We start from the raw sequence: 57,083 nt of genomic DNA on the forward strand, positions 1-57,083 counted from the left end.
GACGGTACCCGGCCTGAGGTCGGACCCGGGTACCGGCCCGTCTCTGACCTGCGGTGACGACGCCGCGCTGCCTCCTCAGCCCGCAGAGAGTCCGCATCAGCGCCGAGGACAACGTCGAGGACCCGCGTCTCCATCTGGCACGACGCGACCCCCGAACACGATGCCGGCCCCGCCGTCCTCGGTCTGGGTCATGTCGCGCCAGATGGCTCGATCCAGCTCTCGGGTCACGGGCAACGGTTGAGCGTCCTGTCAGCGCATCAACGCGGAATGAGCTCGATTCCGGGCGGAGGCAGGCCCCTTGGGCACGCGTTGTCGCGTGCAGCCGGCTCAGCCATAACCGCCCGATCCGGGCCATCCGTGGGCGCCTATGTACCAGACGGCCGAAGTCAGCACGACGACCACGACGAGGGTGAAGAGCAGGCCGCCGGCCACGGGGAGGAACCAGCCGGGTGCGCGGCGTGACCGGACCGCTACCACCTTGACCACCACGGCACCGATGAGGACGCAGCCAAGCACCCCGTGCACGACTGTGCGCGTCGGCACGGGTTCTCCGCCGGCGAACGTCCCGGTCTCCAGGCCCAGCGCCCAGAGGCAGTGATAGGCGACCACCACGATGATCACGACCGCCACCGCTCCCGAGATCCGGTGGGCCGTCCCGACCCACGCGGGGGCAGCGGTGCTGAACCTGCCGTAGATCCAGAGGGCCCCGAGGAGCTGGAGCACGGCGAGGACTCCGACCACCACGGACAGCACGACCTTCATGTCGATGACCGTGCGGAAGCCCAACGTCGTCGTGCCCGCCAGGCTCGGATCATGAACCTTGCCGAAAACCCCGACGAGCAGGGCAACGACCGCGCCGGCGACGAACGCGGCCAGAGGGACTGCCATGCTCCTCGGCGACGCGTTGACTGCCATTGGTTCAGGATCCTCCTGGCCCTCCTCGTCCGCCGAGGAACGCGCGAACAGCCAGCCGATGCGCGACTCGGGGGATGGCCGAGGCCTGCCCAGGCGGCCCACGAGGAAGCAGCGAGCGGCAACTGGCCAGCGGTTCCAATTCCTCTCAGGGTGTCGCCTGGGTCGCACTGAGTACGTCGCACCGGCGAACTTCGGAGTCGTGGGTCTGCGGTTGGACTCGGAGAGGCTGGGGTGCAACGGGCGCCACTGAGCGTCACGAAGTGCTCCATGACGCGAATCCCACGCACGGTGACCAAGCCCCTTGGGAAGAATGGAGGGGCACCGGTTGCACGTTCTGCAACCGGAATGCGCCCTTCTTGTCGGAACGGGCTGTGCAAGGCGCGCGGTTCGCAGGACGTTGGACCCATGAAGATTCTGACGATCGTGTCCGCCGACGTGGACGAGGTCCGAGCCGGCGACCTTGTGGCCGGCTTCGAGAGCCTGCTGGCCAGCGGTCTCCCCGATGGCTTGCTGGAGACCCGGCTGCTCGGAGATGGGGAGGGGCACTGGGCGATCCACTCGCTGTGGCGAGATCGTGCAGCGCTCGGTGCCATGAGGGCGTCGGCCGAACCTGCGGCGCCAGCGTTCTTTCGAGGCTTCCAGGCGGAACCGAGACTGGCGGTGATGCGCGTGGTCGTGGACGGTGCGGGACGCGCCTGATCGGCGGGTCAGACCCCGGAGACACGATGGTCGACTGGCCGAGGTGACGCGCCAGGCTGTGCCAGTCACGGGCGATCCTGGCAGGCGTCAGGGCCTGAGCGTCACTGGAAGGCGCTCGTAGCCGCGCAGGATGCGGGTGCTCCTGCGTACGGCCCCGCTCTGGACGCGTGGCTCGGGGTACCGCTCGAACAGTGTCCGCAGCCCGACCTGGCCCTCCATCCGGGCCAGTGCCGCCCCGAGGCAGAAGTGTCGACCGGCGGAGAAGGAGAGGTGGTCGCGGGCGTTCTGCCGCGTGATGTCGAACGTGTCCGGCTCCGGGAAGACCCGCGGATCCCGGTTCGCGCCGGCCAGCAGCGCCACCATCACGGTTCCGCGCCGCATCGGCACGCCCGCGACCTCGGTGTCGGCCATCGTCATGCGTCCGGTGAGGAGCACCGGTGGGTCGACCCGCAAGACCTCTTCCACGGCGTTGGGCCACAGGTCTTCCCGCTCGGCGAGCAGCCTGCGCTGCTCGGGGTTGCTCGCGAGCAGCGCGATGCCGTTGCCGAGCAGGTTGACGGTGGTCTCGAAGCCGGCCGCAAGCACCAGCCCGGCGGTGGACCTCAGCTCGAGGTCGGTGAGGCCGACGCCGTCCTCCTGGGCGGCGACGAGCTGACTGAGCAGGTCGTCGCCCGGTTGTCGACGCAGGCCGTCGAGGTGCTGCCCCAGCCACCGGTCGAACTCGCGCAGCGCGGACTCGACCTGGCGGAACGTCGTCCAGGAGAGCCCGAGGTCGAGGCTGGGCGCGGCCGCGGCACCCAACCTGAGCACCTTCTCGCGGTCGCGTTCTGGGACGCCGAGGATCTCGGCGATCACGGTGACCGGCAGGAGGCTGCAGTACGTCGCGACGAGGTCGACCGGACTTCTCGGGTCGATCTGGTCGAGGAGATCGGTGGCGATCTGCTGAGTGCGGCCACGGAGGTTCTCGACCGCCCGGGCACTGAAGACCCGCGACACGAGCTTGCGGTAGCGGGTGTGATCCGGCGGCTCGGTCACCAGCAAGGAGGGCGGGGTGAGGGGACCGAGAGGCGCGTCCTCCATGGCCCACGCCTGGAGCCGAGCAAGGGCGCTTTCCCTGTCCGCGCGGAGGAATCGGGCGCCGGCATCAGGGTTGGACAGCACGGCTCGCGCCGCGGCATGGTCGACGGTCAACGAGGCGTACGTGCCTCGGTAGAACGGGACGTGCGCACGCAGCTCGTCCAGGACCGGCTCGAGCGCTGCCTGGTCGCCGGACTGGGTGGCCACGAACATGCGGCCATGGAGGTCGCCCTGCTTGGCCGATCGTCGCAGCGCGGCGCGGGGCAGGGCGTGACCCAGCGACCAGCGCAGGGCAGCGCGGGCCAGCGGCATGGGGGTGAGCTGAGTCAGGCTGGGCCTCCTGGGACGCGGCTGTCCACCTATCTTGGCTCGCGTGGTTGCCGCGCGGTGACCCTCCACGTGATTTCGCGGGTCTCGATGACTCCGGTGAACCGGCTGGGCCGTTTGAGTCCAGGTGGGAAAGAGACATGGACCGGGCCAGTTCTGAGTATGCGCGCATCGTGCGATTCGGTCGCGGGTGAGGTCGGAGGCGACGCAGTATGGGATGTGGCCACGACGCCGTCGGCCTCGGCCTGGGCCTCTGGGGCTTCGCGGCTGTGGTCACGTCGCGGGCGGGGCACGGCTGCCGAGCACTTCCGACCACGACCCGGGAGGAGGACCTCGGTCGGGACCTGAGCCCATCGCCGGGAGGGAGCGCAACATGGGTGCACCCACGGATGAGCTGTGGCGGCTGGGCGCAACCCGGCTGGCCGAGCTGATCCGCTCCCGGCAGGCCTCGAGCGTGGAGGTGATCGAGGCCCACCTTCAGCGGATCCAGGCGGTGAACCCCTCGATCAACGCCGTGGTCGTCGACATGGGCGAGCAGGCGCTCAAGGATGCCGAGGCGGCCGATCGTGCCGTCGCGGCCGGCGCCGAGCTGCCGCGGCTGCACGGGGTCCCGTTCACGGTCAAGGAGATCATCGATGTCGTCGGCACGCCCACCACGCAGGGCTTGAAGGCGTTGGCGACCGCCTACCCGGCCCGGGACGCCCCGGTCGTGGAACGGCTGCGGGCGGCCGGGGCCATCCCGATCGGACGCACGAACATGCCCAGTGGCGCGATCCGGTGGCACTGTGAGAGCGAGCTGTGGGGAGCCACGATCAATCCGTGGGACCGCTCTCGAACCCCTGGCGCCTCCAGCGCCGGCGAGGCCGCTGCCATCTCGACGGGCATGAGCCCGCTAGGGCTCGGCAGCGACGGCCTCGGGTCGCTTCGGCATCCGGCCCAATGCTGCGCGGTGGTGGCTCTGAAGCCGACCTTGGGCCGCGTCCCCATGGCAAGTTCCGTCGGGCCCGAAGAGATGACGACCATCGGCATCCAGCTGACCAGCGTCATCGGCCCACTGGCGCGGCGGGTCGTCGACGTGCGGGCCGCCTTCGAGCTCATCGCGGGGCCGACGTGGCGGGACCCGTGGACGGTCCCGGTCCCACTCCAGGGACCAGGGGTCGCCACGCCGGTCCGCGTCGCGATGGTCCTGGATCCGGCCGGTCGGGGGACCGCCGAGCAGGTGCAGGCCGGGGTACGCCGTGGGGCCGAGGCCCTGGTCGATGCCGGCTACGTCGTCGAGGAGGTCGAGCCGCCGGGGATCGACGAGGCGGCCCACGCGCTGCTGGTCATGCTCAGCACTCCCGGCACTCGCGCCGGCTATGAGCAGCTGCTGGAACCAATCGCGCCATCGGCGACGCGACGGTTCATGGCCGAGTTCTTCGAAGCCGCCGGCAATCCAGACGCTGCCGCGGCGGAACTGGCCTTCATGACCCGGCACGCGGTGCTGCGCCAGTGGGAGGAGCTCCAGCAGACCTACCCGCTGGTCATCGGCCCAGTCGCCACCGATGTCCCAGCCGTCGCGGGCACCGATCTGAACGAGGGGCAGGTGGCCCAGACGATCCGCACGATGCGCCTGACGACGGCCGTCAATGCCCTCGGCCTGCCAGCTGTCGCGCTGCCGGTCGGCATCGCGGACGGCCTGCCGCAGGCCCTCCAGGTGATCGGGCCGCGCTATCGGGAGGATCTGTCGCTCGATGCCGCGGCCGCGATCGAGGATCGGCTGGGGATCTTCACGCCCATCGATCCCAGGTAAGGACGTAGGAGTAGTCGATGGGCCGTATGCCGCTCTTGCCGACCGAGAACGCGCGGCATCTCCGGACCGATGACGAGCTGCGCCAGTCGCGGACCTGGATCCTTCGTTGGGAAGGCGACGACGGGACGTATGTCACGGGGGACGGCGTCCAGGGGAGTCGACGCGAGCCCGAGACGGACTGCGTCGCCGCGCTCTCCGCGGCAGAAGAGGACGTCCACTACTACGTTCGGCGGATGGCATGTCCGCGTGATGTCTCTCGACATTGACGGAGCAGGCGATGCCCCGCGTGGAGAAGCGGGCTCTGCCTGTGAGCAGACCCCTACGACTTCGAGATCGGCCGGGTCGACCATGCGTCCTCCATGGGGAAGAAGAACACCTCGCCGAGTGGGCGGCCAAGAGCGTGTGCGATGCGGAATGCGGTTTCCAGCGTCGGAGAGTACGCACCCTGCTCGACCGCGATGATCGTCTGACTGGTGACGCCGACCAAAGCACCGAGCTGTGACTGGCTCATGTCCCCGGCCTCGGCGCGTAACTCCCGGATCCGATTGGTGACTCTGGTCGGCTTGGGCTTGGGGGTCACCAAGTTCAGCTCTGGTTGTACGGCGCGATGCGGATCAACGCGTTCGCCAGCGCTGTGAGGAGGAAGGCAGCGCACCGTGACACGGTCAGCCAGAAAACGTTCCGCCCCGAACAGGCCCAGGACGAGAGGGACTCCGGCCAGGCCCGCGAAGACGTTCAGGGTGAGAGCATCTGCGCGCCTGCCGAGCTCACGGTCCCGTTCGTCAGGGCGTTGTTCCGTCGCCCGCGTCAGTCCGCCGGATCCGGATGGCTCGCCGGGACCTCCCTGCGCGGCGCCTCGCAGCCAACTCATCCGCACGATCGGGGTGCGCGGCCTCGGGAACCGACATTCGGCGGACCCCAGCACTCCAGCGCTTCTAATATGTGCCTCGAGTTGCCGGCCTGTGGCGTGCACCTTTTCCGCGTGACGACGGCACCCGCGGCATCGGAGGAGAAGCGTCATGACCCTCGACCACACCGCCGAACACCGTCGCCTGGCAGAGGCCAGGGGCGCGGCCGACGACGACCTGTTCACCGCCAACCCGTGGTACGAGTGGGGCCCCTACCTCTCCGAGCGGGCCTGGGGCACGGTGCGCGAGGACTACAGCGCGGACGGTGACGCGTGGTCGTCATTTCCGCACGACCACGCCAGGTCGAGGGCCTACCGCTGGAACGAGGACGGCATGGCGGGGATCTCCGACATCCGCCACGAGCTGTGCCTCGCCCTCGCCTTGTGGAACGGGCGCGACCCCATCCTCAAGGAGCGCATGTTCGGCCTCACCGGACCGCAGGGCAACCACGGCGAGGACGCCAAGGAGTACTGGTGGTACTTGGAGGGCCTTCCCAGCCACGCCCTGCTCCACTGGCGCTACCACTACCCGCAGGCTGAGTTCCCCTACCAGCGCCTGGTCAAGGAGAACGCGCGCCGCGGCCTCAAGGACTTCGAGTTCGAGCTCATGGACACCGGCGTCTTCGACGAGGGGCGCTACTGGTCCGTCGACGTCACCTACGCCAAGGCCTCGGCCACCGACCTCTACATGACGATCGAGGCCACGAACCACGGGCCGCAGGAGGCGACCCTGCACGTCCTGCCCACGCTCTGGTTCCGAAACACCTGGAGCTGGTCGCAGCGCACCGACCGGCCGCGCCTGTCGCTCGACGGGGACTCGATCGCGGTCGAGCATCCTCGGCTGAGCGGCTACCGGCTGCAGGCCGCGCCGGCGGCCGAGCACGCTACGCCGCGAGCGCTCTTCTGCGACAACGAGACGAACCTGGCGCGTCTGTACGGCGCTCCCGCGGTCACCGCGTTCCCGAAGGACGGGATCAACGACCACGTCGTCGGCGGTGCCGAGACCGTGAACCCGAGCCAGCAGGGCACGAAGGCAGCCTTCTGGTACCAGCTGACGGTTCCTGCAGGGGGGACCGGACAGGTCCGCCTTCGCCTCCACCGGCCGCAGGCCGCGTCGCCCTGGGACCAGCAGGCGTCCGACCGGGTGATCGCGGCTCGGCGCAGCGACGCCAAGGAGTTCTACGCAGCACTCGGTCCGGATCTCGATGAGGAGCGGATGCGAGTCCTCCGTCAGGCGGCCGCGGGTCTGGTGTGGAGCAAGCAGATGTATCCCTACCGGGTGAGCCGCTGGCTCGACGGCGACCCGGCGGGCCCGCCCCCTCCGGAGTCGCACCGGCACATCCGCAACGCCGGCTGGCGCCACCTCGACGCCTTCGACGTGCTGGCAATGCCGGACCCGTGGGAGTACCCGTGGTTCGCCGCATGGGACCTTGCCTTCCACGCGATCGCCTGGGCGCATCTCGACCCGGCGTTCGCGAAGTACCAGCTCACCGTGCTGCTACGCGAGTGGTTCCAGCACCCCAACGGCGCACTACCGGCATACGAGTGGAACTTCGACGACGTCAACCCGCCCGTCCACGCGCTCGCGGCCCTGCGAGTGTTCGTCATCGACGGGTCCACCGACACGGCGTTCCTGGAACGGGTCTTCCAGAAACTCCTCCTCAACTTCACGTGGTGGCTCAACCGTCAGGACCCGGACGGCAACAACCTCTTCGGCGGCGGCTTCCTGGGCCTGGACAACATCAGCCCGGTGGACCGGTCCCACCTCCCCGACGGCGTCCGGATCGAGCAGGCGGACGGCACTGCCTGGATGGCGGCCTACTCCCTGGCCATGTCGATCCTGGCTCTGCTGCTTGCGGGCGAGAACCCTGTCTACGACGACATGGTGGTCAAGTTCCTCGAGCAGTTCGTCATGATCTCCGAAGCACTGGAGACCTCCGGTCTCTACGACGCGGACGACGGGTTCTTCTACGACCGCCTCATCGACGCCGCGGGCAACTGCACGCCGATCAAGGTGCAGACGCTGGTGGGTGTCATCCGCATCCTGGCCACCGTCGGCGTGCCCCTCGACCAGATTCATCGGCTCGCCACCCTGCGCAAGGCCGCGGCTCGCCGCCTCGATGCCTCCGAACGCGACCAGGGGCAGCGCTTCCCGATCCGGGAGTCCGGTGGCGTGAACCGTGCCGTGGTCTCGCTGGTGACCCCGGACCAGGCTCGCCGCACGCTGGCCCACCTCCTCGACGAGGACGCCTTCTTGTCGCCGCACGGGCTGCGCTCGTTGTCCCGGAGACACTCCGAGCCATACGTCGTCCCCGGGCTCCCCGGCGCTGCCATCGACTACGAGCCTGCCGAGTCCACCACCTCCATGTACGGCGGGAACTCGAACTGGCGCGGCCCGGTGTGGATGCCGACGAACTACCTGGTGTTGCGATCGCTGCTGCTCTACGACGAGCTGCTCGGCTCCGAGTTCACCGTCGAGCACCCGACCGGCTCCGGCCGTGAGCACACGCTGCGCGAGGTGGCTGCAGACCTCGCCGATCGCCTCATCGGCATCTGGCTGCCCGACGGGACCGGGCGGCGCCCCGTCGCCGGCGGTCAACCGCTCCTGGCGGAGGACCCCGCGTGGAAGGACAACCTGCTCTTCTACGAGTACTTCCACGGCGACAACGGCGCGGGACTCGGTGCCAGCCATCAGACCGGATGGACGGCGCTCGTGGTCGACCTGCTCCTAGACCCGCCCAGCCGAGCCCGACAGGTGTTCGGACGCCAGTCCTCTCACGACGGGTAACCGGCCAAGCGTTCGGATCGACCGGTCCGCGGGCGGCCTCAGCAGGTGCCACACCGGCCAAGCCACTTCAGCGGCACAAGACCCAGCAGAACGGCCATGGAGCCGGAAACCAGCGGGTCAAGGGGCGGCCGTTCCGACGGACGGCGTCCTGGTCGCAGGTGCCCAGTGAGCACCGTCCACAGAGTCCGGACTGCCTGCTCGCTCTCGACCTGAGACATGCTGCCTCCCCGACCCTCGCAGGCGCGCCTCACACTACGACCGCACCAGACCGGATCAGGATCACTCCCCGCGGGCCTAGATCCCGAGCAGACACAGTGCCCGAACCAGCCGGCTCAGGTCCCGCCGTCGATCCACACTTGCAGGAAGCACCTCAGGGCCACGGGTACGGTTGCGCATCGCTCGACGTTGGGTGCCGCTCGCCCGGTCCCTGACCCGGACCGCGGACCTGTGACGCATCGCGCTCACCATCGCCGCCTCGCTACTCTCGTCCTACGCGGCCGGACGGACGAGTCGGGCCAGGCCCTCGCCATGGGCCCCGCCGCGGACCCGCGGATCGATTCGGTCGAGGGAGCAGGCAGATGAGCGCAGGAAACACGAGGTCGATGACCTTCCGGGCGAGCATCGGTGAGGCGGTCACCGCCCTCCAGGACGCCGCGGGCCGCGCGGGGATGCAGCTCCTCTCCTCGGATGCTGCCAGCGGGATCTTCGTCTTCACCGCCGGGCGGATGGTGCTCGCCGCCGGAGAGAAGGTCACCGCTCAGATCAGTGAGGTAGCTCCGGGCACGGTGCAGGTGACGCTGTCCTCGAACCTGCAGTTCGGCGTGGGGAACATCGGGCGCAACGGTGCCGGCCGCGACCGCATGGGTGACGCCCTGGCTCAACTCCTCCCGCCGGTCCCATAGTCAGGTGTGGCCCCAGCGAGGGCGGCGATGACCTAGCTATTCCCGTGCGCGTCGAACGACGCCCCGGTCGCTGCTGCCGATGCCCGGGTCGAGCCCGCGCCTGTGCGGCTGAGCGCGACCAAGGAGGGGCGCAACCCGGCGATGGCGTTCCTGACAGGTGTGCTGGTGATCGTGCTCCTTGGCTTTCGATGCTCTCAGGATGGTCCGAGAACCGTTCGGGCGTAAGCGGCGATCGGGGGTTCGGTTTGCAACCGGGGCGAGCAGGCGATGGTGCATTGCGTCAGAACCGTGCTTGCTGCCATGAGCGAGTGTCGCAGTTCGGCGGCGTCGAGGCCGGCCACTGTGTTCTCGATTCCCGGCGGCAAGTCGTCGGGGCTGTCGTCAAGGACTTGCGATAGCCCGTGTTGTGGATACGAGGTGCCTCTTGCGGCAGCCCATACCCGCCAGATGAAGTCTCGCGCTTCATGTAACCGACTATGTGCCTCCCACAACGATCCTCGCTGCAGATACTTGTCAGCATCCAGCAGGGCGCGCCAGCCACGAAACACCCACTCATGGACCTGCTCGGCCGACACCGTGTACGCGGATCGCTGCGTGCCCACCGGTCGAGGAGCACTGTCGGCCCGGTAGACGGTGATGAAGTCTGGCGCGGCATCACCGCGGCGCACCTCCTCCTCGGCGATCACGGCAAGGTCCAGCTGTAGCCGATCCACGTATTGCACAAAGACGCGCCGGATCGCGAGCCCATCCGAGGTCGGGGCATCCCGCAGCACGTCGACCACCTCACCGACCTCACCGAACGAGTCGACGAGCGCTTTCTCCACGCCCTCGATCACGTCCCTTCCGGAGCGCCCAGGCAGAGCCCCGACACCGACCGCGGCGTCGATGTCAGACAGCTCGTCGGCGACCCCGCGACCGATCGAACAACCTACTGACAGCGACGAGACCTCCGGTCGCGTGGAGCACCACGCCGCCAACCACTCGATCGCGGTCCGCTGCCGCGCCGGTCCAAGCATCGGAGGAACGTTGTCCACGCGAGGCATCATCGCAGGCCATCAGGCAAGCGTCCCTCACCGAGCCGTCGCACAGTCCACCGACGTATCGCTCCCGATCCCAGATACCGCCGCCCGGGCTGCACGAGACGAAGTCCGGGTCATGCAATGCCCACAACGCTGGCCCACCGGCCGCGACAATCGCACGCAGGGGGGCCCGCTCGATCGCTGCCAGATCATCCGAGGCCCGATCGACTACGTCCATCCCGGAAGCCTCGCTACTAGGACGGCAAGCGCGCCAACCGCGGCATACTCGGACGTCCGGGCCTCACCGCGGCAAGGTCGGACGTCCCGTCCTCAACCTACTTCCGCGCGAGCAAGAGGTTTGCCGACCTCTACATGCCATTCGGCGGCCTGGCCTTCTTCGCGGACGCCGGCAACGGCGATCAGTTCTTCGTCAATCTTGGCTGCAACAACGCGGTCTATGTCTGGGAGCACGAGAGCGATAGCCGAACCTGGTTAGCGGCGGCCGTGCTCGGATATCTGGAAGCGTGGATGCGGGGCGAGTTGTCCCACTGATGCCTTCACGCCGAGGCGCGCAGCGGGCAGCCGGCGCCGTGGGCATCCCTGGGCTGGGACAAGTTCACGATCGCGTCCGGCGCCACCAGGGTCCGCCGAGTCGGGGTCAGTACGGACGAGGGCCGATCGAGCTCGGGCGGGCAGGTCTCCCGCTCGGTCTCCTACGTCGAGCTCGATCTTGGCGGCGCCGACCCCAAGGGAGTGGCCGACTTCGTGTTGCGAGCGTTCCAACGGTGCGCTGACGGAACTGTCGCTCACGTGCAGGGCCTGTCTGCCGTCACGGGCGTCGTCCCGTCGATGCGTAGCGGCGTTCACGACGCGGACGCGGTCGCGTTCCTGACGCCTAAGCGGGTCGCGTGGGTCATCCTCGACGGGCGCCCCTGGACGCCGGCGGAGCGGACGCACGCCCTCAGCGCGATCGCGGCGCATCTTGGCCAGGCGTGACCCGGCGAGCGGGAGATCCAGGCCTACCCCGCATCATCGGCGACCGGGCGGCCGGGTCACCACAAGGTCCGGCGAACGACCTCACCGCGGCACAGGAGTGAGTTCCTCAGGCCGACGGTTGGCCGTCTCATCTGGCGTGTGGTGCCGTGCCGCGTCAGGCCGGTGGCCGGAGCGGGTGTGGGCGATCGACCGCCCAATGCCAACACGGCGCTGCACTGACCTCGCGACACGCGCGCAGCAGCGGTCATCTGGGTGCGGTGCACGTCCGGTAGAGATCCGGCGCCTGTCGCAGCAAGCCGAGCTTCGACGTCTTCGACAGAGGGCTGCAGAACGCTGACGTTCCTGCCGTCATGTCGGCTTCCACCAGGCCGAGAGCCGCCAGGACAGCTTCGAACCGACGCCGACACCGGCGCCGAAGGCGACGGCGCCGACGACGACGGGGACGAGCCAGTGCCGCTTCTTCTCCGGGGTCGACGGCGGAGGCGCCGGGACGTCGTCCGCTGGTGCGAGAACCGGGTTCGGTCGGGTGGTTGTGGTCATCGAGGGCCACCTTCTTTCACGGGGTGAGCTGCTCCTCTGTCCCACCCCATCGTCCCTCCGGGGCCTGGAGCGCGCAGGCGCTGTGACGGATGTTCCCCATGTGACACGTCGACGGTCTTCCGTCGACGCCCGGCGCCCGACAGTGCTCGCACCGTCGTGACAAGGGCCCGACTGCGACATCCACGGCACCCGGCGCTGCTCCTCCGGCGGCATGGTCGGACGTCCCGTCCTCAACGGGGCATGTGCGGAACACGTCTATGCCTTCTGACTAGATTGCGTCCGTGAGCTCTCGCATGCGGATCGCTGGTCTCGTTTCCCTGGTTCTCGTGCTGCTCGCAGCCGGAGCCGTCTTGTGGTTTGGGGACATGGAGACGGAGTTTGGCTGGTTCGCCTACGCGCCGCTGGACCAGCAGTCAGCGCCGGGGATACTTCTCGTCACAGGGCGGCGGCAGGTGGCGCTGCTGCTCTCGTTGATCGGACTGGTTCTGCTGAGTGGCTTGGTGGGCTTTGTCGTTGGCCGTCGGTCCAAGCCCGACTCGAGCGTGTAGACGCGTCCGAGACCGGCACCGACCAACGACGGCATGGTCGGACGTCCCGTCCTCAACGTGCCATGACCGGGCGAGCGTAGCCGCCCTGAACGTCGCAAATGAGTGCGTTGCTTCCGGGTCGGTCGTGTGCGGCGGTAGGCGCTCGGCTCACGGAGGAGGTCGCGCCGGTCACGCAATCCACGACAGATCAAGCGCCGGACACTACGGCTTGAGGACCTCGCGGAGGGTTTCCATGGCTCGCCCCACAGCGTCGCGAGCGGCATGGATGCGGGCCGCGCTCGAGGGCGTCGCGTGCGCCAGCGCGCGGTCGAGCTCGAGCGCGGCCGCAAACAGGTCCTGGAGTACCTCGGAGTGGACCGCCTCCAGGATGCGCTCGCGCTCCTCGAGGCGGGCGAGGCGCTCGCTGCGCCGGATGTTGCAGACCTGGCCTCGCGGCCCGGGCTGGGCGTAGAGGTCGGTCACCGCCACCTCCACCCAAGACCAGGCGCCGTCGGTGCGGACCCGGAACTCACCCACCCGCTCCGCCCGGGGCGGGTCGGCGGCCAGCAGCTCCTCAAAGGCTTGGCAGTCCTCGGGATGGATGCGGTCCGTGATGGGTGTGCCTATGACCTCGTCGACTGCCCAGCCGAACAGGCTCGCGACCGCTGGGCTGGCGTAGTTGACGACATGGTGCTCGTCGAGCAGGACTGCGGCGTCGCTGGAGCGCTCCATCAGGTGCCGGACGGCGTCGCCGAGGTTGAGGGAGGCGCCGACGATGCCGATCAGTTCCCTGTCGCGGTACACGCCGCTGTCGGTAACCAGCGCGTGCAGCACCTCGCCGCTCCGGTTCCGCACCGGGAATCCGCCGGACCATGATCGGCCTTCCCGCAGAGCAGACATGATCTCCGCCGCCGCCTGCAATGAGAGCTCCGGCACCGTCACCTCCGTGATGTCACGTCCGACGGCCTCCGCGGAGGGCCAGCCGTACAGCTGCTCGGCGGCGCCGTTCCAGAACAGGACCGTCCCGCGCGTGTCCGTCGCGATCACGGCGTGCCCGAGGGCGTGCAGCAACTCGTCGGCAGACGGACGCAAGGGGAGTGCCTCGGTATCCATGACTCCACTCTGCACCCCATGCTTCGCGTGGTCTCGGGCCGAAAGCCCCGGACTGGACGGCACTCCTTGCCCGCTATCCGCTCCAGTCACATTCGCAGGAACGCCGCACCGGTGGCCCTGGCTGGTGCGCACCCACCGCGGCAGTTGCGGATGATCACGACAGGGACGCCTTTGGCGTAGGGCTGACGAACCCTTGGTCCGCAGATGGTCCGCAGGAGGTCTGAAAGCGCCTGGCCCCTCACGCTGACCGACAAACCAAACGTCACATCACCGCAGTTCAGAGGTCTGGGGCAACATCGGCAGCACCAGCAGACCGGGTCGCAGCAATACCCGGCCTAGAGTGGGGCGCATGACCCGCCTTCCCGACCCGAGTGTTCGACCGGCAGGGCTGGCCGACCAGTTCGGGCGCCGGGCCCGCGACCTCCGCGTGTCGGTCACCGACCGCTGCAACCTGCGCTGCACCTACTGCATGCCCGCTGAGGGACTGCCCTGGATGCCGAAGGCGGAGATGCTGAGCGACGAGGAGATGCTGCGCATCATCGGCCTCTTCGTCCGCGACGGCATCACCCAGGTGCGCCTCACCGGAGGTGAGCCGCTGCTGCGCCGCTCGCTCGTCGAGCTCGTCGCCGGCATCGCCGCGCTCGAACCGCGCCCGAAGATCGCCATGACGACCAACGGCGTGGGCCTCGAGCGGGTTGCCGTCGGGCTCAAGCAGGCCGGCCTCGACCGCGTCAACGTCAGTCTCGACACCATCGACTCCGAGACCTTCACGCAGCTCACCCGCCGCGACCGCCTCGCCGACGTCGAGGCAGGCCTCAAGGCCGCCTCGGACGCCGGCCTCACCCCGGTCAAGGTCAACGCTGTCGCCATGCGCGGCATCAACGACGACTCGGTGGCCGACGTGCTCGCCTGGTGCCTCGAGCGTGGCTACGAGCTGCGCTTCATCGAGCAGATGCCGCTCGACGCGCAGCACGCCTGGGATCGCGCCCAGATGATCTCCGCCGACGAGATCCGCGAGCGCCTCTCGCAGCGCTGGGACCTCACCCCGCTGCCGGCGGCCGACCGGGGGAGCGCCCCTGCCGAGCGCTTCCTCGTCGACGGCGGGCCGGAGACCGTCGGCATCATCGCCAGCGTCAGCGCGCCGTTCTGCGCCGCCTGCGACCGCACGAGGCTCACCGCCGACGGCCAGGTGCGCAACTGCCTCTTCTCGACGACCGAGACCGACCTGCGCGGACCGCTGCGTGAGGGAGCGACCGACGACGAGCTGCTCGGTCTCATGCGGGGCGAGATGTGGCGCAAGCGCCGCGGGCACGGCATCGGTGACCCGGACTTCGTCCAGCCCGCGCGTCCCATGTCCGCCATCGGCGGCTGAGCAGAGGAGGGACACCCCGCTAGACGGGCTGGGTGCCTGGTCGCGGGGCACGGCTGGTTTGATGAGCCCATGGACCCCGTGGTGCGTGTCTCTGGTGGCCTTGTCCGTGGCGTCGCCCGCGGCGGCGTGAACGCCTTCCTCGGCATCCCGTATGCCGCGCCGGCCGTGGAGGCGGACCGCTACCGAGCCCCACAGCCCGTCATCCCCTGGGAAGGGGTGCGGGCCGCGACCGAGCACGGCCCGACCGCGGCGCAGTCGGCCTACCCCTCGCCGATGGACACCGTGCTGCCGAGCTCGGTTGCTCCCGGTGACGAGTACCTCAACGTCAGCGTGTGGGCACCGGAAGGCGCGGAGGCGCTCCCGGTCATGGTGTGGATCCACGGCGGCGCCTTCGTGCGCGGCGCCAACTCGGTCCCGACCTACGACGGCGTCGCCTTCGCACGCGACGGCGTCGTGATGGTGGGCGTCAACTACCGCCTCGGCGTGCCGGGCTTCGCGGTGCTCGAGGGGGCCCCGACCAACCTCGGGCTGCGCGACCAGATCGCGGCGCTCGAGTGGGTGCGTGACAACGTCACCGCCTTCGGCGGCAACCCCGACGACGTGACCGTGTTCGGCGAGTCCGCGGGTGGGATGAGCGTCGCGACGCTCATGGCGTCGCCGGCCGCGAGCGGCCTCTTCCACCGGGCCGCCGTCCAGAGCGGCGGCGGCACTGCGGTCTGCACGCTCGACGACGCCCGCCGGGTCGGCGCCGAGGTCGCCGCCCACCTCGGGGTGCCTGCGACCGCGGAGGCGTTCGCTGCGCTCGACCCTGAGGCCGTCGTGGCCGCACAGACGGCCGTGGCTCTGGCCATCCAGGCGGACCCGGACCCGGGTCGCTGGGGCTCGTCCGTGCTGGCTGGAGGGCTCGGGATCATGAGCTTCTTCCCTGTCATCGACGGCGACGTCGTGCCCGGCGTGCCCGAGGAGGTCATCGGTCAGGGGGCCTCGGCCGGCGTCCCGCTGCTGATCGGGACGACGCGCGATGAGTTCCGCCTCTTCCTCGTGCCCACCGGCGTCGCCGCCGGCGTCACGGCAGAGGTCCTTCCGCTGCTGGCCCGCCGATACGGCTGGCCCCAGCACGTGCTCGACACGTATGCCGCGAACCGACCGGCGGCATCGCCCGGCGACCTCGCCTGCGCGATCCTCACCGACGCAGCCTTCCGCGCCCCAACTGCCCGTCTGGCCGCAGCACACCACGCTGCAGGCGGCACGGTCCAGGTCTACGAGTTCGACTGGGAGACACCCGTGGCGGGGCTGGGCGCCTGCCACGCGCTGGAGCTGGCCTTCGTGTTCGACACGCTCGGCCGTGCGGTGCCCATGGTGGGCGAGGCGGCCCCCCAGCCCCTGGCCGAGCAGATGCACCGGGCGTGGGTGGGCTTCGGCCGCTGGGGAGACGCCGGATGGCCCCGGTGGACGCCCGAGCGGCCGGCGGTCATGACGTTCGGTGTCGCGTCGTCCGTCGTCGAGGCACCGCGTGCCGACGAGCTCGCGCTCTGGGGCTGACGCTCAGGCTCTCGCGTTCTCGCGGCTCAGTCAGCCGTCGGCGTCGGTGAGCTGCTCGACCGGGACGACCTCGATGAGGAAGCCGCGCAGTGCCACGAAGTCGGCCAGCGACTTCTCGTGCTCGTCGCAGGCGAGCCAGACCTTGCGCCGGTCGGCCGTGTGCAGCTTGGGGTTGTTCCAGATGACCGCGTGCGCTGCGGTCCTTCGGCAGCCCTTGGCGCTGCAGACGTGCTCGACGTCGGTCCCGCTCACACCGGCCGGGGAGAGCGGGCCGCTCACTGCTCGAGACGCTGCGTGTCGTCCCGGGGCACGACCGACTGGATGCTCCCGGGCTGGCGGGGGCTCACGGCATTCGCCAGCACGACGGCGAAGTACGGGATGAAGACCGCGGCGATGACGGCGGTCCACCGCACCCAACCCGACGTGACGAAGACGAGGCCGAAGCACGCGATGCGGATGCCCATCATCGTGAGGTAACGCCGGACGCGCTGGTCCTGGTCGTCCGTCGTGGACGTCGACGCCGAGGTGACGGAGTAGACGACCGGTTCGTTCTTGGCTCGTGACACCCTTCAACCATAAGCCCGTCCCACGCGCGCGGCACCGGGCTGTCTACCCTTCGGTAGTCCGTTAGGTTTCGGGGCAAGGCAGCGACCCGGCAACGGCCGGACGGATGGAGGAACGCACTGTGTCAACGACCGAGGCGCGCAACGTGCTCGTGACCGGAGGCAACCGCGGCATCGGCCTGGCGATCGCCAGGGCCTTCGCCGACGCGGGCGACAACGTCGTCATCACCCATCGCTCCGGCATGCCGCCGGAGGGCCTGCAGGGCGTCACGTGCGAGGTCACCGACTCCGCCTCCGTCGATGCCGCCTTCACCGCGGCCGAGGAGATCTTCGGCGGCCCCGTCGAGGTGCTCGTCGCCAACGCCGGCATCACCCGCGACACCCTCCTCATGCGGATGAGCGACGACGAGTTCGACTCCGTCATCGACACCAACCTCGCCGGTGCCTTTCGCTGCGCCCGCCGCGCCGCCACCGGCATGATCCGCAAGCGTCGCGGCCGCATCGTGTTCATCAGCAGCGTCGTCGGGCTCTACGGCTCGCCCGGTCAGACCAACTACGCCGCGTCGAAGTCCGGCCTCGTCGGCCTCGCCCGATCCATCTCGCGCGAGCTCGGCGGCCGCGGCATCACCGCCAACGTCGTCGCCCCCGGCTTCATCGACACCGAGATGACGGCCGTCCTGCCGGACGAGCAGAAGAAGGCCTACCTCGCCAACATCCCCGCGGGCCGTTTCGCGACGCCCGAGGAGGTCGCCTCGGTCGTGCGTTTCGTCGCGAGCGACGCCGCCGCCTACATCACCGGTGCGGTGATACCGGTCGACGGCGGGCTCGGCATGGGGCACTGAGCCCACCTGACGGCATACGTTCGTATGCCGTCAGCCCCGTTGTGCAACAAGCGTGCCCACCCACACGAGAAAGTCGCAGGCATGGGAATCCTCGAAGGCAAGAAGCTCCTCATCACCGGTGTCCTCATGGACAGCTCGATCGCGTTCCACGTGGCGAAGATCGCCCAGCAGGAGGGTGCCACGGTCGTCCTCACCTCCTTCGGGCGGACGATGAAGATCACCCAGACCATCTCGAAGCGGCTGCCGGAGACGCCAGTCGTCATCGAGCTCGACGTCGCCGACCAGGAGCACCTCGACACCCTCGCCGAGCGGCTGCGCGAGCACGTCGACGGACTCGACGGCGTGCTGCACTCGATCGGCTTCGCGCCGCAGGGCGCGTTCAACTTCCTCGAGGGCACGTGGGAGGACGTCTCGACGGCCGTGCACATCTCCGCCTACAGCCTCAAGTCGCTCGCCGTCGCTGCCCTGCCGCTGATGTCCGAGGGCGGCAGCGTGGTGGGCCTGACGTTCGACGCGAAGTTCGCGTGGCCGGTCTACGACTGGATGGGCGTCGCCAAGGCGGCCTTCGAGTCCACGAACCGCTACCTCGCCCGTGACCTGGGCCCCAAGGACGTGCGCTGCAACCTTGTCGCCGCCGGACCGATCCGCACGACGGCCGCCAAGTCGATCCCGGGCTTCGAGCAGTTCGAGAAGGTCTGGGACGACCGCGCACCGCTCGGCTGGGACGTCAACGACCCGGTGCCCGCAGCCAAGGCCTGCGCGGCGCTGCTGTCCGACTGGTTCCCCGCCACGACGGGCGAGATCATCCACGTCGACGGCGGCGTGCACGCCATGGGGCAGTGACGTCGCAAGCGCTTCCCCGCTCTCGCTAGAGTCCTGCCCATGCCTCACGCCGGGACCGAGTCCAGCCCCCTGACGACGACCGATCCCGAGGCGGTGGTCCCCGTCGACGAGGTCCCCGTCGAGCGCGAGCTGACCGAGCACGTGCCGGCCGACACGGTGCGGGTCGAGCCCGTGCGGGTCGAGCCCGTGCGGGTCGAGGAGGTTCGGGTCCTGGACGGGCCGAACCTCTACTTCGCCCGCCCGACGATCAAGGTCATCCTGCACGTGCCGGGCTACCTCGCGCTCAAGCGCACCGACGCAGAGGCACTGGCCCGCCGTCTCGGCATGCGCTCGGCCCGCCCCGGCAAGCGCGGCACAGCCCTGCGTCAACGGTTCGTCATGCGGGTCATCCGGACGCTGACCCGCCGGGTCGGCACCGAGATCGGCGCCGGACGCCTCGGCGTCCGAGTGCGGGCCGGCCAGACCGTCGACGACGTCGTGCTCGCCTTCCCCTGGGTGCACCGCACCCGTGGCCGTGTCGCCGGTGAGCAGGTCGGCGCCGTCATGGCCGGGCTGCTCGACCGATCCCGCCGCGCCGACGAGGTCATCGAGGAAGCGGCGGCCGTCATCCTCGCCGCACCCGACGGACCCGGGCCCAGCGTCATCACCCCAACGGTGCCGGTGGCGTCCGTCACCGGCACCAACGGCAAGACGACGACGACCCGGCTCATGGCGCACATGTGCATGAGTGCGGGACTCACCACGGCGTGGAGCTCGACGGACGGCGTCGTCGTCATGGGCGAGACCAAGGAGGAGGGCGACTTCTCCGGACCGGCGGGCGCACGTGGGGTCCTCGAGACTCCAGGGCTCGACATCGGCATCCTCGAGACCGCCCGCGGCGGCATGCTCCTCAAGGGCATGGGGGTCACGGCCAACGACGTCAGCGTCGTCACCAACGTCAGTGCCGACCACCTCGGGCTGCAGGGCATCGACACCCTCGACCAGCTCGCCGAGGTCAAGGCCATCGTCACGACGGTCACCAAGCCCCAGGGCTGGGTCGTGCTCAACGGTGACGACCCGCGTGTGTGGGCCATGCGCTTCGGCATCAAGGCCAAGCCCTGGGCCTTCAGCCTCGACCCTGCCTCACCCGCCCTGTGGGAGTCGATCAACTCCGGCGGTCGCGGCATCACCGTCCTCGACGGCGAGATCGTCGTCCTCTCGCCCAACGGGGACCCGGACCGACTCGTCAAGATCGTCGACGTCCCGATGACCCTGAGCGGCCTCTCCCGCAACAACATCGCCAACGCCCTCGCGGGCGCGGCTGCCGCCCTCGGCCTCGGGGTCCCACGCTCGGCCGTCATCGAGGGCCTGCGCTCCTTCGCCCCGGACCCGGAGCACAACTGGGGCCGCCTCAACACGTACTCGTTGCCGCTGCCGAGCGGGGGCAAGGCCACCATCATCATGGACATGGCCCACAACGAGGCTGGGCTCGAGGCGTTGCTCGAGGTCGCGCGGGGGCTCGCCGCACCCGGCGGCGCCGTGCGTCTCGGGCTGGGCTGCGCGGGCGACCGCGCCGACGACGCCATCATCGCGATGGGTGAGATCGCCGGTCGGGGTGCCGAGGAGGTCGCCCTCAAGATCGCGCGCCACTATCTCCGTGGTCGCGAGCCGGAGGACCTGCTGGGTCTCTTCCGGGAGGGACTCGCCAAGGTCGGTGTCCTCGACGTGCCCGGCCACGACACCGAGCTCGCCGCCCTGGAGGCGCTCGTGCCCCACGCGCTCCACGGAGACGTCATCGCCCTGATGTGCCACGCGGAGCGTGCCGAGGTCGACGGCTGGATCCGGGCGCACGGCGGCAAGGTCGACGACGCGCGGTCGATCCGCCGCAAGGTCGTCGCTGCCCGCGGTGAGCACGAGCTCGAGGCCGAGATCGCGGCGCTCTGGGAGACCAGCGACGAGCAGACCCGGCTCGCCTCCGCGCAGGAGCTCGTCGACGGCCACCCCGGAGACCCTCGGCTCGTCTTCGAGCTGGCCGGGGTCAAGGACGCGATGGGCGACGAGCAGGGCGCCATCGGCCTCTACGAGGAGGCGCTCGCAGGTGGGCTGCGCGAGCCGCACCGGCACCGGGCGCAGCTCCAGCTCGCGTCGAGCCTGCGCGTCGTGGGACGCACCGCCGAGGCGCAGGATCTGGTCGCCGACGTGCTCGAGGCCCGACCGCACAACACCGCGGCCCTCATGCTGCGCGCACTGGTGCAGGCAGACCTCGGCCAGGAGCGTCAGGCCGTGGCAGACCTCATCCGGGCGACGCTCGAGGCGACGACCGACGTCGACACGCAGGCCTACCGTCGCGCCCTGCGTGCCTACGCGGACGAGCTCGCCCCCGCCGGCGACTGACGCCCGGTCTCGCCCGGGCCGAGTAGGTGGCGACGGTTTGGGGGCCGTGGCGCGCTTCCGGTGGGGTGGCGTATGCCGTCCCGTGACGGTTTGGGGGCCGTGGCGCGCTTCCGGTGGGGTGGCGTATGCCGTCCGTGACGGTTTGGGGGCCGTGGCGCGCTGCCGGTGGGTTGGCGTATGCCGTCCGTGACGGTTTGGGGGCCGTGGCGCGCTGCCGGTGGGGTGGCGTATGCCGTCCGTGACGGTTTGGGGGCCGTGGCGCGCTGCCGGTGGGGTGGCGTATGCCGTCCGTGACGGTTTGGGGGCCGTGGCGCGCTAGCTGCGACCGGGCTGAGCCGGCGCACGGGGGTGGCTGGGGCGACGCCTCGGCGCAGCTCCAGCCACCTCACCTTGTGGCGGCAGGTCTCAGACGGCGGTGTCGTCGGCCGTGTCGGGCTGCGCGTCCGAGGGCACGGAGCCGAGCGCCTCGCCCTCGGCCTCCTCGCCCTCGGCCTCGGCCGTCTCGGTGAGCGTGCTGGGATCGAGGTCCGGGTCGCTCGTGGCCGCTGCCGGCGTGCCGATGCGGGCGCCGGCCTGGGCGTGCTTGGTGCGCTCCTCGAGCTCCGCGACCACCAGCGCGTGCTGGTCCACGCACATGACCACGAGGTCTCCCGGGTTGGTCCGCGCGAGCACGTGGCGCGCGGCCTCGAGCTCGTCGAGGACGACCTCGACCTGACGACAGCGGGCGCCGTCCTTCATCGCCGCCTGGGCACCCTCGGCCACGAGGGCGGCGGTCTCGCCGGGCTTGCGCCCGCGAAGACGCTCGTCCTCGCGCACGACGATCACGTCGAAGTGCTGCGCGGCCACGGCACCGAGCTCGCGCATGTCGTCGTCGCGTCGGTCGCCCGCGGCCCCGATCATGCCGATGCGTGACGTGCGGCCGAGGTCGGACTGGCCTTCCTTCTGAGCCGCGTAGCGGTCGACGAAGGCGCCGAGCTCCTTCATGCCGGCCGCGTTGTGGCAGTAGTCGACGAAGACGTCGGCGTTGCCCACCTGGACGAGGTTGAGGCGTCCGGGAGAGAGGTAGTAGGTCGTCGCGAACGTGCGCAGTCCCTGGCGGATGTCGTGCAGGGGGGCGCCCGCGGCGAAGGCGGCACCCGCAGCGGCCAGGGCGTTGGCCACGTTGAAGCGCGCGGCGCCCCCGAACGTCGAGGGCAGCAGGTGGGTCCAGGCGAGCTGCATGCTCCGACGGCCGTGCTTGATGACGATCATCTCTCCGCGGTCGCTCGGTTCGAGCACCACCGCACGACCACCGCGACGGCAGTAGTCGTCGACGAACTCGCGGACCTCGCTGCCCGGCTCGGCCATGGAGAACCACACGATGCCGCCGGAGCAGCGCCGGCGCATGTTGCGCACGTTGACGTCGTCGGCGTTGAGCACCGCGAAGCCGTCACGAGGCACGGCCTCGACGATCACAGCCTTGACGTCGGCGAGCTGGCGGAGGGTGTCGATTCCCTTGAGCCCCAAGTGGTCCGGGGCGACGTTGGTGACGACGGCGATGTCGTTGCGGTCGTAGCCGAGTCCCTCGCGGAGGATGCCTCCGCGTGCGACCTCCATGACGGCGAAGTCGACGCGAGGGTTCTGCAGGACCATGCGGGCCGAGCGGGGACCGGAGGCATCGGCCTTGATGACGAGACGCTCGTCGATGACGACCCCGTCGGTCGAGGTCATGCCGACCTTGCGTCCCAGGCCCTTGAAGATGTGGGCGATCATCCGCGACGTCGTCGTCTTGCCGTTGGTCCCGGTGACGGCGACGATCGGCACGCGCGACTGGGCGCCGGGCGGGAACAGCAGGTCGACGACGGGCTTGGCGATGAACTGCGGCTCACCCACCGTCGGGTGCGTGTGCATGCGGAAGCCGGGGGCGGCGTTGACCTCGCAGATCGCGCCGCCCGTCTCGCGGACCGGGTAGGTGATGTCGGGGCAGATGAAGTCGATGCCCGCGACGTCGAGCCCGACGATGCGAGCAGCCTCCTCGGCGATCTCGACGTTGTCGGGGTGCGCGTCGAAGGTGCGGTCGATGGAGATGCCACCGGTCGACATGTTGCCGGTCAGGGCCAGCTTGACCATCTCGCCCTCTGGTGGCACCGACTCGAGCGTGTGCCCCTGTCCGGCGAGGATCTCGAGCGCGTTGGCGTCGACCTTGATCTTGGTCAGCACCTTCTCGTGTCCGACGCCGCGGCGGGGGTCGGCGTTCGTGATGTCGACGAGCTCAGCCACGGTGTGCGTCCCGTCGCCGACGACGTGCGCCGGCACGCGTTCGGCGATCGCCTGCATGCGGCCACCGACGATGAGGCAGCGGTAGTCCCGGCCGGTGACGAAGGACTCGACGATGATCGTGCCGCGACGCGACTCGGCCTTGGCGATGCCGAAGGCCTTGGCGACCTCCTCGTCGCTCTGGAGGTTGAGGCAGACGCCGCGACCGTGGTTGCCGTCGAGGGGCTTGACGACGACGGGGAACCCGATCCGGCGGGCCGCCTCGATCGTGCCGCGCTCGGTGCGGGCGGACTCCTGCTTGGGCACCGGCAGCCCGGCCGAGCCGAGCAGCTTCGTCGTGAGGTCCTTGTCGCTGGCGATGTCGACGGCGAGGGCGCCGGTCTTGGAGGTCATCGTGGCGCGGATGCGCTGCGCGTGGACGCCCTGGCCGAGCTGGACCAGGGAGGCCGCGTTGAGGCGGATGTAGGGGATGTCGCGGGAGGCGGCCTCCTCGAGGATGGCGGCGGTCGACGGCCCGAAGGCCACGCGCTCCGCCTGACGCAGGAAGGCGTTGAACTCCGTCTCGAAGTCGAACCCGTCCTCGGCGTCGACGAGGTGGTTGATGAGGCGCACCGCGAGCTTGCCCGCCGCGACACCCACCGTCTCGTCCGTGTAGCTGTAGACGACGTTGTAGTGCCCCGGCCTGCCTCGAACGGCTCGCGTCTTGCCGCGCCGCGAGTCGTGGCCGGCCAGCGTCTGCAGCTGCAGGGCGACGTGCTCGGCGACGTGGCCGAGCCAGGTCCCCTCGCGCAGGCGCTCGATGAATCCGCCCCGGCGGCCGAGCGAGCAGGTGTGCCGCTCCAGCCCGGGGACGAGCTCGATGAGCTGGTCGGTGAAGTCGGGCAGCGAGACGGTGGGGTACTCCTCGAGGCTGCCGAGGTCGACGACGAGGTGGATCGCCTGCTGGTAGGACCAGACGTTCGGGCCGCGATAGATCCGGGTCTCGAGGATCTTCAGGTCCGGTCGGGCCGGTCCTGTGGGGGTGGGTACCTCGACGGCCATGGGTCTCCTCCTACGGGGTCGTGCTGGACGTGCCGTGCGGCACGCCGCAGCGACCGCTGGTGCAGTGTGTTGCGGGTGGGGCGGGCGGGACTCAGTGAGCGGCGCTGCTCGTCGACGAGCGCGCCGCACGGACCTTGGCCGGGACGACGGCGCCCTCGATGTCCGGGTGTCGTTCGACGAAGGCGGTCAGCTCGACGTGGTCCAGGTCGAAGGTACTGCCCGTGGGCAGCGAGTGCACGACCGCGCCCGAGACGAGCAGCGGGGCCCCCCGGCGTGCGTCGGGTGCGTCGGTGATCGCGTTGCGGGCGTTGACGAGGAAGATCGACCCGGCCCCGATGACTGACAGGACCTTGCCGTCGCGGATCTCGGCGGCGGTGTTCTCGTCGATGCCCATGCCGAGGAGGTTGGGGGACGCGGCGACCATCGACATGAGCCGGCCGTAGCGTCCACGCTGGTCGAAGTGCTGGTCGATGATGACGTCCTCGACGAGGCCCAGGCCGGCGGAGATCTGGCTCGCGCGCTGCCTGGGGGTGAGCCCTTCCTCTCCGAGCGAGATCATGAACCGGCTCATGATCGAGGCGCCGGCCGACGTGCCGGCGATGACGGCACCGCGCTCGTAGGCGCGGACGATGGCGTCACCCACGGGGGTACCGACGATGTTCTGGGCGAGCTTCACCTGGCTGCCGCCGGTGAGGAAGACGCCGGTCGCGCTGTCGAGCGCCTCGACCATGACCGGGTCGTTCGAGTCGCGGCGCGTCTCGGGGTGCACGACCGACACGTCACCCCCACGCAGCCGGGTGAAGACGTCGCGGTAGGCCTCGGAGACCTCTCCGGCGTAGGACGACGCGGTCGGGATGACGACGAGGTGCGACCGCCGCCCACCCGCGAGCTTGATGAAGCGCTTGAGCACCACCGACCGCCCGATCCGGTCCTCTGCACCACCGATGATGAGCAACGTGCGGCGGACGCCGCTTCGGTTCTGGGGTGCGGACGATGGAGCGACGGACTGCATCGCGCCAGCCTAGTGACCGGCGTGCGGGACGGGCGGAGCCTGGGTCGGCGTGCCGTCGTCGAGATCGGCCTCCTCGATCTCCTCGCGGGAGATGCCGAGCAGGTAGAGCACCGAGTCGAGGTAGGGCACGTTGACGGCGGTCTGGGCCTGCTCCTGGACGATGGGCTTGGCGTTGAAGGCGACCCCGAGGCCTGCGATGTCGAGCATGTCGAGGTCGTTGGCGCCGTCGCCGATGGCCACCGTGCGACTGAGCGGAAGGCCCTCCTCCTCGGCGAACTCCTTCAGGGCGCGCGCCTTCCCGGCCCGGTCGACCACCTCGCCGACGACGCGGCCGGTGAGGTGGCCGTCCTCGATCTCGAGCCGGTTCGCGCGCGCGTGGTCGATGCCGAGGTCGTCGGCCAGCTCGCCGACGATCTCGATGAAGCCGCCGCTCACGAGTCCCACGGTGAAGCCGAGACGCTTCAGCGTGCGCACCAGGGTCCGCGCCCCGGGCGTCAGCTGCACCGACTCCCGCACCTCGTCGAGGACGGAGGCGGGCAGCCCTGCGAGCGTCTGCACGCGGGCGCGCAGGGACTCCTCGAAGTCCAGCTCTCCGGCCATCGCACGCGCCGTCACCTCGGCCACCTCGGCCTCGCGGCCGCAGTGCGCGGCGAGCAGCTCGATGACCTCCTGCTGGATGAGGGTCGAGTCGACGTCAAGGACGACGAGGCGCCGGCCACGCCGGGCCAGGCCGCCCGGGGCGACGGCGATGTCGATCCCCTCGGAGGTGGCCACGAGCGCGAGCTCGGTGCGCAGCGACGGCACGTCGGCGCCGGAGATGTCGAACTCGACGGTCGTCACGGGGTAGCGCGACAGGCGACGGATGCGGTCGATGTTGGCGCCGTGCTCGGCGATCCGGGACGTCACGAGGGAGACGGCGTCGGTGCTGAGCGGTGCGCCGAGGACGACCACGGCAGCACGTCCCTGGCGCGAGCGTGCGTTGACGCCGGTGCCCTCGACGACGGTCAGGGTCAGCCCGAGGCGGTGCGCAGCGACCGCAGCGGCGTCGCGGAGCTGGTCGACGTGCGTCCCGGGGCGCAGCAGGACGGTGAGCGTCAGGTGACCGTTGACGACGACCTGCTGGATGTCGAGGACCTCTGCCTCGACGCCGGACAGTGCCCCCAGCAGCGTGCCCGTGACGCCGGGGCGGTCGTCTCCCGTCACGGTCACGCTGAGGGTCTGGATGTCCGTTCCGTCCGTGCTGCTCACTTCGGTCACCCGGGTCAGGGTAGTGAGGACGTCCGGGCAACCGCGTCACCTTCCGGCATACGGCCCGTGACGTCCGTCATGGCGTATGCCGGAAGGTGACGTCCCTCAGCCGAGCGCGCTGAGCAGGAAGGCGAGGGCGAAGCCGAGCATCGTCAGGAGGCCGACGAGCCGTCCCGCGTGCTCGGTGGCCTCGGGCATCATCGTGTCGGCCAGCATCGTGATGATCGCGCCGGCCGCGAACGTCTGGATGCCTGCCACCAGCGCGGGTGACGCGTTCTGGAGCAGGACGTAGCCGGCGCCCGCCGCAAGTCCTGAGGCGAGCATGACGACGAGCCACAGCCGCAGGATCTGACCCGTCGAGCGACCCGCCCGCTTGAGCCCGGCACTCGCCGACATCGACTCGGGCACGTTGGACAGGAAGACGGCGGCGACCATCGCGATGCCGACCTCACCGCCGCCCAGGAGGCTGACCCCGATCGCCGCCGACTCGGGTATGCCGTCCAGCAGGGCCCCGAGCACGAGTGCCATCGCGCCTGCTCCCTGTTGCGGCCCGCCGGTCGGGCTCTTGCGACGGTGGCCGCCGCGGCGGTCGATGAGCCAGTCGCCGGCGAAGAACACGACCGAGCCGCTCACGAGCCCGATGACGACGGGGGTGGTGCCGCCGGAGCGGAACGCGTCCTCGGTGAGCTCGAAGGCCACCGCGCTGATGAGCACGCCGGCGCCGAACGCCATGACGAGTCCGATGGCGCGGTAGGACGCGCGCGCGTAGAGGCCGAGCAGGGCGCCGACGAGGAGCGCCGCGCCGCCGACGAGCCCCCAGAAGGTGGCCTCGAGCATGTCAGGGTGCGCTGCCCGGGGAGCCCGTCCCGGCATTGACCTCGTCGCGCCACTGGAGCAGGTCGTGCACGCGCCCCAGGTCCGGGTCGGCGGCGGCAACGCTCGCAGTGAAGAGTCGGGTCCCGATCTCGTGGAGCTGCTGGGCGTTGCCCGCGTAGTCACCGGACTGGTCGGGGTTGCGGCCCGGCACGAACGCGACTCCCGCGGACCGCTCGATCTCCAGCGGGTCCCGGCCGCGGCGCGCGCACCACTGGTCGAGGACCCGGTGCTTGTGCGCGATCTCCTCGCGGTCGCCGAAGCCGTGCCAGATGTCCGCGTGCTCGGCGACGATCCGCAGTGTCTTCTTCTCTCCGCCCCCGCCGATGAGGATCGGGATGTCGCGGGTCGGGGCCGGGTTGAGACGCGTCCACCGGTCACGGATGATCGGCAGGTCGCGCTCGAGGTCGTCGAGTCGCCCACCGGCAGTGCCGAAGTCGTAGCCGTACTCGTCGTAGTCGAGCTGCTTCCAGCCCGAGCCGATGCCGAGGACGAGCCGTCCGCCGCTGATGTGGTCGACGGTGCGCGCCATGTCCGCGAGCAGGCTGGGGTTGCGGTAGCTGTTGCACGTCACGAGGGCGCCGATCTCCACGGACTCGGTCGACTCGGCCCAGGCGCCGAGCACCGTCCAGCACTCGAAGTGCATCCCGCCGCGGTCACCGCTGAGAGGAAAGAAGTGATCCCAAGAGAGCAACAAGTCGACGCCCATCTCCTCGAGCGTCGCTGCGGTGCGGCGGATCTGCGCCCACGTGGCGTGCTGCGGCGGGATCTGGATGCCGACGCGCGCCGGGCGTGGGTCAGTGGCGCTGACCGGCATGGCGGGCGCACCGGTCGTGCCGGCACTCACCGGGTGACCACCTGACCCTTGCCGACGACGACGATGCCGGTCTCGGTGACGTGGAAGCCGCGGGCCCGGTCGTGCTCGTGGTCGATGCCGATCTGGCAGCCCTCGGGGATGATGACGTTCTTGTCGATGATCGCCCGCCGGATCTGGGCGTGCCGGCCCACCTCGACACCGTCGAGCAGGACGGAGCCCTGGATGCTGGCGTAGGAGTGGACGTGGACGAGCGGCGAGAGCACCGACGCGTAGATGTGTGCACCTGAGACGACGACGCCGGGGGAGACCGCCGAGTTGAGGGCCTCACCGATGCGGTCGCCGCTGCCATGGACGAACTTCGCCGGCGGGTAGGGGCTGTGCTGGGTGTAGATCGGCCACTCGTAGTTGTAGAGGTTGAAGACGGGGTGGATCGAGATGAGGTCCATGTGGGCGTCGTAGTAGGACTCGATGGTGCCGACGTCGCGCCAGTACCCGCGGTCTCGATCAGTGGCCCCGGGGACGTCGTTGTCCTTGAAGTCGTAGACGCCGGCCTCTCCGCGACCGACGAAGTAGGGCACGATGTCGCCGCCCATGTCGTGGCTGGAGTCGGTGTCGCGATCGGTCGTCACGGCCTCCTCGAGGGCGGCCGCCGTGAAGACGTAGTTGCCCATCGAGGCGAGCACCTCCTCGGGGTTGTCGGGCAGGCCCCTCGGGTCACTCGGCTTCTCGAGGAACGCGGCGATCTTCGAGGGATCGGACTCGTCGACCTCGATGACCCCGAACTGGTTGGCCAGCGAGATCGGCTGGCGGATGGCGGCCACGGTGCACGCGGCACCCGACTCGATGTGCTGTTCGACCATGGCACTGAAGTCCATGCGGTAGACGTGGTCGGCGCCCACGACGACGACGATGTCGGGTCGTTCGTCGTGGATGAGGTTGAGGCTCTGGAAGATCGCGTCGGCGCTGCCGAGGTACCAGTTCTTGTCGACGCGCTGCTGGGCCGGGACCGTCGTCACGTAGTTGCCGAGGAGCGTCGACATGCGCCACGTCTTCGTGACGTGGGCGTCGAGGCTGTGCGACTTGTACTGCGTCAGCACGACGACCTTGAGGTAGCCGGAGTTGACGACGTTGGACAGTGCCAGGTCGATGAGCCGGTAGATGCCGGCGAACGGTACGGCGGGTTTGGCCCGGTCGGCGGTGAGCGGCATCAGCCGCTTGCCCTCACCGCCAGCGAGCACGATCGCGAGGACTTTCGGACCAGCTGCTGGGCTTCGTCGGGCCATGCACGCCACCCTAGGGCAGGGGTCGGCCACCTGGCAGGTTCAGCACGCAAGATGGGCAGAGCTTTCCGCTCCGCGGGATGGCGTCGGCACTAGGGTCGGAACGTGCGCGTCGACATCCTCAGCAAGGAGTACCCACCGGCCATCTACGGAGGCGCGGGTGTTCACGTGGCCGAGCTCGTCCGGGCGCTGCGTGCCCGGGGCGACATCGACGTGCAGGTGCGCTGCTTCGGAGCGCCGCGCGACGAGATGGGTACGACGGCGTATGCCGACCTGACGGAGCTCGCGCAGGGGAACGCCGCGATGCAGACGCTCGGCGTCGACGTCAGCATGGCCGGCGACTGCGTGGGCGCCGACCTCGTCCACTCCCACACGTGGTACGCCAACATGGCCGGCCACCTCGCGTCGCTCCTCGGAGGCATGCCGCACGTCGTGACCGCGCACTCGCTCGAGCCGATGCGGCCGTGGAAGGCCGAGCAGCTCGGTGGCGGCTACCGCGTGTCGTCGTGGGCCGAGCGCACGGCCTACGAGTCGGCTGCCGCCGTCGTGGCGGTCAGCGCCGGTATGCGCGAGGACATCCTCAAGAGCTACCCGTCCCTCGATCCGGCGCGGGTTCATGTGGTGCACAACGGGATTGACTCCCAGCTGTGGCAGGCCGACCGCAGCGCCGAGGCCACCGAGATCGTGCGCAGGCACGGTGTCGACCCCGACAAGCGCTCGGTCGTCTTCGTCGGGCGCATCACCCGTCAGAAGGGGCTGCCCTACCTCCTGCGCGCCTGCGCGCAGCTGCCGCCGGACGTCCAGATCGTCCTCTGTGCCGGCGCGCCGGACACCCCGGAGATCCTGGCCGAGGTCGAGGGCCTGATGAACGAGCTGCGCGCGCAGCGCGAGGGGGTCGTGTGGATCCCCGACATGCTGCCGCGCGCCGAGGTCGTCGCGCTGCTCAGCCACGGCACGGTGTTCGCGTGCCCGTCGGTCTACGAGCCGCTAGGCATCGTCAACCTCGAGGCGATGGCGTGTGAGCTCGCCGTCGTCGCCACGGCGACCGGGGGCATCCCGGAGGTCGTCGTCGACGGCGAGACCGGATGGCTCGTCCCCATCGACCAGGTCCAGGACGGCACCGGCACGCCGGTCGATCCCGACGCGTTCGTCGTCGACCTCGCCGCCGCTCTCAACGAGGCCGTGTCCGACGTCGACCGTGCGCACGCCTTCGGCCGCGCCGGCCGGCAGCGGGCCGTCGACTCGTTCTCGTGGGGGTCCATCGGCGATCGCACGCTCGAGGTCTACCGCGCGGTCCTCGACGGCTGAGCCCGCCTCCCGGTCGGCTCAGCCGACGAGCCGTCCCGTCAGCGCGTGGGGCACGCCGACGAGCTCCGCGGGGCCGCCGAGGATCATGCCGAGCAGGTCCGGTGGCTTGGGGTAGTCGGGCCCGAGTGCGGTGAGGTACGCGTCATGTGCGGACAGCGACGCCACGGCGGCGTCGAAGTGGTCCGAGACGTCGACGAAGTGCGTGGGCTCGGGGTCGGCGACGACGAGGAGCCTGCCGACCTGCCACGGTTCGTGTCCTTCGTCGAGGAGGTCGCTGAAGATCCACCGGTTGCCGGCGTCGGCCTTGGCGTCGACGACCGCGAGTCCCACCGCGCGGTGGTCGGCCTGGTTGACGAACCCGTTCGGGAAGCGGTCGGCATAGGTCGACGTGACGAGCAGGTCGGGCTTCCGGATCCGGATCTCGCGCGCGATGGCCCGGCGCAGCGGCAGGCCGTACTCGACGACGCCGTCGGTGAAACCGTCGAGGAACTCCACGACGTCGACGCCGACCCTGGCTGCCCCGTCGCGCTCCTCCTGCTCGCGCGCCGGTCCGGCCTCGTCCGGTGGCATCGTGTCGATGCCCGCCTCGCCGCGGGTCGCGAGCAGGTAGGTCACGGTCTTGCCGGCCCGCACCCACTTGTCGACGGCCGCGGCCGTGCCGTACTCGAGGTCGTCCGGATGGGCGACGACGCAGAGGACGGTCTCGAAGGTGCTCTCGTCCAGCGCTTCCAGCTTCGGTGGCTCCGTCATGGACCAAATCTAGGGTTGCTTGGCGATCTCGCGGGGGAATGTGACGATGGAGGACATGCTGACCATCGAGCTCGCCCGCCGGCTCTCCGACGCGGGACTTCGCTGGGAGCCTGTCTCCGGTGACCGCTTCGTGGTGCCCGTGAGCGGCATGGAGGAGGACGTCTTCGTCATCAGCGAGATCACCGTGGACGTGCACCACTTCGCGACCGGTGACGTCATCGGCTTCAACGGGACGACCGAGTGGGCTCTCGACAGCGTCGAGCAGGACAAGGTCGTGTGGCTGCCGCGCGAGGACCAGCTGCGCGACATGCTCGGTGAGGCCTTCGTGTCGCTCGAGACGCTCGAGGGCGGGTATGCCGTGTCGGTCCTCGGGCGTGCGGGCGCGGTCGAGCGTCACGCCGACATCGACGCCGAACGGGCCTACGCCCGTGCGGTGCTCGCGAGGCTCGAGTCCGCTGCTGGCGAAGGGGAGCAGTCGGCCTGAGTCAGGCCGGTCGCCAGCCCGCGATGGTCATGACCGCGACGTTGGTGGCGTCGGCCAGGGCGGCGTCCCCGTCGGCGGCAAGCTCGCGCAGCAGTCGCGTCCGGTTCGCCGCGGTCCCGGCGTCGAGGCCCCCGGAGCCGAGCGAGGTGCTGGCGGCGTTGCGATGCGCGACCCGGGCGAGGTTCGCCGCCAACGACATGAGGCGCAGCGCGCGACCCGGCGTGGCCGGCGGGATGCCCCAGAGAGCGGTGTCCAGGTCGGCCTGGGCCTCGGCGCGTGCCTCATCTCCCCACGGGTGGCCGCCCACCTCCTCGAAGCGAGCCGTGTGCTCGCGCAGACGTGTCATCAGCTCGCGCTCGATCTCGCGCAGGTCGAGCATCTCCATGCGGTGCCGGGGGAGGGGATCGGCTTCGTAGGCCGTCCAGTCCGCGCGCACGCCGGTGTCGCCCTCGGGACCGAACTCCGTGAGGGTCGGCACGAGGACCCCGCCGATGCCGGCGACGAAGACGCACTCGCCGGCGTCGGCCGCGTGGGCGGTCGCCGCGGCCGAGCCACGCGGCATACGGCTGATGTCGCCGGGACGGGGGAGCGCCACGAACAGTGCGCGTTCACCGAGGTCGCGCCACACGTCCAGCCGCCCGAGGTCGCCCGCGACGTGGTCGAGGTCCGGGAAGGCGCGGCCGAGGGCCTCCGTGGTGCCGAGGTCGCCACGCCACGACGCCGTCATCCACAGCGCAAGGCGCACGGACGCGGGCAGCTCGGACACCTCGTCATCGTAGGGTGCGCCGCGTCGGCTCACCGGTGGGCCTTGTCATAGGGTCGAGCCATGAGCGACGTCCTCGCCTTCGCCGGAGTCACCGTTCGCCGCGGTGCCTCGACGCTGCTCGACGACGTCACGTGGGAGGTGGAGGAGGGCGAGCGCTGGGTCGTGCTGGGCGCCAACGGTGCCGGCAAGACGACCCTGCTGCAGATCGCCGCAGCCCGCATGCACCCGACGACCGGTGTTGCCGGCATCCTCGGCGAGGTCCTCGGGGCCGTCGACGTCTTCGAGCTGCGTCCCCGCATCGGGCTCGCCAGCTCCTCGATGGCCGAACGGATCCCCGGTGACGAGCTCGTCGGCAACGTCGTCGTCACCGCCTCCTACGGCATCATCGGCCGCTGGCGCGAGAGCTACGACCACGTCGACTACGTCCGCGCGATGGAGCTGCTCAAGGCGCTGGGCGCCGACCACCTCGCGGACCGCGCCTACGGGACGTTGAGCGAGGGCGAGCGCAAGCGGGTGCAGATCGCCCGGGCCCTGATGACCGACCCGGAGCTGATGCTCCTCGACGAACCGGCCGCAGGTCTCGACCTCGGAGGCCGCGAGGACCTGGTGCGACGGCTCGGGGACCTCGCGGCCGACACCGAGGCGCCGGCGATGGTCCTCGTGACCCACCACGTCGAGGAGATACCGCCCTCGTTCACCGACGTGCTCATGATCCGTGACGGCAAGGTCGTCGCCGCCGGCCCGATCCCGATCACCCTGACGGCAGAGAACCTCAGCGCGACCTTCGGGCTGCCGCTCGTGCTCGAGCAGCACGGCGAGCGCTGGTCGGCCAGGGCCGAGTCCTGATCGCAACCTGCCCCGGCTCCTCGATCCGTAGGTCGACGGAGGGAACTGAGGCAGAATCGAGAACGTCACTGGAGTGACGCACGGGACGTCGGCGTCCATCGCCGGCTCGAACGAAAGCAGGGTGGGGCCACGTGTTCGAGGGACACGCATGGATGGTCTGGGTGGGGGTCGCTCTCGTCCTCGTGGCCATCGAGACGGTCACCGCCGACTTCACGTTCCTCATGATCGCCGGCGGCGCGGTAGGCGGCTCCGTCGCAGCGGCGTTCGGGGCGTCCCCCACGGTGCAGGCCATCGTCGCAGCGCTCGTCGCCGTCGCGTTGCTCGCGATCGTGCGCCCCTGGCTCAAGAAGCGCCTGCAGGCCACGAGTCCGCAACAGCTGATGGGCGCAGCGGCCCACGTCGGCCGTTCGGCCGTCGCCATCGACCGGGTCAACCCAGCCGGAGGCCAGGTCAAGCTCGCGGGCCAGACCTGGTCGGCCCGCACGCTCGGTGACGACATCGAGCCCGGTGAGGAGGTCGTCGTCGACTCCATCGACGGGGCCACCGCCATCGTGAGCCGCGCACACATCGTGGGGAGCTGAGCGCCACCCGGCACAGCGTCCCTGCCGCACCAACCGTCACCAGCGTCACCAGCGTCACCAGCGTCACCACCGAACGAACGAGCGGGTCGACCGGCCCGCCCGCACCAACCGTGCTTCCTCGGGGGAGCACGGACCCCACAGGGAGAAGGTCGAGAAGGTCGTGGATCCGGTACTCATCATTCCGATACTCATCGTCGTCGTGGCATTCGTCGTCGTGCTGCGCACCGTGCGCATCGTTCCGCAGCAGACGGCTCAGATCGTCGAGCGGCTCGGCGGCTACAACAAGACTCTGACGGCAGGCATCCACTTCCTGATCCCGTTCGTCGACAAGGTGCGCGCCAACATCGACCTGCGCGAGCAGGTGGTCACCTTCCCGCCGCAGCCCGTCATCACCAGCGACAACCTCGTCGTCAACATCGACACGGTCATCTACTACTCGGTGACCGACGCCAAGGCCGCGGTGTACGAGATCGCCAACTTCATCCAGGGCATCGAGCAGCTGACCGTCACCACACTGCGCAACGTCATCGGCTCGCTCGACCTCGAGCAGGCCCTGACGAGCCGCGACCAGATCAACGGCCAGCTGCGCGGCGTCCTCGACGAGGCCACCGGCAACTGGGGCATTCGCGTCAACCGCGTCGAGCTCAAGGCCATCGACCCGCCGCGCTCGGTGCAGGAGACGATGGAGAAGCAGATGCGCGCCGAACGTGACCGCCGTGCGGCCATCCTCACGGCCGAGGGCTTCAAGCAGTCCGCGATCCTCACCGCAGAGGGTGAGAAGCAGAGCCAGATCCTGCGGGCCGAGGGTTCCGCCCAGGCCCGTATCCTCGAGGCCCAGGGCCAAGCCCGGGCCATCCAGCAGGTCTTCTCCGCGATCCACCGCGGCAAGCCGACCCAGAAGCTGCTGGCCTACCAGTACCTCCAGGTGCTCCCGCAGATCGCGCGCGGCGACTCGAACAAGATGTGGATCATCCCGTCGGAGCTGACCGACGCCCTCAAGGGCATCGGCAATGCCCTGGGCGGCAACGAGCAGGGCCCGCGAGACGTCGACGACGAGCAGTGGGTCGACACCGGGGAGGCCGACGACAACGCCTTCTCCGAGACGGTGCTCGAGGACCCGGCCAAGGCCCTTGCCGAGGCCCGCGGCCAGGCGGCGCAGGCCAGTGCCGAGTCCACCGAGCACGCCGCTCCGATCGGTCGCCAGCAGCCGTCGTTCAACCCCGGCAGCGTCGACGTGCCCCCGCCGCCCGTTGCCGCTCCGCCGGTCGCGCCGGAGGTCGCCTCGTCGGCCCAGCCGGGCGACCTGCCCGACGTCCCGCCGGAGGCCTCGACCCGACGCTGACGGACACCACCGACGACACCCGGTCACCCCTGAGTAGGGTGACCGGGTGTCGTTCTGGTCCGCCGTCGCCGTCGCGCTGGCCGGGACCGGGGCCGGGATCATCAACACGATCGTCGGCTCGGGCACCCTCATCACCTTCCCGACGCTGCTCTTCTTCGGCGTCAACCCGCTCGTCGCGAACGTCTCGAACAACATCGGTCTCGTCGCCGGTGGCGTGACCGGCGCCTGGGGCTACCGCCACGAGCTTGACGGCCAGGCCCGCACCCTGCGACGTCTCATGCCCATGTCGTTCCTCGGCTCGGTCGTGGGTGCGAGCCTGCTGCTCGTCCTGCCGGCCGCAGCGTTCCGGGCGATCGTCCCGGTGCTCATCCTCATCGCGCTCGTGCTCGTCGTCGCCGGCCCGCGCATCCAGGCCCGCGTCCATCCCGAGGGCAACGACGGGTCGGTGCCGCGCTGGCACGCCCCTGCGATGGCCGCAGGTGTCTTCGCCGCCGGCGTCTACGGCGGGTACTTCGGCGCGGCCCAGGGAGTCCTGCTGATGGGGCTCCTCAGCGCGCTCAGCCTCGAGCCGCTGCAGCGGCTCAACGGCTACAAGAACGTCCTCTCGCTCGTCGTGAACCTCGTCGCTGCCACCGTCTTCGTGCTCTTCGCGCGGGAGCACATCGCCTGGCTCGTGGTGGTGCTCATCGGAGTCGGTTCCTTCGTCGGCGGCCTCATCGGTGCACGGGTGGGCCGGCGCATCCCGCCGAACGTGCTGCGTGGCCTCATCATCGCCATCGGACTCGTCGCCGTCGTCAAGCTCGTCTGGTTCCCCTGATCCCTGCGCCGGTCCGTGGACCCGCGATGTCAGGAGAGCGCCCGAGCACCACTAGCCTGTCGGCGTGCCGATCGAGATCACCGACCCCACCGACCCGCGGCTGACCGACTACGTGTCGCTGACCGACGTCGTGCTGAGGAGGCGACACGAGCCGGAGCGCGGCCTCTACATCGCCGAGAGTCAGAAGGTGATCCGCAGGGCCCTGCGAGCCGGGCACCGGCCGCGGTCGTACCTGATGGCGAGGCGGTGGCTCGACGACCTCTCCGACATCGTCGCCGACGCCGAGGCCGAGGGTGTCCCGGTCTACTTCGGCGAGCACGACGTCATCGAGCGGCTGACCGGCTTCCACCTCCACCGGGGCGCCCTCGCGGCCATGCAGCGACCAGCCCTGCCGTCCGTCGAGTCGCTCATCGCGGATGCCCGTCGGGTCATCGTCCTCGAGGACGTCGTGGACCACACGAACGTCGGGGCGATCTTCAGGTCGGCCGCCGCGCTCGGGGTCGACGCGGTCCTCATCACGCCCCGCTGCGCCGACCCGCTCTACCGTCGCTCGATCCGGGTCTCGATGGGCACCGTCTTCCAGGTGCCGTGGACGCGCATCGACCCGTGGCCCGAAGGACTGGGCCTGCTCCACGAGGCCGGTCTCACCGTCGCCGCGATGGCGCTCTCCGACGACTCGGTCTCGCTCGACGACCTCGAGTCGGAGCCGCCCGAGCGGCTCGCCCTCGTCGTCGGCACGGAGGGCGACGGACTCTCGCACCGAACCGTCGCGGACGCCGACCTCACGCTGCGCATCCCCATGGCCGGGGGCGTCGACTCGCTCAACGTCGCCGCGGCGAGCGCGGTGGCCATGTGGGCGTTGCGTCCGCGAGGGCGGCACTGACCGAGCGGAAGAGCCTGTGCCAGAGGGTGTTCAGCCGCTGGCCGGTCTGACGAGCTTGTCGAGGAGGCGTTCGAGCTCGACGGCCGGGTCGTCGCAGAGGCCGCCGTGGACCGGTCCGGGCTGCACCACGGTCGAGCGCGGCGCGATGATCCACCCGAAGCGCTGGCCGGGCTTGTCGAGCGTGGGCAGACCACGTCCGGTCTCGCCCCGGCACACGGCACGGACCCGTTCGAGCATCGACCGCACCCCGTCGAGGTCGCACGTCGGAGAGAGGGCACCGGCGCGACGTTCGTCGAGCTCCCAGGCCGCGTCGAGGAACCCAGCGTCCTGCGAGTAGAGCACGACACCGACGTTGATGAACTCCTCCCGGTCGACGCGGGGCACGAGCCGGAGCAGGACGTACTGGTAGGCGTTCACGCCGCGACCCCGTCCGGCACCCAGGTGAGCGGCCCGTCGAGCCGGGCCCGGAGCATCCTGGCGTATGCCGTCCGGACCGCTGGCGCGTCGGTCAGGTCGGGCGTCGGCTCGATCCACTCCTCGGGCACCTCGGCGATCACGGCCTCCAACGCCTCCGGCGTGAGCCTCGCCGCCAGCTCGTCGTGGCGGCGCGCGACGTCCCCGGCGACGTCGCGCAGGACGTGGCGGCTCGCGTCGAAGGGCTGCGCGGCGAAGCGCTCGGGCGACGGCGCCCTGCTCGGCCAGGAGTGGTGGAAGTAGAGCGCGGCGCCGTGGTCGATGGCCCACGTCCGACCGTGCCAGACGAGCAGGTTGGGGTTGGACCACGTGCGGTCGACGTTGGCGGTCAGCGCGTCGAGCCAGATGACCCGCTCGGCGAGGTCGGCGTCAGGCGGCCGTGAGCCGTCGTAACCCAGCGAACCGGGCAGGAAGTCGACGCCGAGGTTGGTCCCCACGGACGCCGTGAGCAGGTCCTGGACTTCCTCGTCGGCCTCGTACTTGGCGATGCGAGGGTCGAGTCGGACGACGGCGAGGTCGGGGACGGGCACCTCGAGCAGCCGGGCGATGCCGGCGACGAGCACCTCGGCGACGAGGACCTTGAGCCCCTGACCGGCACCACGGAACTTCAGGACGTACGTCCCGTCGTCGTCGGCCTCGACGATCCCGGGCAGTGACCCGCCTTCCTTGAGCGGCGTCACGTAGCGGGTGGCGGTCAGCTCGGGAAGCACGCGGTCAGCCTAGTGGCCGCTCGTGGTCGAGCACCGTGGCGCGCGACCAGAGCCGCCCGAGCAGCATCGCCGTCGTGCCGTAGAGCACCGCGAAGCACACGAGCGGCCACCAGGCGAGCCCGGACTCCGGGAGCACGATCGCGCCGAGGGCGGCAGCAGCCACCATCCCCGCGTTGTAGACGACGTCGTAGGCCGAGAAGGCGCGGCCCAGGAGGTGGTCGTCGACGTGCGCCTGCAGGAGGGAGTCGACGGTGATCTTCACGCACTGGGACGTGAACGAGACGACGAAGCCCACGACCACGATGCTCCACGGCGTGAGGAACGGACCCAGCACGGCGCAGACGAGCGCGCCCAGGGCCAGCATGCGGGCGGCATACGGCACGGCCGTGAGTCGGGGAGCCAGCCACGGCGTCACGAACGCGGCCGACGCGAACCCGACCGCGGATGCCGCCGCGGCGATGCCGAAACCGCGCGCACCGTGGCCGGAGTCGAAGGGGCCGCGGAAGAGCAGCAGGGTCTGCAGCAGGAGGAAGCCGAAGGGGATGCGTGTCACGAAGACGAGGACGAGGAGCAGACGTGCTCGGCGGGGGAGCGTGCGCACCGCCTCGGCCAGGCCCGTCAGGACTGACCGGGTGATCTGGCCGACGGAGGGCGCCCCGCTCGTGTCGTCGGGCCCGATGAAGGGAAGCCTCGTCGCGGCCCATGTCGCGGCCAGGACCCCACCCGCTGCCAGCAGCACGTCGAGGACGTCACTGCCGCCCGCAGCCCGGAGGCCGGTGCCGACCGCACCTCCGAGCAGGTAGGCCAGCGAACCACACGTGGGCGCCACGGAGTTCGCACTGACGAGGTCCTTGCGCGGCACGACGTGCGGCATGGCGGAGGAGAGGCCGGCGAGGATGAACCGGTTGACCGAGAAGACGAGGAGCACGAGACCGAAGAAGGCAGGCCCCGTCCCGGATCCGGAGACGAGAGCTCCCACTCCGAGGATCGCCGCCGCCCGGATGAGCTGGCTCACGACGATGACCCGGCGGCGGGGCCACCGGTCCAGCAGCACCCCGACGAACGGACCGAGTGCACTGTAGGGGAGCAGCACGACGGCGAACGCGATGGCGATGCCGCGCGCGTCGGCGGCCTTCTCCGGGTTGAAGAGGATGTGACTGGCCAGGGCGACCTGGAACACGCCGTCACTGAACGAGGACGTGACGCGGCTGACGAAGAGCCGACGGAAGCCGCGCCCGCGGAGCAGCATGAAGAGGGCGCGCAGGAAGGTCACGGCGCACAGCGTACGGTCACGGCGAGACCGAGCGGTGGAGGGCCGGTGTCAGCGCGCGAGCCGGCCGATGAGCGCGGCGGCGCAGACGATCCCCGTCACGGCGCTGCCGACGAGGACCCCGAAGTCGACCCAGTAGCTCGTCGGCGTCCCGAGCAGCAGACCGCGCAGGGCCGACACCTCGTAGGTGAGCGGGTTGACGTGGCTGACGACCTGGAGCCAGCCCGGCATCATCTCGATCGGGTAGAGCGCGTTGGAGGCGAAGAAGAGCGGCATCGTGATCGCCTGGCCGATGCCCATGAGCCGGTCGCGCTTCAGGGCGATGCCGGCGATGCTGAGGGACAGGCACGAGAAGAACGCGGCCCCCAGCATCACCACGACGACCACGCCGAGCAGCCGGATCGGGTTCCACGTCATGGCCACCCCCATCAGCGCTGCCACGAGGACGACGATGGCCGCCTGCGCCACGGACCGGACCCCGGCGGCGAACGCCTTGCCGGCCACGAGCGCCGACCTCGGGGTGGGCGTCACGAGGAGCTTGGTCAGGACGCCGGCGTCACGCTCCCAGATGATCTGGATGCCGTAGAAGATCGCGATGAACAGGGCCGACTGCGCGATGACCCCGGGCGCGAGGTAGTCGAGGTAGGGGATGCCGCCCGTGGGTATCGCCCGGATCTGGGTGAACGTCGTGCCGAAGATGACGAGCCAGAGGATCGGCTGGATGGCGCGCGTCACCAGCTCGCTGCGGTCGTGCCGGAGCTTCTGCAGCTCGACGAGGCAGAACGTGCCGACGCGCGAGGCGAGCAGGCCCGGTCCTGTCCGACCTTGCCGGTCAGCCCAGACGGCGGGCGGTTCGACGAGTCGCTCGGACACCGCGCAGCCCTCCCTTCTCGGCCTCGAGGTCGCCGTGCTCGCCATGCTCGCCCAGGGCCTCCCCGGTGTGGTGGCGGAAGACGTCCTCGAGGCTCGCCTCCGCTCCCGCCGCCGCCTTGAGGTCGTCAGGTGACCCGAGAGCGCGGAGGGAGCCACGGTGCATGAGGGCGACCCGGTCGCAGAGGGCGTCGGCCTCCTCCATGTAGTGCGTCGTGAGCAGCACCGTCATGCCGTGGTCGCGCTGCATCTGCGCGACGCGCCGCCACACGCTGTCCCGGGCCACGGGGTCGAGCCCCACCGTGGGCTCGTCGAGGACGAGCAGCGCCGGGCGGTTGACGAGGGCCTGGGCGAGCTCGAGCCGACGCACCATCCCACCGGAGTAGGTGGACGCCAGGCGGGCCTCGTCGCCGCGCAGGTCGACCATCTCGAGGACCTCGTCGACCCTCGTGGCCCGTTCCCGTCGTGGCACGTCGAAGAGGCGTGCGAACCACTCCACGTTCTCGCGTCCGGTCAGGGCGCCCTCGATGGACAGCTGCTGCGGCACGTAGCCCAGCAGACGGCGCACGAGCATGGCGTCGGTGCGTACCGACCGTCCGAAGATCTCGACCTCTCCGGACTGCAACGGCAGCAGGGTGTTGAGCAACCGGATGGTCGTGGTCTTGCCGGCGCCGTTGGGCCCGAGCAGACCGAAGCACTCACCCGGCTCGACGGCCAGCGTCAGGTCGTCCACCGCCCGGTGCGCGCCGAAGCTGTAGGTCAGCCCCCGGATGTCGATGGCCGCCGTCACGGACGGTCGCCGCCCGGTGGACGGTCGTCGGGTCCGGTGGCGCTGGTCGTGACGGACGCGGACTCGGACGTGTGGGACGACTCGGGAAGGTCGGCTGCGATCCGGGCGATCGTGGTGAGGGCCTCTGCCAGGCGGGCGCGCTCGTCGGCCGACAGCCCCGCGAGAGCCGTGGCCGTCGTCTGGGCCCGCCGGTCGCGCCACTGCTCCAGACCGGCCCGGGCCGGCGGGGTCAGGTCGAGCCGGGCGACCCGGCGGTCGCTCTCGTCGCGCTCACGCACGAGCACGCCGAGCGTGAGCAGCTGCCCCACGAGGGTCGAGACGGTGTTGGCCGCGAGACCGAGCACTCGGGCGGACTCGGCCACCGTGATGCCCGGGTTGCGTCGCACGACGCGAAGCAGCTCGAGCTGCGCGCCTGACAGCGCCAGCTCCGGCAGGGGCGCGCCCACGAGCCGCCGGGACCGACGCCGCAGCAGCCCGATGACGTCATAGAGGTCGTCCGCCAGCCCAGCCACGTTCTCGTCGCTCACGATCGAAGGTTACGTCTGTCGCAGAGGGGTGGCCAGAGAACGAGAAGACCCCCGGGCTCCTGTCCAGCAGGAACCCGGGGGTCTCATGGTGTCGAGGGGGGGACTTGAACCCCCACGCCCGTTAAGGGCACTAGCACCTCAAGCTAGCGCGTCTGCCATTCCGCCACCCCGACAAGGTGATGCAAGGGGCTCGTGGGATTCCCTTGCGGCGAGGCGAAACGTTACACGGGGCCCGACCAAAAGGCCAAACGGGCGGCTGCGGGTGCCGGGATGCCGCGGCATACCCTGATCGCCATGAGCCACGACGACGCCGAACGACCCGTGACAGCTGCCCTGGCACCGACCATGACGCCTGAGGACGAGGTCGCGCGCCTCTGCGCCGAGCTCATCCGGATCGACTCGTCCAACTACGGCGACGGGTCGGGGCCGGGGGAGCGCAAGGCCGCCGAGTACGTCATGGGCGAGCTGGCCGAGGTGGGCCTCGAGGGCACGCTGCTCGAGAGCGAGCCGGGCCGAGCGACCGTCGTCGTGCGGCTCGAGGGCGAGGACCCGTCCCGTCCCGGCCTCGCCGTGCACGGCCATCTCGACGTCGTCCCGGCCAACGCCGCGGACTGGCAGGTCGACCCCTTCGCCGCCGAGGAACGGGACGGCTGCATCTGGGGGCGCGGAGCGGTGGACATGAAGGACATGGACGCGATGATCCTCGCGAACATCCGGCACTTCGCCCGCACCGGCACGAAGCCGGCGCGGGACACGACCTTCGTCTTCTTCGCCGACGAGGAGGCCGGCGGCACCCACGGCAGCCACTGGCTCGTCGACCACCACCCGCACTGGTTCGAGGGCGTGTCCGAGGCGATCAGTGAGGTGGGCGGCTACAGCGTCACGGTGCCGACGCCGCAGGGCCCGCAGCGCGCCTACCTGCTCCAGACCGCCGAGAAGGGCATCGCCTGGCTGCGGCTGCGCGCGCACGGCCGCGCCGGCCACGGGTCGGTGCCCAACGACGAGAACGCCATCGTCCGGCTCGCCGCGGCCATCGGCCGGATCGCGGCCCACGAGTGGCCGCGCGAGTACATCGCCTCGGTGCGCGAGCTGCTGGACACGCTGAGCACCATGACCGGGCTGTCGTCGGCGGACGACGAGCTCGAGCCACTGCTCGCGACCCTGGGTGGCGCCCAGGGCTTCGTGCGCGGCACCCTGCGTGACACGGCCAACGTCACCATGCTCGAGTCCGGCTACAAGCACAACGTCATCCCGCAGACCGCCACGGCCGCGGTCGACTGCCGCTTCCTGCCCGGGCACGAGGACACCCTCATGGCAACGATCCGCGAGCTCGCCGGCGAGCACGTCGAGGTCGAGGTGGTGCACCGCGACGTCGCGATCGAGGCGCCCTTCTCGGGCGACCTCGTCGAGTCGATGAAGCAGGCGCTGCTGCGTGAGGACCCGGAGGCGGCGGTACTGCCCTACTGCCTCTCCGGCGGCACCGACAACAAGGCGCACGGCCGGCTCGGCATCAGCGGCTACGGCTTCGCGCCCCTGCAGCTGCCGTCCGACCTCGACTTCGCCCCGATGTTCCACGGCATCGACGAGCGCGTGCCCGTCGACTCGCTGCGCTTCGGGGCGCGCGTGCTCGGGGACTTCCTACGGACCTGCTGAGGTCCGCTCGGCACGGTCGGCCCAGGTCACGTCGTCAGGCAGGTCGTCAGCTCACGCCGTGCGCTGCACGCGCATGATCTTGCGCCGCAGCCACATCCGGCGCACGCCGCCTTCGTAGATCACCGTGCGCGAGAGCTCCCAACGGCCGTACTCCGCGTGCTCACGCACCGCCTGCCGCGCCTGGGCCTTCGACGTGTGGCGGTCGAACGTGAGGACCCGGTACTCGTAATCCGTCATCGTCCACCATTCTGACACCAACCGTGATCCCACCGAGACCGTATGCGTGGCGTGGCGGACAGGTGCTCGCGGTACCGTCGCTGGGTCATCCGATCGCAGGCCCGGGACCGAGCGCGAGCCCGTGTGCCACGGCGAAACAGGGGAACCGCCCGGCACCGCCCGGCGTCAAGGGCCCAGGAGGTCAACACACATGAAATGGAACACCCGCCGTCTTGCGGCAGCAGCCGTCGTCCTTCCGGCGGTTCTCGGTGTCGCCGCCTGCGGCAAGAGCGAGAGCCCGGCCCCCGCGACGGGGCAGACGCAGGCCAGCTCGGCAGCGACGAGTGACGCGCCCGCCGCCGGCCAGCCGTACAAGGACAAGGCCGCCTTCGTCGCCGCGATGAAGGCAGCAGGCAAGAACGCCACCACCGCCCACGTGACCATGGCGATGGACGCCGCCGGCCAGAAGATCGCCATCTCCGGTGACACCAAGGTCGACGCGAACAACCCGGCCATGAAGATGTCGATGGACATGGGCTCGTCGATGAAGCTCGACATGATCCTCGTCGACAAGAAGGTCTACATGAAGGGCTTCCCGGGGCTCGCGGCCGGCAAGTGGGCCGTCATCGACAGCAACTCGACCATGGGCAAGCAGCTCGCGCAGTCGCTCGACCAGGCCGACCCGACGAAGATGTACGACCAGTTCGGCGCAGCGGTGCAGGACGTGAAGTACGTCGGTGAGGACACCGTCGACGGCGACAAGACGTGGAAGTACGACCTGACGCTGGACACCAAGGCCATGCAGGCCCAGCTGCCGGCCGACGCGAAGACGCAGATGCCGAGCACCATCGCCTACACGGCGTGGCTCGACGAGAAGAACCAGCTGCGCAAGGTCACCTTCGACCTCTCGGGCGTCAAGGCCGAGATGACGATGAGCAAGTACGGCGAGCCCGTCGACATCACGGCTCCGGCCGCTGCCGACACCGTCAAGGCGCCGATGTGACGAGCATCTGACACACCGCGTCGGCGACGGGTGAACGGCCCGCGAACCGCGCATGAACGATCCCGCAGCGAGCACGTCTCGCTGCGGGATCGCCGTTTCTCCAGCCCTTTCCCGGGCCCGAATGGATGTTCCCGCTCTCCCCGGTCGACTACGGTCGAAGCATGACCGTCGACCCCCGCGCCGCCCTCGAGCAGCTGATCGCCGCCCTCGAACGCCACCTCGAGGCCGCGAAGGCGAGCCGAGACCCCGACCACCCCATGGTCATGGCCGCGGCCCAGGACCTCGCGGAGGCGTTCGACGACTACGACGAAGCGCTGTACGAGGCGACCGAGGTCGCCACGCCGCTGGCGATCTACGGCGACGACTTCGACGGTCACGAGGACGAGGACGGCACCGAGAACCACGTCTACGCCGGGCTCGACTCGGACGAGTACGACGAGGATGACGACGACGACGAGGACGACGAGGACGACGACGACGAGGATGACGACGAGGACGATGACGACGACTACGAGGACGAGGACGACGACCTCGACGGCGGCGTGACCGGACCGACGGGATCCGCCGACCCAGCCGACCCGGCCGACTCGGCCAGGGCCACCGGAGCCACGGGCAGCACGAGGGCCACCGGCCGCTAGGCCGAGACGTCGTCCAGGGCCGCGACGATCTCCGACGGCAGCGACAGCTCGAGGCTCGCCAGCGCGGAACGCAGCTGGGCCGAGGTCCGGGCGCCGACGATGGGCGCGGCGACACCGGGACGGTCCCGCACCCAGGCCAGGGCCACCTCGCCCGGTTTGGCGGCCAGGCCCCGCGCGGCCATCGCGACCGCGTCCGCGACGCGAGTGGTCTGCTGGTCGAGGAAGCGTTCGGCGAATCCCGGGAAGTCGGCTGAGGCGGCCCGGGAACCGGACGGTATGCCGTTGCGGTACTTGCCCGTGAGCACCCCGCGCCCCAAAGGTGACCACGGCATCAGGCCGAAACCGAGCGACGTCGCGGCCGGCGTGACCTCGTGCTCGGGCGCACGGCATACCAAGGAGTACTCGATCTCGTTGGCCACCATGGGGATTCGTGCCGACTCGAGCAGACTGAAGGCGCGGGCGGACTGCCAGCCCGAGTAGTTGGACACGCCGACGTAGCGGGCGCGACCCGAGGCGGCGGCCCACTCGAGCGCCGACAGCGTCTCGGACAGGGGGACGTCGTCGGACCACGTGTGCACGAGCCACAGGTCGACGTGGTCGGTGCCGAGGCGACGCAGCGACGTCTCGAGCTGCGACATGAGCCCACGGCGGGACACGTCGACGTGGCGCTGTCCTCCGGTTCGTGAGATGCCGGCCTTCGTGCAGATGACGAGGTCGTCGCGTGGGACCGTCCCCGTCAGCAGGGTGCCGAGGATGGTCTCGGCGTCACCGCCGCCGTAGCCGTATGCCGTGTCGACGAGGTTGCCCCCCGCCTCGACGAACGCGCGCAGGTGGTCACCGGCCTCGTGGCGGTCGACGGCGTTGCCCCAGAGCATGGTCCCGAGTGCCAGAGGGGTGACCGAGAGACCGGACGAGCCGAGACGCCTACGCATGCGACGAACGGTAGTCGGCGACACCGCACTCCGGGCGACCGCCACGGCGAGCGCGACGCCGATAGCCTGCCCAGCATGAGGATCGGTGTGAATCTCGGCTACTGGGGACGTGGCACGACGGGCCCGGACCAGGTGGCGGTCGCCCAGGCGGCAGACCGTCTCGGCTACGACAGCGTGTGGGTGGCCGAGGCGTACGGCTCGGACAGCCCGTCGATGCTCGCCTGGATCGGGGCGCTGACCGAGCACGTCGGCCTCGGGTCCGCCGTCATGCAGATCCCTGGCCGCACCCCGGCGATGACGGCGATGACGGCGGCGACCATCGACACCATGTCGGGCGGGCGGTTCCGACTCGGCCTGGGCGTGTCGGGTCCGCAGGTGAGCGAGGGCTGGCACGGCGTGCCGTTCCGCAGCCCGTTGGGGCGCACCCGCGACTACGTCGAGATCGTGCGGGCCGCGCTCAGACGGGACACCGTCACCCACGCCGGGCCGCACTACCCGTTGCCGTTGCCGGGCGGCCCGGGCAAGCCGCTCAAGCTCTCCGCCCGGCCGGTGCGCCCCGACCTTCCCGTCTACCTGGCGGCGGTCGGACCCAGGAACCTCGAGCTGACCGGTGAGATCGCCGACGGGTGGCTCGCCATCTTCTTCAGCCCGGAGCACGCTCGAGACCTCCTCACGACGCTCGAGACCGGCCGGCGTCGCGGCGGACGGGGCCCCGTCGACGCTCCGATGACGGGGTTCGACGTCGTGGCGACGACACCCGTCGTGCTCGTCGAGGACGTCGAGGCTGCGGCCGACCACGTGCGCGACTACTGCGCGCTCTACATCGGCGGGATGGGCTCGCGGGAGCAGAACTTCTACAACCAGCTGGCCTGCCGGATGGGGTTCGAGGACGACGCCGCCCGCATCCAGGACCTGTACCTCGCCGGCCGCCACCGTGAGGCAGCCGCTGCCGTGCCGCTCGAGTTCATCGACGAGACCTCCCTTCTTGGGTCGCCGGAGCGGGTCGCGCGACGCCTGGGCCGCTACGAGGAGGCGGGGGTGACGACCCTCGCCGTCGCCGTCGGCGGCGGCATGTCACGCGACCAGGCCCTCGCGACCCTGCACGTCGTGGCGGGGATCGCGGGACTCGAGGCCCCGTCCGACGGGACCGGCCCCGCAGCCCCCGTCGTTTCCTAGGACTTCGCCTTCGCGCCACTCGGCCGCGGCCGCTCCCAGTGGACGTTGTGGATAGGGTGCGACATTGTGCCCAGCGGCCGATGACCCGGAGAGGGTCAGCGGCCCGTCCCGTCCCTCTGCGCAGAAGGCCCACCCTGACCCATGGCTGACCTCAGCTACCTCGACGCCGTCATCCTCGGTGTCGTCGAAGGCCTCACCGAGTACCTCCCGGTCTCCTCGACCGGCCACCTGACCATCACCGAGAAGCTGCTCGGCCTCGAGGTGAACGACCCCGCGGTCACGGCCTACACCGCCGTGATCCAGCTCGGTGCCATCGCCGCGACCCTGCTCTACTTCTTCCGTGACATCGTGCGGTTCGCCGTGGCGTGGTTCCGGGGCCTGGGCTCCGCCGAGGCCCGCAAGGACCCCGACTACGGCCTCGCCTGGGCCGTGGTCATCGGCTCGATCCCGGTCGGCGTCGTCGGTTTCCTCGCCCGGGACCTCATCTCCGGCCCCCTGCGCAGCCTGTGGGTCGTGGCGATCGCCCTGCTGCTCTGGAGCATCGTCATGGTCGTGGCCGAGCGGATCTACGCGCGCTACGACGCCCGAGGCGTGCTGCGCGGCGAGCACTCGATCCGCCCCGTCGACGGTCTCGTCATCGGCCTCGTCCAGTGCTTCTCGCTCATCCCCGGCGTCTCCCGCTCGGGCGCGACGATCTCCGCCGGCATCGCCCGCGGCATCGACCGCGTCACGGCCACGCGCCTCAGCTTCTTCCTCGCCATCCCGGCCCTGACCGCCGCGGGCCTGTTCCAGGCGGTCGAGGAGAAGGACGGTCTGTCGGCCCTCGGGGTGGGACCCGTTCTCGTGGGTCTCGTCGTCGCCTTCGTCGTGGCCTACGCCACGATCGCCTGGCTGCTGCGGTTCGTCGCGAGCAACACCCTGCTGCCGTTCGTCTGGTACCGCATCGTGCTGGGCCTCGTCGTGGTCGGAGTCCTCGCGGCCGGAGTCATCAGCGCCACCTGACCCCGCCCCGACGACGCGCCGAACGGCCGGCTCCCACGCTCGTGGGGGCCGGCCGTTCCCGGGTCCGTGTCGCTACAGCCAGCCGGAGCGCTTGAACGCGCGGTAGAGGCCGATGCAGGCCCCCGCCATCACTCCTAGCACGAGGAAGTAGCCGTACTGGAACTCGCCGTTGCCGAGGTGGATGCTCGCCGACAGCTCGGGCATGCGCTCGAAGTTCATGCCGTAGATGCCGGCGATCATCGTGGGCACCGCCGCGATGGCGACCCAAGCGGAGATCCGGCGCATGTCCTCGTTCTGCTTCACCGAGACGCTCGCGAGGTGGGCCGACAGGACGTCGGTCAGCAGCCGGTCGTAGGACTCGACGTGGTCGTTGACGAGTCGCAGGTGGTCGGCGACGTCACGGAAGAACGGCAGCATCTCCTCGGTCAGGCCCCTCCCGCGGGCCCGCTCCATGAACTGGGTCAGGGTGTCGGCGAGCGGTTGGCTGGCGCGGCGGAACTCGAGGACCTCGCGCTTGAGGCGGTAGATCGTGTTGGCGTCGCCGCCGATGTCCGAGGCGAAGACCTGCTCCTCGATCTGCTCGAGGTCCTTGCGCACCTCGCGGTCGACGACGAGGTAGTTGTCGACGACGGAGTCCATCACGGCGTGCAGCACCGTCATCGACCCGTGCTCGAGGCGTTCGGGCTCGGTCTCGAGGCGCTGTCGCACCCCGGCGAGGGGGTTGCCCTCGCCGTGCCGCACGGTGACGACGAAGCGGTCACCGATGAAGAGCATGACCTCGCCGGTCTCGATGTCGCTCGTCGCCTCGATGTAGCGCAGGGTCTTGAGCACGACGAACACCGACGACTCGTACTTCTCGATCTTCGCCCGCTGGTGACCGTTGACGGCATCCTCGACGGCGAGCGGATGGAGGTGGAGCTCCTCGTTGACGAGCTCGAACTCCTCGTCGGTCGGGTCCTTGAGCCCGATCCAGAGAAAGCCGTCCTGGGTCAGGCGCAGGACGTCGAGCTCGTCGCTGAGGTCCCCGCAGCCCTGCCGCCGGCCGTTGCGGTAGATGGCCTTGTCCACGATCACGCGCACTACTTCACCACGTCCGCCTGTCGGCGTCGCGCACGCGGCGTCCGCCGCTGGTGGCGTGGCGCACGCGGGCTAGGGTGACGACCGTGCCCACCGTTCTCTTCGTGCGCCACGGACGCTCCACCTCCAACACCGCCGGCACCCTTGCCGGGTGGATGCCCGGGGTCTTCCTCGACGAGACCGGCGAGGCGCAGGCCGCTGCCGTCGGGCAACGGCTCGCCGCGGCCGTCCTGCCCGTGGTCGAGGTCGTCAGCTCGCCGCTGGACCGCTGCGTGCAGACCGCGGACCTGCTGGCTGCCCCGCTCCCGGCCCACGTGGCCCGTAGCGTCCACGTGGGCCTGGGGGAGTGCCGCTACGGCGCCTGGACCGGCCGGCCCATCGCCGAGCTCGCCAGGGAGGAGCTCTGGAAGGTGGTGCAGGACCGACCCAGCGAGGCGCGCTTCCCCGACTCCGCGGCATACCCCGCCGAGTCCATGTCCGAGATGCAGGACCGGGCGCTGCGCGCCGTCCGAGAGATCGATGCCCGCATCCTCGAGACGCACGGCAAGGACGCGGTCTGGGTCGCCGTGTCGCACGGTGACGTCATCAAGTCGATCCTGTCGCACGCCACCGGCGCGCACCTCGACGACTTCCAGCGGATCAACGTCGACCCGGCCTCGGTCAGCGTCGTGCGCTACACCAGCCGCAAGCCGTTCGTGCTGCGGCTCAACGACATCGGTGGGGACCTGACGAACCTGAGGCCGCCGGAGAAACCGGCGGCGGACGACGGTGACGCCGTCGTGGGCGGGGGTGCCGGGACGCCGGGCGCCGTCGGATAGGGTCGAATGCATGACGGTCCAGGACTTCGATCCCGCCGACCGGTTCGTGGCCGGAACGGTCGGCCCCGCCGGCCAGCGGGCCTTCTACCTCCAGGCGAGCACCGGGCCCATGGTCGTGACCGTCGGGGTCGAGAAGCAGCAGGTCTCGATCCTCGCCGATCGCATCAACGACGTGCTCGACCAGCTCGCTCCCGCCGCGGCGGTCGAGCCCGGCGAGCCCGGCGGGGCGCCCGAGGACACCGACCCCCTCGTGACGCCCTTCGACGAGGACTGGCACGTGCAGACGCTGTCCCTCGCCTGGGACGAGGACTCCCAGAAGCTCGTCGTCGAGTGCCATGACCACGACCCGGATGAGGTCGACGAGGATGCCGACGACGAGGTGGGCCCGCTCGGCCGCAACTCGCTGAGGGTGACCCTGACGCCGGCCGAGGCACGCGCCTTCGCGCGGCGCAGCAACGCGCTGGTGGCCGCCGGTCGTCCTCCGTGCCCCTTCTGCGGCAACCCCCTCGACCCCACGGGCCACATCTGCCCGCGGGCCAATGGTTACAAGCGCTGACGGGACTCCGTCGCCGGTCGACCTGACGGGCGAGATCGAGGTCCTGGGCCGTGTCGCGGACTCCTCGAACCTCGCCGTCGTGGCGCGCATCTCGACGCTGCCGGGTGGTCACGTCATCTACAAGCCGATCCGCGGCGAGCGACCCCTCTGGGACTTCCCGCACGGGACCCTCGCCGGGCGCGAGGTGGCCGCGGCGGTCGTCTCGGAGCTCGGCGGCTGGGACGTCGTCCCGGCGACGGTGATGCGCGACGGCCCCCTGGGCCCGGGCTCGGTGCAGCTGTGGATCGGCGACCCCTTCGCGCCCGTGGCCGACGACGTCGTCGTCGATCTCGTGCCGGAGGGACGCATCCCCTCCGGCTGGCGCGCCGTCCTCGACGGAGAGACGCCCGGTGGGTCAGCCGTCACGGTCGTGCACTCGGGCGCGGACGACGTGCGCTCGCTCGCGGTGCTCGACGCCGCCCTCAACAACTCCGACCGCAAGGGATCGCACTGCCTGCGGGACACCGAGGGCCGCCTCTGGGCCATCGACCACGGGGTGACGTTCTCACCGACTCCCAAGCTGCGCACCGTGCTCTGGGGCTGGGCGGGGGAGCCGCTCGCCGACGCCGACGTCGAGCGGCTCACCCGGCTGCGCCGCGCGCTCGAGGACGACGAGACCCTCGACCGCCTCCTCGCGCTGCTCCCCGAGGACGACGTCGAGGCGCTGGCGATGCGGGTGGCGGCCCTGCTCGACCGTGGCGTGCACCCCTTCCCCAGCCCCGACTGGCCGTCGGTCCCATGGCCGCCGCTCTGACGCGCGCCGCCGTGACCGTCCGGTCCTGCTGTCCTGCCCGGATGCTCCGCCCGGTCCGGCCGGTCCCGGTGCCTCGCCGCCGCCGGGATAGAGTCTGCGCGTGAGAAGCTGGCCGATGCCGTTCATCCCCAAGGTCCCCGGCCGCGCACCCGAGGTGCGAGTCCGCGACACGGCATCCGGCGAGCTGGTCCCCGCCGCCCGGGGCGAGGTCGTGACGCTCTACGTCTGCGGCATCACGCCCTACGACGCGACGCACATGGGCCACGCGGCGACCTACGTGACGTTCGACCTGCTCGGCAGGGTCCTGCGCGACAGCGGCCACCAGGTGCGCTACGTCCAGAACATCACCGACATCGACGACCCCCTGCTCGAGCGGGCCGAGCGGGACGGCCTCGACTGGCGTGACCTGGCGACGCGTGAGATCGCGCTCTTCCGCGAGGACATGACCGCGCTCGCCGTCATCCCCCCGGACGAGTACCTCGGTGCCGTCGAGAGCATCCCGACCTTCGTCGGCCCCATCGAGAAGCTCGTCGCCGACGGCTGGGCGTATGCCGTGCCCGCGCCGGACGCGTCGCGCCAGGGTGGGCAGGACTTCTACTTCGACGTCTCGCGCGACTCCCGCTTCGGCTCGGTCAGCCATCTCGACGAGGCCGGCATGATGGAGGTCTTCGCCGAGCGCGGGGGAGACCCTGACCGCGAGGGCAAGCGCAACCGGCTCGACGCGCTCCTGTGGCGGGCGCACCGCGAGGGTGAGCCCGAGTGGGACGGCGGCGACCTCGGGTGGGGCCGCCCTGGCTGGCACATCGAGTGCGCCTGCATCGCCCTCGACCACCTCGGCATCCCCGTCGACGTCCAGGGCGGCGGCACCGACCTCGTCTTCCCCCACCACGAGATGAGCTCGGCCCATGGTCGCGCGCTCAGTGGGTCACCCTCGTTCGCCGGCTCGTTCGTCCACCAGGGCATGGTGGGCCTGGACGGCGAGAAGATGAGCAAGAGCAAGGGCAACCTCGTCCTCGTCTCCCAGCTTCGCCGTGACGGCGTCGACCCCATGGCGATCCGGCTGGCGCTGCTCGCCCGTCACCACGCACACGACTGGATGTGGACCCACGACCAGCTCGTCGAGGCCCAGCAGCGCCTCGCGACGTGGCGAGAGGCCTTGTCGGGCAACGGCGGACCGGTCGCCGACCAGACCGTCGACGACATGCGGGCCGCCCTCGTCGACGACCTCGACAGCCCCCGGGCCCTCGAGGCGGTCGACCGCTGGGCGAGCCAGTCGCTGACCCGCGGCGGGGACGACCCGGGCGCGCCGGGCGTGCTGGGCCGTGCCCTCGACGCGCTGCTCGGCGTCCGCCTCTGACGTCAGCGGCCGGTCTGGTCGTCGTCGCGCCCGCGGAGGTAGCGCTCGAACTCGCGCGCGATGGCGTCACCACTGGCCTCGGGGAGCTCGGCAGTGTCCTGCGCCTCCTCGAGGGACTGGACGTACTCGGCGACCTCCTCGTCGGACTGAGCCAGCTCGTCCACGCCCCGCTCCCAGGCCCGAGCGTTCTCCTCGAGCTCGCCGTGCGGGACGGTGATGCCGAGCAGCGACTCGATGCGGCGCAGCAGGCTCAGCGTCGCCTTCGGGGACGGCGCCGCGCCGGCGTAGTGCGGCACGGCGGCCCACGCCGAGACCGTCGGGATGCCGGAGTCGGAGGCGGCGTGGCTCAGCACGCCGACGATGCCCGTCGGTCCTTCGTAGCGTGACGCCTCGACGTCGAAGCGGTGGATCGCCGCCTCGTCCTCGGCGGTCGCGGTGACCGGGATCGGGCGGGTGTGCGGCACGTCCGCGAGGAGCGCCCCGACCGTGACGATCGTCGTGACGCCGAAGCGCTCGGCGAGCTCGAGCAGCTCGATCGAGAAGGCACGCCACCGCATCGACGGCTCGATGCCCTGCACGAGCACGACGTCGCGGTCGAGGCCGGTCTCCGTGGCGACGAGGATGCGAGTCGTGGGCCAGGTCAGGGTGCGTCGTCCGTCCTCGAGCGAGACACGCGGACGGTTCACCTGGAAGTCGTAGTACTCCTCGGGGTCCAGGGCCGCGACGACCTCGGCGTCCCAGACCTCGGCCAGGTGACGCACCGCGCTGGTGGCGGCCTCGCCCGCGTCGTTCCAGCCCTCGAAGGCCGCGATGAGCACCGGGTCGGTCAGCTCCGGCACGTCCTCGAACTCCAGCACCATGTCTCCTTCACCGTGGTCGCGGTCGCGTCCACCCCTTCAGCCTAGGACCTGCCGGAGCCGATGCGCCGGAGTCCCGAAGGGCGCGTCCGTGCGCGCCCGTGCTCCTCCGGGCCCGTTCGGGCGCGGCAGGACGAGTCCGGGAAGGTCTGGGCGCGGGCCAGGGCGCACGGAGCCGGCCCGACGGGGTACGACGGCGTATGCCGGGTGGCGTCGTCTCGTGCCCGGAGTGCGGGCGCCGGCGCGGTCGTCACGACAGGGTCCGTAGACTCGGACCGGTCCGTTCACCCGGCACGAGACCCGTGCCGCCGAGAGGAGCCACGTTGTCCCAGTCGCAGCAGCGACCCGACGCCACCGAGAGCCTGACCGCCACGCTCGGTCGGCGCATCATGATCCTCGACGGCGCCATGGGCACGGCCATCCAGCGCGACCGGCCCGACGAGGCCGGCTACCGGGGCGAGCGCTTCGCCGACTGGCCGAGCGACGTGCAGGGCAACAACGACCTGCTCACGCTGACCGCACCCGAGATCATCGCCGGCATCCACCGCGAGTACCTCGAGGCCGGCGCCGACATCATCGAGACCAACACCTTCAACGCCAACGCGATCTCGCTGTCGGACTACGGCATGGAGGAGCTCGCCTACGAGCTCAACCTCGAGGCGGCCGCGCTGGCCCGGCGAGAGGCCGACGCGATGACGGCCCGCACGCCCGACCGGCCTCGCTACGTCGCCGGGGCACTCGGGCCGACGACGCGTACGGCCTCGATCTCACCGGACGTCAACGACCCCGGCGCGCGCAACGTCTCCTACGACCAGCTCGTCGCCGCCTACCTCGAGGCGGCGCGGGGGCTCGTCGACGGCGGCAGCGACCTCATCTTCATCGAGACGATCTTCGACACGCTCAACGCCAAGGCTGCGATCTTCGCCGTCGAGACCCTCTTCGAGGAGCAGGGTCGGCGCTGGCCGGTCGTCGTGTCCGGCACCATCACCGACGCCTCCGGTCGCACGCTCTCCGGTCAGGTGACCGAGGCGTTCTGGGACTCGGTGCGGCACGTCTCCCCGCTCGCGGTCGGCCTCAACTGTGCCCTGGGAGCCAAGGAGATGCGGCCCTACATCGCCGAGATGGCCCGTCTGGCGGACTCGTTCGTGTCCTGCTACCCCAACGCCGGTCTGCCCAACGCCTTCGGTGAGTACGACGAGGCGCCCGACGAGACGGCCGGCATCGTCGGCGAGTTCGCCGAGGCAGGCCTCGTCAACCTCGTCGGAGGCTGCTGCGGCACGACCCCCGAGCACATCGCAGCCATCGCGAAGGCCGTCGACGGCAAGCCCGTCCGCGAGCTGGCGGCGATCGCCCCCGCGATGCGGCTCTCCGGGCTCGAGCCGTTCACCATCACCGACGACAGCCTCTTCGTCAACGTCGGTGAGCGCACCAACATCACGGGCTCGGCCCGGTTCCGCACGCTCATCAAGGACGGCGACTTCGACGCCGCCCTGTCGGTGGCGGCGCAGCAGGTCGAGAGCGGCGCGCAGGTCATCGACGTCAACATGGACGAGGGGATGATCGACGGCGTCGCGGCCATGGACCGCTTCCTCAAGCTCGTGGCCAGCGAGCCCGACATCAGCCGTGTCCCGGTCATGGTCGACTCCTCCAAGTGGGAGGTCATCGAGGCGGGCCTCAAGTGCGTGCAGGGCAAGGCGATCGTCAACTCGATCTCCCTCAAGGAGGGCGAGGAGCCGTTCCTGCGCCAGGCCCGGCTCGTGCGCAAGTACGGCGCTGCCGCCGTCGTCATGGCCTTCGACGAGGACGGCCAGGCCGACTCGCTCGAGCGCCGCAAGCAGATCTGCTCGAGGGCCTACCGCCTGCTCACCGAGGAGGTCGGCTTCCCCGCCGAGGACATCATCTTCGACCCCAACGTCTTCGCCGTGGCCACCGGCATCGAGGAGCACGCGTCCTACGGCCTCGACTTCATCGAGGCCACACGCTGGATCAAGCAGAACCTCCCGGGCGCGAAGGTGTCCGGTGGCATCTCCAACGTGTCGTTCAGCTTCCGCGGCAACAACCCCGTGCGAGAGGCCATCCACGCCGTCTTCCTCTACCACGCCATCTCGGCCGGCCTCGACATGGGTATCGTCAACGCCGGCGCGCTGGCCGTCTACGACGAGGTCGACGCCGACCTGCGGGAGCGCATCGAGGACGTCGTCCTCAACCGCCGACCCGACGCGGCCGAGCGGCTGCTCGAGATCGCCGAGGAGTACAACAAGGTCGGCCAGGCTGCCGAGGTGACCGAGGAGGAGTGGCGCGCCCTGCCCATCGGTGAGCGCATCACCCACTCGCTCGTCAAGGGGATCGACGCCCATGTCGAGGCCGACACCGAGCTGCTCCGGGCCGAGATCGCCGAGCGAGGGGGGCGCCCCATCGAGGTCATCGAAGGTCCCCTCATGGACGGCATGAACGTCGTCGGCGACCTCTTCGGCGCGGGGAAGATGTTCCTCCCGCAGGTGGTCAAGAGCGCCCGTGTCATGAAGAAGGCCGTCGCCTACCTCATCCCGTTCATCGAGGAGGAGAAGGCGAACAACCCCGAGCTGGCCACGGCCAAGGACACCAACGGCACCATCGTCATGGCCACGGTCAAGGGCGACGTCCACGACATCGGCAAGAACATCGTCGGCGTGGTCCTCCAGTGCAACAACTACGAGGTCATCGACCTCGGTGTCATGGTGCCCGCCCAGAAGATCCTCGATGCCGCCAAGGAGCACGACGCCGACATCATCGGGCTCTCGGGGCTCATCACCCCCTCGCTCGACGAGATGGTCGGCTTCGCCGCCGAGATGCAGCGCCAGGGGCTCACCATCCCGCTGCTCATCGGTGGCGCGACGACCTCGCGGGCCCACACGGCCGTCAAGGTCGACCAGCGCTACGACGG

Annotated in this window: 55 protein-coding genes and 1 tRNA gene (1 of these 56 running past the window's edge); 29 read left to right on the forward strand and 27 right to left on the reverse strand. The window is 70.4% G+C overall.

The window, feature by feature from the left end; translation table 11 throughout:
• Positions 1-327: 327 nt before the first annotated feature.
• The gene (locus ABD831_RS13855) at positions 328-888 is read right to left on the reverse strand and encodes a DUF6529 family protein (RefSeq protein WP_344947514.1); all 561 of its coding nucleotides are present in this window, start codon (positions 886-888) and stop codon (positions 328-330) included.
• 432 nt (positions 889-1,320) lie between these two features.
• Between ABD831_RS13855 and ABD831_RS13860 the strand changes: the two genes are divergently transcribed.
• Positions 1,321-1,614 carry a hypothetical protein gene (locus ABD831_RS13860; RefSeq protein WP_344947517.1) on the forward strand — a complete coding sequence of 98 codons (294 nt, stop codon included), beginning with the start codon at positions 1,321-1,323 and terminating at the stop codon, positions 1,612-1,614.
• Positions 1,615-1,701: 87 nt separating this feature from the next.
• Here ABD831_RS13860 and ABD831_RS13865 read toward each other — a convergent pair whose 3' ends face one another.
• On the reverse strand, positions 1,702-3,003 hold the full coding sequence (locus ABD831_RS13865) for a cytochrome P450 (RefSeq protein WP_344947520.1): 1,302 nt from the start codon (positions 3,001-3,003) through the stop codon (positions 1,702-1,704).
• A gap of 388 nt (positions 3,004-3,391) precedes the next feature.
• On the opposite strand from ABD831_RS13865, the gene ABD831_RS13870 reads away from it, so the two are divergent.
• A complete protein-coding gene (locus ABD831_RS13870) occupies positions 3,392-4,810 on the forward strand; it encodes an amidase (protein WP_344947523.1) in 1,419 nt (472 codons plus the stop codon).
• Positions 4,811-5,129: 319 nt separating this feature from the next.
• Here ABD831_RS13870 and ABD831_RS13875 read toward each other — a convergent pair whose 3' ends face one another.
• A complete protein-coding gene (locus ABD831_RS13875) occupies positions 5,130-5,681 on the reverse strand; it encodes a helix-turn-helix transcriptional regulator (RefSeq protein ID WP_344947526.1) in 552 nt (183 codons plus the stop codon).
• Positions 5,682-5,829: 148 nt separating this feature from the next.
• On the opposite strand from ABD831_RS13875, the gene ABD831_RS13880 reads away from it, so the two are divergent.
• Both ABD831_RS13880 and ABD831_RS13885 read left to right on the forward strand, forming a co-directional pair.
• The gene (locus ABD831_RS13880) at positions 5,830-8,505 is read left to right on the forward strand and encodes an MGH1-like glycoside hydrolase domain-containing protein (RefSeq protein ID WP_344947529.1); all 2,676 of its coding nucleotides are present in this window, start codon (positions 5,830-5,832) and stop codon (positions 8,503-8,505) included.
• A gap of 578 nt (positions 8,506-9,083) precedes the next feature.
• A complete protein-coding gene (locus ABD831_RS13885) occupies positions 9,084-9,407 on the forward strand; it encodes a hypothetical protein (RefSeq protein WP_344947532.1) in 324 nt (107 codons plus the stop codon).
• 194 nt (positions 9,408-9,601) lie between these two features.
• Here ABD831_RS13885 and ABD831_RS13890 read toward each other — a convergent pair whose 3' ends face one another.
• Positions 9,602-10,441: a hypothetical protein gene (locus ABD831_RS13890; RefSeq protein ID WP_344947535.1), complete on the reverse strand. Its 840-nt coding sequence runs from the start codon at positions 10,439-10,441 to the stop codon at positions 9,602-9,604.
• A 267-nt stretch (positions 10,442-10,708) separates the two neighbouring features.
• On the opposite strand from ABD831_RS13890, the gene ABD831_RS13895 reads away from it, so the two are divergent.
• On the forward strand, positions 10,709-10,978 hold the full coding sequence (locus ABD831_RS13895; protein ID WP_486389327.1) for an SMI1/KNR4 family protein: 270 nt from the start codon (positions 10,709-10,711) through the stop codon (positions 10,976-10,978).
• A 258-nt stretch (positions 10,979-11,236) separates the two neighbouring features.
• A complete protein-coding gene (locus tag ABD831_RS13900; RefSeq protein ID WP_344947541.1) occupies positions 11,237-11,422 on the forward strand; it encodes a hypothetical protein in 186 nt (61 codons plus the stop codon).
• A gap of 348 nt (positions 11,423-11,770) precedes the next feature.
• Here ABD831_RS13900 and ABD831_RS13905 read toward each other — a convergent pair whose 3' ends face one another.
• Positions 11,771-11,962 (reverse strand): hypothetical protein, encoded by a 192-nt coding sequence (locus tag ABD831_RS13905; RefSeq protein WP_344947543.1) that lies wholly within the window; start codon positions 11,960-11,962, stop codon positions 11,771-11,773.
• Positions 11,963-12,243: 281 nt separating this feature from the next.
• Between ABD831_RS13905 and ABD831_RS13910 the strand changes: the two genes are divergently transcribed.
• Positions 12,244-12,510, forward strand: a complete 267-nt coding sequence (locus ABD831_RS13910) for a hypothetical protein (protein ID WP_344947546.1) — start codon at positions 12,244-12,246, stop codon at positions 12,508-12,510.
• Positions 12,511-12,711: 201 nt separating this feature from the next.
• Here ABD831_RS13910 and ABD831_RS13915 read toward each other — a convergent pair whose 3' ends face one another.
• The gene (locus tag ABD831_RS13915; RefSeq protein WP_344947549.1) at positions 12,712-13,602 is read right to left on the reverse strand and encodes a sensor histidine kinase; all 891 of its coding nucleotides are present in this window, start codon (positions 13,600-13,602) and stop codon (positions 12,712-12,714) included.
• Positions 13,603-13,951: 349 nt separating this feature from the next.
• On the opposite strand from ABD831_RS13915, the gene moaA reads away from it, so the two are divergent.
• A complete protein-coding gene (moaA, locus tag ABD831_RS13920) occupies positions 13,952-14,974 on the forward strand; it encodes a GTP 3',8-cyclase MoaA (RefSeq protein WP_344947552.1) in 1,023 nt (340 codons plus the stop codon).
• A gap of 69 nt (positions 14,975-15,043) precedes the next feature.
• The gene (locus tag ABD831_RS13925; RefSeq protein WP_344947555.1) at positions 15,044-16,516 is read left to right on the forward strand and encodes a carboxylesterase/lipase family protein; all 1,473 of its coding nucleotides are present in this window, start codon (positions 15,044-15,046) and stop codon (positions 16,514-16,516) included.
• Between the two features lie 30 nt (positions 16,517-16,546).
• Here ABD831_RS13925 and ABD831_RS13930 read toward each other — a convergent pair whose 3' ends face one another.
• Both ABD831_RS13930 and ABD831_RS13935 read right to left on the reverse strand, forming a co-directional pair.
• Positions 16,547-16,795, reverse strand: coding sequence for a hypothetical protein (locus ABD831_RS13930; protein WP_344947558.1), 249 nt, complete (start codon positions 16,793-16,795; stop codon positions 16,547-16,549).
• Entirely contained in the window at positions 16,792-17,082 is a 291-nt protein-coding gene (locus ABD831_RS13935) for a DUF3099 domain-containing protein (RefSeq protein WP_344947560.1), read from the reverse strand. Before ABD831_RS13935 ends, ABD831_RS13930 begins: the two co-directional genes overlap by 4 nt.
• 104 nt (positions 17,083-17,186) lie before the next feature.
• Between ABD831_RS13935 and fabG the strand changes: the two genes are divergently transcribed.
• The 3 genes from fabG (at position 17,187) to ABD831_RS13950 (ending at position 21,137) form a co-directional block, all read left to right on the forward strand.
• On the forward strand, positions 17,187-17,921 hold the full coding sequence (fabG, locus tag ABD831_RS13940) for a beta-ketoacyl-ACP reductase (RefSeq protein WP_344947563.1): 735 nt from the start codon (positions 17,187-17,189) through the stop codon (positions 17,919-17,921).
• Between the two features lie 81 nt (positions 17,922-18,002).
• Positions 18,003-18,764 carry an enoyl-ACP reductase FabI gene (gene fabI / locus ABD831_RS13945; protein WP_344947565.1) on the forward strand — a complete coding sequence of 254 codons (762 nt, stop codon included), beginning with the start codon at positions 18,003-18,005 and terminating at the stop codon, positions 18,762-18,764.
• Positions 18,765-18,803: 39 nt separating this feature from the next.
• Positions 18,804-21,137: a tetratricopeptide repeat protein gene (locus ABD831_RS13950; protein ID WP_344947568.1), complete on the forward strand. Its 2,334-nt coding sequence runs from the start codon at positions 18,804-18,806 to the stop codon at positions 21,135-21,137.
• A gap of 405 nt (positions 21,138-21,542) precedes the next feature.
• Here the strand turns inward: ABD831_RS13950 and cphA are convergent, their stop codons facing one another.
• From cphA to glgC, 6 genes are all read right to left on the reverse strand, one after another.
• Positions 21,543-24,434: a cyanophycin synthetase gene (cphA, locus tag ABD831_RS13955; protein WP_344947571.1), complete on the reverse strand. Its 2,892-nt coding sequence runs from the start codon at positions 24,432-24,434 to the stop codon at positions 21,543-21,545.
• Between the two features lie 91 nt (positions 24,435-24,525).
• Positions 24,526-25,446 carry a cyanophycinase gene (locus tag ABD831_RS13960; RefSeq protein WP_344947574.1) on the reverse strand — a complete coding sequence of 307 codons (921 nt, stop codon included), beginning with the start codon at positions 25,444-25,446 and terminating at the stop codon, positions 24,526-24,528.
• Between the two features lie 9 nt (positions 25,447-25,455).
• Positions 25,456-26,703: a phosphoserine phosphatase SerB gene (serB, locus tag ABD831_RS13965; RefSeq protein ID WP_425582826.1), complete on the reverse strand. Its 1,248-nt coding sequence runs from the start codon at positions 26,701-26,703 to the stop codon at positions 25,456-25,458.
• Positions 26,704-26,799: 96 nt separating this feature from the next.
• Positions 26,800-27,531, reverse strand: coding sequence for a ZIP family metal transporter (locus tag ABD831_RS13970; RefSeq protein WP_344947577.1), 732 nt, complete (start codon positions 27,529-27,531; stop codon positions 26,800-26,802).
• A gap of 1 nt (position 27,532) precedes the next feature.
• On the reverse strand, positions 27,533-28,384 hold the full coding sequence (locus tag ABD831_RS13975) for an LLM class F420-dependent oxidoreductase (protein WP_344948237.1): 852 nt from the start codon (positions 28,382-28,384) through the stop codon (positions 27,533-27,535).
• A gap of 26 nt (positions 28,385-28,410) precedes the next feature.
• The gene (gene glgC / locus ABD831_RS13980) at positions 28,411-29,667 is read right to left on the reverse strand and encodes a glucose-1-phosphate adenylyltransferase (protein WP_344947580.1); all 1,257 of its coding nucleotides are present in this window, start codon (positions 29,665-29,667) and stop codon (positions 28,411-28,413) included.
• Positions 29,668-29,769: 102 nt separating this feature from the next.
• Between glgC and glgA the strand changes: the two genes are divergently transcribed.
• Entirely contained in the window at positions 29,770-30,972 is a 1,203-nt protein-coding gene (gene glgA / locus ABD831_RS13985) for a glycogen synthase (RefSeq protein ID WP_344947583.1), read from the forward strand.
• An 18-nt stretch (positions 30,973-30,990) separates the two neighbouring features.
• Here glgA and ABD831_RS13990 read toward each other — a convergent pair whose 3' ends face one another.
• On the reverse strand, positions 30,991-31,722 hold the full coding sequence (locus tag ABD831_RS13990) for a PIG-L deacetylase family protein (protein ID WP_344947586.1): 732 nt from the start codon (positions 31,720-31,722) through the stop codon (positions 30,991-30,993).
• 55 nt (positions 31,723-31,777) lie between these two features.
• Here ABD831_RS13990 and ABD831_RS13995 point away from each other — a divergent pair, with 55 nt between their 5' ends.
• On the forward strand, positions 31,778-32,206 hold the full coding sequence (locus tag ABD831_RS13995) for a pilus assembly protein CpaE (RefSeq protein ID WP_344947589.1): 429 nt from the start codon (positions 31,778-31,780) through the stop codon (positions 32,204-32,206).
• A 1-nt stretch (position 32,207) separates the two neighbouring features.
• Here the strand turns inward: ABD831_RS13995 and ABD831_RS14000 are convergent, their stop codons facing one another.
• Positions 32,208-32,972, reverse strand: coding sequence for a hypothetical protein (locus ABD831_RS14000; RefSeq protein WP_344947592.1), 765 nt, complete (start codon positions 32,970-32,972; stop codon positions 32,208-32,210).
• Positions 32,973-33,032: 60 nt separating this feature from the next.
• Here ABD831_RS14000 and ABD831_RS14005 point away from each other — a divergent pair, with 60 nt between their 5' ends.
• From ABD831_RS14005 to ABD831_RS14025, 5 genes are all read left to right on the forward strand, one after another.
• Positions 33,033-33,818 (forward strand): ABC transporter ATP-binding protein, encoded by a 786-nt coding sequence (locus ABD831_RS14005; protein ID WP_344947595.1) that lies wholly within the window; start codon positions 33,033-33,035, stop codon positions 33,816-33,818.
• Positions 33,819-33,949: 131 nt separating this feature from the next.
• On the forward strand, positions 33,950-34,399 hold the full coding sequence (locus tag ABD831_RS14010; protein WP_344947598.1) for an NfeD family protein: 450 nt from the start codon (positions 33,950-33,952) through the stop codon (positions 34,397-34,399).
• Between the two features lie 160 nt (positions 34,400-34,559).
• Entirely contained in the window at positions 34,560-35,741 is a 1,182-nt protein-coding gene (locus tag ABD831_RS14015) for an SPFH domain-containing protein (protein WP_344947601.1), read from the forward strand.
• A 46-nt stretch (positions 35,742-35,787) separates the two neighbouring features.
• A complete protein-coding gene (locus ABD831_RS14020) occupies positions 35,788-36,558 on the forward strand; it encodes a sulfite exporter TauE/SafE family protein (protein WP_344947604.1) in 771 nt (256 codons plus the stop codon).
• Positions 36,559-36,622: 64 nt separating this feature from the next.
• Entirely contained in the window at positions 36,623-37,441 is an 819-nt protein-coding gene (locus ABD831_RS14025) for a TrmH family RNA methyltransferase (RefSeq protein WP_344947606.1), read from the forward strand.
• 30 nt (positions 37,442-37,471) lie between these two features.
• On the opposite strand, the gene ABD831_RS14030 is transcribed toward ABD831_RS14025, so the two are convergent.
• From ABD831_RS14030 to ABD831_RS14060, 7 genes are all read right to left on the reverse strand, one after another.
• A complete protein-coding gene (locus ABD831_RS14030) occupies positions 37,472-37,858 on the reverse strand; it encodes a DUF3037 domain-containing protein (RefSeq protein WP_344947609.1) in 387 nt (128 codons plus the stop codon).
• The gene (locus ABD831_RS14035) at positions 37,855-38,625 is read right to left on the reverse strand and encodes a HipA family kinase (protein ID WP_344947612.1); all 771 of its coding nucleotides are present in this window, start codon (positions 38,623-38,625) and stop codon (positions 37,855-37,857) included. Before ABD831_RS14035 ends, ABD831_RS14030 begins: the two co-directional genes overlap by 4 nt.
• Before the next feature lie 4 nt (positions 38,626-38,629).
• Positions 38,630-39,898 carry an MFS transporter gene (locus tag ABD831_RS14040; RefSeq protein ID WP_344947615.1) on the reverse strand — a complete coding sequence of 423 codons (1,269 nt, stop codon included), beginning with the start codon at positions 39,896-39,898 and terminating at the stop codon, positions 38,630-38,632.
• A 48-nt stretch (positions 39,899-39,946) separates the two neighbouring features.
• Complete coding sequence (locus tag ABD831_RS14045; protein ID WP_344947618.1) at positions 39,947-40,768, reverse strand: ABC transporter permease; 822 nt, start codon at positions 40,766-40,768, stop codon at positions 39,947-39,949.
• Positions 40,728-41,555, reverse strand: coding sequence for an ABC transporter ATP-binding protein (locus ABD831_RS14050; protein WP_344947621.1), 828 nt, complete (start codon positions 41,553-41,555; stop codon positions 40,728-40,730). Before ABD831_RS14050 ends, ABD831_RS14045 begins: the two co-directional genes overlap by 41 nt.
• A complete protein-coding gene (locus tag ABD831_RS14055) occupies positions 41,552-42,082 on the reverse strand; it encodes a MarR family winged helix-turn-helix transcriptional regulator (protein WP_344947624.1) in 531 nt (176 codons plus the stop codon). The genes ABD831_RS14050 and ABD831_RS14055 overlap by 4 nt, the downstream gene beginning before the upstream one ends.
• Before the next feature lie 86 nt (positions 42,083-42,168).
• Positions 42,169-42,255 (reverse strand) — tRNA-Leu (locus ABD831_RS14060).
• Between the two features lie 121 nt (positions 42,256-42,376).
• Here ABD831_RS14060 and ABD831_RS14065 point away from each other — a divergent pair.
• Positions 42,377-43,735 carry a M20/M25/M40 family metallo-hydrolase gene (locus ABD831_RS14065; protein WP_344947627.1) on the forward strand — a complete coding sequence of 453 codons (1,359 nt, stop codon included), beginning with the start codon at positions 42,377-42,379 and terminating at the stop codon, positions 43,733-43,735.
• A gap of 51 nt (positions 43,736-43,786) precedes the next feature.
• Here the strand turns inward: ABD831_RS14065 and ABD831_RS14070 are convergent, their stop codons facing one another.
• Positions 43,787-43,972, reverse strand: coding sequence for a DUF5703 family protein (locus ABD831_RS14070; RefSeq protein ID WP_030146024.1), 186 nt, complete (start codon positions 43,970-43,972; stop codon positions 43,787-43,789).
• Positions 43,973-44,162: 190 nt separating this feature from the next.
• On the opposite strand from ABD831_RS14070, the gene ABD831_RS14075 reads away from it, so the two are divergent.
• Both ABD831_RS14075 and ABD831_RS14080 read left to right on the forward strand, forming a co-directional pair.
• Complete coding sequence (locus ABD831_RS14075; protein WP_344947632.1) at positions 44,163-44,954, forward strand: SCO4651 family lipoprotein; 792 nt, start codon at positions 44,163-44,165, stop codon at positions 44,952-44,954.
• A gap of 161 nt (positions 44,955-45,115) precedes the next feature.
• On the forward strand, positions 45,116-45,592 hold the full coding sequence (locus ABD831_RS14080) for a hypothetical protein (protein WP_344947635.1): 477 nt from the start codon (positions 45,116-45,118) through the stop codon (positions 45,590-45,592).
• Here the strand turns inward: ABD831_RS14080 and ABD831_RS14085 are convergent.
• The gene (locus ABD831_RS14085; RefSeq protein WP_344947637.1) at positions 45,589-46,524 is read right to left on the reverse strand and encodes an aldo/keto reductase; all 936 of its coding nucleotides are present in this window, start codon (positions 46,522-46,524) and stop codon (positions 45,589-45,591) included. The genes ABD831_RS14080 and ABD831_RS14085 overlap by 4 nt on opposite strands.
• Before the next feature lie 75 nt (positions 46,525-46,599).
• On the opposite strand from ABD831_RS14085, the gene ABD831_RS14090 reads away from it, so the two are divergent.
• Together ABD831_RS14090 and ABD831_RS14095 are read left to right on the forward strand one after the other, a co-directional pair.
• A complete protein-coding gene (locus ABD831_RS14090; RefSeq protein ID WP_344947640.1) occupies positions 46,600-47,700 on the forward strand; it encodes an LLM class F420-dependent oxidoreductase in 1,101 nt (366 codons plus the stop codon).
• Positions 47,701-47,841: 141 nt separating this feature from the next.
• Positions 47,842-48,702 carry an undecaprenyl-diphosphate phosphatase gene (locus tag ABD831_RS14095; RefSeq protein WP_344947643.1) on the forward strand — a complete coding sequence of 287 codons (861 nt, stop codon included), beginning with the start codon at positions 47,842-47,844 and terminating at the stop codon, positions 48,700-48,702.
• A gap of 72 nt (positions 48,703-48,774) precedes the next feature.
• Here ABD831_RS14095 and corA read toward each other — a convergent pair whose 3' ends face one another.
• A complete protein-coding gene (gene corA, locus ABD831_RS14100; protein ID WP_344947646.1) occupies positions 48,775-49,776 on the reverse strand; it encodes a magnesium/cobalt transporter CorA in 1,002 nt (333 codons plus the stop codon).
• An 89-nt stretch (positions 49,777-49,865) separates the two neighbouring features.
• On the opposite strand from corA, the gene ABD831_RS14105 reads away from it, so the two are divergent.
• The 4 genes from ABD831_RS14105 (at position 49,866) to mshC (ending at position 53,303) form a co-directional block, all read left to right on the forward strand.
• Entirely contained in the window at positions 49,866-50,597 is a 732-nt protein-coding gene (locus tag ABD831_RS14105; protein ID WP_344947649.1) for an MSMEG_4193 family putative phosphomutase, read from the forward strand.
• 10 nt (positions 50,598-50,607) lie between these two features.
• Positions 50,608-51,153, forward strand: coding sequence for a DUF3090 domain-containing protein (locus ABD831_RS14110; RefSeq protein ID WP_344947652.1), 546 nt, complete (start codon positions 50,608-50,610; stop codon positions 51,151-51,153).
• Positions 51,137-51,946 carry an SCO1664 family protein gene (locus ABD831_RS14115; protein ID WP_344947654.1) on the forward strand — a complete coding sequence of 270 codons (810 nt, stop codon included), beginning with the start codon at positions 51,137-51,139 and terminating at the stop codon, positions 51,944-51,946. The genes ABD831_RS14110 and ABD831_RS14115 overlap by 17 nt, the downstream gene beginning before the upstream one ends.
• Positions 51,947-52,046: 100 nt before the next feature.
• Positions 52,047-53,303, forward strand: coding sequence for a cysteine--1-D-myo-inosityl 2-amino-2-deoxy-alpha-D-glucopyranoside ligase (mshC, locus tag ABD831_RS14120; protein ID WP_344947657.1), 1,257 nt, complete (start codon positions 52,047-52,049; stop codon positions 53,301-53,303).
• A 2-nt stretch (positions 53,304-53,305) separates the two neighbouring features.
• On the opposite strand, the gene ABD831_RS14125 is transcribed toward mshC, so the two are convergent.
• Positions 53,306-54,160 carry a PAC2 family protein gene (locus tag ABD831_RS14125; protein ID WP_344948241.1) on the reverse strand — a complete coding sequence of 285 codons (855 nt, stop codon included), beginning with the start codon at positions 54,158-54,160 and terminating at the stop codon, positions 53,306-53,308.
• 323 nt (positions 54,161-54,483) lie between these two features.
• On the opposite strand from ABD831_RS14125, the gene metH reads away from it, so the two are divergent.
• Positions 54,484-57,083, forward strand: the 5' portion of a protein-coding gene (gene metH, locus ABD831_RS14130; protein ID WP_425582827.1) for a methionine synthase. Its footprint extends 1,183 nt past the window's final position; only the first 2,600 of its 3,783 coding nucleotides appear in the window; the start codon lies at positions 54,484-54,486; the stop codon falls past the right edge of the window.

Origin of the sequence: Terrabacter ginsenosidimutans, assembly GCF_039539425.1 — a bacterium.
In the GTDB taxonomy this organism is placed as follows: domain Bacteria; phylum Actinomycetota; class Actinomycetes; order Actinomycetales; family Dermatophilaceae; genus Terrabacter; species Terrabacter ginsenosidimutans.

Coding starts and splice junctions, on each gene's coding strand:
- ABD831_RS13860 (WP_344947517.1), top strand. CDS start 1,321: ATGAAGATTCTGACGATCGTGTCCGCCGACGTGGACGAGGTCCGAGCC.
- ABD831_RS13990 (WP_344947586.1), bottom strand. CDS start 31,722: ATGACGGAGCCACCGAAGCTGGAAGCGCTGGACGAGAGCACCTTCGAG.
- ABD831_RS13970 (WP_344947577.1), bottom strand. CDS start 27,531: ATGCTCGAGGCCACCTTCTGGGGGCTCGTCGGCGGCGCGGCGCTCCTC.
- ABD831_RS14070 (WP_030146024.1), bottom strand. CDS start 43,972: ATGACGGATTACGAGTACCGGGTCCTCACGTTCGACCGCCACACGTCG.
- ABD831_RS13915 (WP_344947549.1), bottom strand. CDS start 13,602: ATGGATACCGAGGCACTCCCCTTGCGTCCGTCTGCCGACGAGTTGCTG.
- ABD831_RS13905 (WP_344947543.1), bottom strand. CDS start 11,962: ATGACCACAACCACCCGACCGAACCCGGTTCTCGCACCAGCGGACGAC.
- ABD831_RS14110 (WP_344947652.1), top strand. CDS start 50,608: ATGACGGTCCAGGACTTCGATCCCGCCGACCGGTTCGTGGCCGGAACG.
- ABD831_RS13960 (WP_344947574.1), bottom strand. CDS start 25,446: ATGCAGTCCGTCGCTCCATCGTCCGCACCCCAGAACCGAAGCGGCGTC.
- ABD831_RS14095 (WP_344947643.1), top strand. CDS start 47,842: ATGGCTGACCTCAGCTACCTCGACGCCGTCATCCTCGGTGTCGTCGAA.
- moaA (WP_344947552.1), top strand. CDS start 13,952: ATGACCCGCCTTCCCGACCCGAGTGTTCGACCGGCAGGGCTGGCCGAC.
- ABD831_RS14005 (WP_344947595.1), top strand. CDS start 33,033: ATGAGCGACGTCCTCGCCTTCGCCGGAGTCACCGTTCGCCGCGGTGCC.
- ABD831_RS13925 (WP_344947555.1), top strand. CDS start 15,044: ATGGACCCCGTGGTGCGTGTCTCTGGTGGCCTTGTCCGTGGCGTCGCC.
- fabI (WP_344947565.1), top strand. CDS start 18,003: ATGGGAATCCTCGAAGGCAAGAAGCTCCTCATCACCGGTGTCCTCATG.
- ABD831_RS14090 (WP_344947640.1), top strand. CDS start 46,600: ATGAGGATCGGTGTGAATCTCGGCTACTGGGGACGTGGCACGACGGGC.
- ABD831_RS14085 (WP_344947637.1), bottom strand. CDS start 46,524: ATGCGTAGGCGTCTCGGCTCGTCCGGTCTCTCGGTCACCCCTCTGGCA.
- cphA (WP_344947571.1), bottom strand. CDS start 24,434: ATGGCCGTCGAGGTACCCACCCCCACAGGACCGGCCCGACCGGACCTG.
- ABD831_RS13950 (WP_344947568.1), top strand. CDS start 18,804: ATGCCTCACGCCGGGACCGAGTCCAGCCCCCTGACGACGACCGATCCC.
- ABD831_RS13855 (WP_344947514.1), bottom strand. CDS start 888: ATGGCAGTCCCTCTGGCCGCGTTCGTCGCCGGCGCGGTCGTTGCCCTG.
- ABD831_RS13875 (WP_344947526.1), bottom strand. CDS start 5,681: ATGAGTTGGCTGCGAGGCGCCGCGCAGGGAGGTCCCGGCGAGCCATCC.
- fabG (WP_344947563.1), top strand. CDS start 17,187: ATGGAGGAACGCACTGTGTCAACGACCGAGGCGCGCAACGTGCTCGTG.
- ABD831_RS14075 (WP_344947632.1), top strand. CDS start 44,163: ATGAAATGGAACACCCGCCGTCTTGCGGCAGCAGCCGTCGTCCTTCCG.
- ABD831_RS13870 (WP_344947523.1), top strand. CDS start 3,392: ATGGGTGCACCCACGGATGAGCTGTGGCGGCTGGGCGCAACCCGGCTG.
- ABD831_RS14080 (WP_344947635.1), top strand. CDS start 45,116: ATGACCGTCGACCCCCGCGCCGCCCTCGAGCAGCTGATCGCCGCCCTC.
- ABD831_RS13865 (WP_344947520.1), bottom strand. CDS start 3,003: ATGCCGCTGGCCCGCGCTGCCCTGCGCTGGTCGCTGGGTCACGCCCTG.
- ABD831_RS13995 (WP_344947589.1), top strand. CDS start 31,778: ATGCTGACCATCGAGCTCGCCCGCCGGCTCTCCGACGCGGGACTTCGC.
- ABD831_RS14115 (WP_344947654.1), top strand. CDS start 51,137: ATGGTTACAAGCGCTGACGGGACTCCGTCGCCGGTCGACCTGACGGGC.
- ABD831_RS13880 (WP_344947529.1), top strand. CDS start 5,830: ATGACCCTCGACCACACCGCCGAACACCGTCGCCTGGCAGAGGCCAGG.
- ABD831_RS13975 (WP_344948237.1), bottom strand. CDS start 28,384: ATGCCGGTCAGCGCCACTGACCCACGCCCGGCGCGCGTCGGCATCCAG.
- ABD831_RS14065 (WP_344947627.1), top strand. CDS start 42,377: ATGAGCCACGACGACGCCGAACGACCCGTGACAGCTGCCCTGGCACCG.
- glgC (WP_344947580.1), bottom strand. CDS start 29,667: ATGGCCCGACGAAGCCCAGCAGCTGGTCCGAAAGTCCTCGCGATCGTG.
- ABD831_RS13885 (WP_344947532.1), top strand. CDS start 9,084: ATGAGCGCAGGAAACACGAGGTCGATGACCTTCCGGGCGAGCATCGGT.